Annotated in this window: 49 protein-coding genes, 3 tRNA genes, 1 pseudogene and 1 riboswitch (2 of these 54 running past the window's edge); of the genes and pseudogenes, 24 read left to right on the top strand and 29 right to left on the bottom strand. The window is 68.1% G+C overall.

Annotated features, from left to right (window positions below; genetic code table 11):
• The 5 genes from O9344_RS08470 to O9344_RS08450 all read right to left on the bottom strand — a co-directional run.
• Window positions 1–224: the beginning of a tripartite tricarboxylate transporter substrate binding protein gene (locus O9344_RS08470; RefSeq protein ID WP_298475147.1), read on the bottom strand. The gene continues 742 nt to the left of window position 1, outside the view; the window shows 224 of its 966 coding nt (coding positions 1–224); its start codon is at window positions 222–224; its stop codon lies beyond the left edge, outside the window.
• A 129-nt stretch (window positions 225–353) separates the two neighbouring features.
• Complete coding sequence (gene hmgA, locus O9344_RS08465) at window positions 354–1,664, bottom strand: homogentisate 1,2-dioxygenase (RefSeq protein WP_298475175.1); 1,311 nt, start codon at window positions 1,662–1,664, stop codon at window positions 354–356.
• A 73-nt stretch (window positions 1,665–1,737) separates the two neighbouring features.
• On the bottom strand, window positions 1,738–2,511 hold the full coding sequence (locus O9344_RS08460) for an SDR family oxidoreductase (RefSeq protein ID WP_298475145.1): 774 nt from the start codon (window positions 2,509–2,511) through the stop codon (window positions 1,738–1,740).
• 113 nt (window positions 2,512–2,624) lie between these two features.
• The gene (gene fahA, locus O9344_RS08455; protein ID WP_298475143.1) at window positions 2,625–3,950 is read right to left on the bottom strand and encodes a fumarylacetoacetase; all 1,326 of its coding nucleotides are present in this window, start codon (window positions 3,948–3,950) and stop codon (window positions 2,625–2,627) included.
• A 114-nt stretch (window positions 3,951–4,064) separates the two neighbouring features.
• Window positions 4,065–4,838 (bottom strand): helix-turn-helix transcriptional regulator, encoded by a 774-nt coding sequence (locus O9344_RS08450; RefSeq protein WP_298475141.1) that lies wholly within the window; start codon window positions 4,836–4,838, stop codon window positions 4,065–4,067.
• A gap of 107 nt (window positions 4,839–4,945) precedes the next feature.
• Between O9344_RS08450 and O9344_RS08445 the strand changes: the two genes are divergently transcribed.
• Entirely contained in the window at window positions 4,946–5,620 is a 675-nt protein-coding gene (locus O9344_RS08445) for a GntR family transcriptional regulator (protein ID WP_298475139.1), read from the top strand.
• Window positions 5,621–5,792: 172 nt separating this feature from the next.
• Window positions 5,793–5,945 (top strand): annotated as a pseudogene (locus tag O9344_RS08440) (transposase); the annotation flags it as partial.
• A gap of 446 nt (window positions 5,946–6,391) precedes the next feature.
• On the opposite strand, the gene O9344_RS08435 reads toward O9344_RS08440, so the two are convergent.
• A tRNA-Tyr gene (locus tag O9344_RS08435) sits at window positions 6,392–6,476 on the bottom strand.
• Window positions 6,477–6,673: 197 nt separating this feature from the next.
• Between O9344_RS08435 and rlmB the strand changes: the two genes are divergently transcribed.
• Complete coding sequence (gene rlmB / locus O9344_RS08430; RefSeq protein WP_298475137.1) at window positions 6,674–7,507, top strand: 23S rRNA (guanosine(2251)-2'-O)-methyltransferase RlmB; 834 nt, start codon at window positions 6,674–6,676, stop codon at window positions 7,505–7,507.
• Between the two features lie 17 nt (window positions 7,508–7,524).
• Here the strand turns inward: rlmB and O9344_RS08425 are convergent, their stop codons facing one another.
• Window positions 7,525–7,998 (bottom strand): hypothetical protein, encoded by a 474-nt coding sequence (locus tag O9344_RS08425; protein ID WP_298475135.1) that lies wholly within the window; start codon window positions 7,996–7,998, stop codon window positions 7,525–7,527.
• A 368-nt stretch (window positions 7,999–8,366) separates the two neighbouring features.
• On the opposite strand from O9344_RS08425, the gene O9344_RS08420 reads away from it, so the two are divergent.
• The 4 genes from O9344_RS08420 to O9344_RS08405 all read left to right on the top strand — a co-directional run bounded on the left by O9344_RS08420 (window position 8,367) and on the right by O9344_RS08405 (window position 12,277).
• The gene (locus O9344_RS08420; protein ID WP_298475174.1) at window positions 8,367–10,034 is read left to right on the top strand and encodes an MFS transporter; all 1,668 of its coding nucleotides are present in this window, start codon (window positions 8,367–8,369) and stop codon (window positions 10,032–10,034) included.
• Window positions 10,035–10,308: 274 nt separating this feature from the next.
• Window positions 10,309–10,530, top strand: a complete 222-nt coding sequence (locus O9344_RS08415; RefSeq protein WP_298475133.1) for a hypothetical protein — start codon at window positions 10,309–10,311, stop codon at window positions 10,528–10,530.
• A gap of 170 nt (window positions 10,531–10,700) precedes the next feature.
• Window positions 10,701–11,516, top strand: a complete 816-nt coding sequence (locus O9344_RS08410) for a CoA transferase (protein WP_298475131.1) — start codon at window positions 10,701–10,703, stop codon at window positions 11,514–11,516.
• Window positions 11,516–12,277, top strand: coding sequence for a CoA transferase (locus O9344_RS08405; protein ID WP_298475129.1), 762 nt, complete (start codon window positions 11,516–11,518; stop codon window positions 12,275–12,277). Before O9344_RS08410 ends, O9344_RS08405 begins: the two co-directional genes overlap by 1 nt.
• 9 nt (window positions 12,278–12,286) lie before the next feature.
• Here the strand turns inward: O9344_RS08405 and O9344_RS08400 are convergent, their stop codons facing one another.
• The 3 genes from O9344_RS08400 to O9344_RS08390 all read right to left on the bottom strand — a co-directional run bounded on the left by O9344_RS08400 (window position 12,287) and on the right by O9344_RS08390 (window position 15,072).
• Window positions 12,287–13,483 carry a CoA transferase gene (locus O9344_RS08400; protein WP_298475127.1) on the bottom strand — a complete coding sequence of 399 codons (1,197 nt, stop codon included), beginning with the start codon at window positions 13,481–13,483 and terminating at the stop codon, window positions 12,287–12,289.
• 5 nt (window positions 13,484–13,488) lie between these two features.
• Entirely contained in the window at window positions 13,489–13,974 is a 486-nt protein-coding gene (locus tag O9344_RS08395) for a MaoC/PaaZ C-terminal domain-containing protein (RefSeq protein ID WP_298475125.1), read from the bottom strand.
• Window positions 13,975–14,082: 108 nt separating this feature from the next.
• The gene (locus O9344_RS08390; protein WP_298475123.1) at window positions 14,083–15,072 is read right to left on the bottom strand and encodes a tripartite tricarboxylate transporter substrate binding protein; all 990 of its coding nucleotides are present in this window, start codon (window positions 15,070–15,072) and stop codon (window positions 14,083–14,085) included.
• Between the two features lie 215 nt (window positions 15,073–15,287).
• Between O9344_RS08390 and O9344_RS08385 the strand changes: the two genes are divergently transcribed.
• Window positions 15,288–16,049 carry an IclR family transcriptional regulator gene (locus O9344_RS08385; RefSeq protein WP_298475121.1) on the top strand — a complete coding sequence of 254 codons (762 nt, stop codon included), beginning with the start codon at window positions 15,288–15,290 and terminating at the stop codon, window positions 16,047–16,049.
• A gap of 150 nt (window positions 16,050–16,199) precedes the next feature.
• Window positions 16,200–17,777, top strand: a complete 1,578-nt coding sequence (locus O9344_RS08380; protein ID WP_298475119.1) for a TadE/TadG family type IV pilus assembly protein — start codon at window positions 16,200–16,202, stop codon at window positions 17,775–17,777.
• 8 nt (window positions 17,778–17,785) lie between these two features.
• On the opposite strand, the gene O9344_RS08375 is transcribed toward O9344_RS08380, so the two are convergent.
• Window positions 17,786–17,860: transfer RNA gene (locus tag O9344_RS08375), tRNA-Thr, on the bottom strand.
• A gap of 268 nt (window positions 17,861–18,128) precedes the next feature.
• On the opposite strand from O9344_RS08375, the gene O9344_RS08370 reads away from it, so the two are divergent.
• The 4 genes from O9344_RS08370 (at window position 18,129) to O9344_RS08355 (ending at window position 23,848) form a co-directional block, all read left to right on the top strand.
• Window positions 18,129–19,370: a DUF2778 domain-containing protein gene (locus tag O9344_RS08370; RefSeq protein WP_298475117.1), complete on the top strand. Its 1,242-nt coding sequence runs from the start codon at window positions 18,129–18,131 to the stop codon at window positions 19,368–19,370.
• Between the two features lie 122 nt (window positions 19,371–19,492).
• The gene (locus O9344_RS08365) at window positions 19,493–20,473 is read left to right on the top strand and encodes an MBL fold metallo-hydrolase (RefSeq protein WP_298475115.1); all 981 of its coding nucleotides are present in this window, start codon (window positions 19,493–19,495) and stop codon (window positions 20,471–20,473) included.
• 104 nt (window positions 20,474–20,577) lie between these two features.
• A riboswitch (cobalamin riboswitch) is annotated at window positions 20,578–20,796 on the top strand.
• A 126-nt stretch (window positions 20,797–20,922) separates the two neighbouring features.
• On the top strand, window positions 20,923–22,968 hold the full coding sequence (locus O9344_RS08360; RefSeq protein WP_298475113.1) for a TonB-dependent receptor: 2,046 nt from the start codon (window positions 20,923–20,925) through the stop codon (window positions 22,966–22,968).
• 133 nt (window positions 22,969–23,101) lie between these two features.
• Window positions 23,102–23,848: an SDR family oxidoreductase gene (locus tag O9344_RS08355; protein WP_298475111.1), complete on the top strand. Its 747-nt coding sequence runs from the start codon at window positions 23,102–23,104 to the stop codon at window positions 23,846–23,848.
• Between the two features lie 3 nt (window positions 23,849–23,851).
• Here the strand turns inward: O9344_RS08355 and cutA are convergent, their stop codons facing one another.
• Entirely contained in the window at window positions 23,852–24,187 is a 336-nt protein-coding gene (gene cutA, locus O9344_RS08350) for a divalent-cation tolerance protein CutA (RefSeq protein ID WP_298475109.1), read from the bottom strand.
• A 29-nt stretch (window positions 24,188–24,216) separates the two neighbouring features.
• Between cutA and O9344_RS08345 the strand changes: the two genes are divergently transcribed.
• The 3 genes from O9344_RS08345 to O9344_RS08335 are packed head-to-tail and all read left to right on the top strand — an operon-like array spanning window position 24,217 to window position 26,218.
• Window positions 24,217–24,999 (top strand): NAD kinase, encoded by a 783-nt coding sequence (locus tag O9344_RS08345; protein WP_298475107.1) that lies wholly within the window; start codon window positions 24,217–24,219, stop codon window positions 24,997–24,999.
• Between the two features lie 54 nt (window positions 25,000–25,053).
• Entirely contained in the window at window positions 25,054–25,599 is a 546-nt protein-coding gene (locus O9344_RS08340; RefSeq protein WP_298475105.1) for a response regulator, read from the top strand.
• Window positions 25,600–25,609: 10 nt separating this feature from the next.
• Window positions 25,610–26,218: an Hpt domain-containing protein gene (locus O9344_RS08335; protein WP_298475103.1), complete on the top strand. Its 609-nt coding sequence runs from the start codon at window positions 25,610–25,612 to the stop codon at window positions 26,216–26,218.
• A gap of 21 nt (window positions 26,219–26,239) precedes the next feature.
• Here the strand turns inward: O9344_RS08335 and O9344_RS08330 are convergent, their stop codons facing one another.
• Entirely contained in the window at window positions 26,240–27,430 is a 1,191-nt protein-coding gene (locus tag O9344_RS08330; RefSeq protein WP_298475101.1) for a DUF2336 domain-containing protein, read from the bottom strand.
• A gap of 125 nt (window positions 27,431–27,555) precedes the next feature.
• The gene (locus O9344_RS08325; RefSeq protein WP_298475099.1) at window positions 27,556–28,602 is read right to left on the bottom strand and encodes a lytic transglycosylase domain-containing protein; all 1,047 of its coding nucleotides are present in this window, start codon (window positions 28,600–28,602) and stop codon (window positions 27,556–27,558) included.
• A 94-nt stretch (window positions 28,603–28,696) separates the two neighbouring features.
• On the opposite strand from O9344_RS08325, the gene O9344_RS08320 reads away from it, so the two are divergent.
• On the top strand, window positions 28,697–29,203 hold the full coding sequence (locus O9344_RS08320; RefSeq protein ID WP_298475096.1) for a MaoC family dehydratase: 507 nt from the start codon (window positions 28,697–28,699) through the stop codon (window positions 29,201–29,203).
• A gap of 4 nt (window positions 29,204–29,207) precedes the next feature.
• Window positions 29,208–30,077, top strand: a complete 870-nt coding sequence (locus O9344_RS08315) for a CoA ester lyase (RefSeq protein ID WP_298475094.1) — start codon at window positions 29,208–29,210, stop codon at window positions 30,075–30,077.
• Between the two features lie 9 nt (window positions 30,078–30,086).
• Here O9344_RS08315 and proB read toward each other — a convergent pair whose 3' ends face one another.
• From proB to O9344_RS08255, 12 genes are all read right to left on the bottom strand, one after another.
• Window positions 30,087–31,223: a glutamate 5-kinase gene (gene proB, locus O9344_RS08310; RefSeq protein ID WP_298475093.1), complete on the bottom strand. Its 1,137-nt coding sequence runs from the start codon at window positions 31,221–31,223 to the stop codon at window positions 30,087–30,089.
• Window positions 31,224–31,304: 81 nt separating this feature from the next.
• Window positions 31,305–31,389: transfer RNA gene (locus O9344_RS08305), tRNA-Leu, on the bottom strand.
• Between the two features lie 82 nt (window positions 31,390–31,471).
• Entirely contained in the window at window positions 31,472–33,493 is a 2,022-nt protein-coding gene (locus O9344_RS08300; protein ID WP_298475091.1) for an acetyl/propionyl/methylcrotonyl-CoA carboxylase subunit alpha, read from the bottom strand.
• A 160-nt stretch (window positions 33,494–33,653) separates the two neighbouring features.
• Entirely contained in the window at window positions 33,654–34,220 is a 567-nt protein-coding gene (locus tag O9344_RS08295) for an NADPH-dependent FMN reductase (RefSeq protein WP_298475089.1), read from the bottom strand.
• Window positions 34,221–34,395: 175 nt separating this feature from the next.
• Window positions 34,396–35,865, bottom strand: a complete 1,470-nt coding sequence (locus O9344_RS08290) for a Ppx/GppA phosphatase family protein (RefSeq protein ID WP_298475173.1) — start codon at window positions 35,863–35,865, stop codon at window positions 34,396–34,398.
• 43 nt (window positions 35,866–35,908) lie between these two features.
• Complete coding sequence (locus O9344_RS08285; RefSeq protein WP_298475087.1) at window positions 35,909–38,176, bottom strand: RNA degradosome polyphosphate kinase; 2,268 nt, start codon at window positions 38,174–38,176, stop codon at window positions 35,909–35,911.
• Window positions 38,177–38,265: 89 nt separating this feature from the next.
• Window positions 38,266–38,967, bottom strand: coding sequence for a chromosomal replication initiator DnaA (locus O9344_RS08280; protein ID WP_298475085.1), 702 nt, complete (start codon window positions 38,965–38,967; stop codon window positions 38,266–38,268).
• Window positions 38,968–38,992: 25 nt separating this feature from the next.
• Window positions 38,993–40,072, bottom strand: a complete 1,080-nt coding sequence (locus O9344_RS08275; RefSeq protein WP_298475083.1) for an AI-2E family transporter — start codon at window positions 40,070–40,072, stop codon at window positions 38,993–38,995.
• A 100-nt stretch (window positions 40,073–40,172) separates the two neighbouring features.
• A complete protein-coding gene (locus tag O9344_RS08270) occupies window positions 40,173–40,703 on the bottom strand; it encodes a CDP-alcohol phosphatidyltransferase family protein (protein WP_298475081.1) in 531 nt (176 codons plus the stop codon).
• A gap of 93 nt (window positions 40,704–40,796) precedes the next feature.
• Entirely contained in the window at window positions 40,797–41,699 is a 903-nt protein-coding gene (locus tag O9344_RS08265) for an alpha/beta hydrolase (protein ID WP_298475079.1), read from the bottom strand.
• The gene (gene aspS / locus O9344_RS08260; RefSeq protein ID WP_298475077.1) at window positions 41,696–43,474 is read right to left on the bottom strand and encodes an aspartate--tRNA ligase; all 1,779 of its coding nucleotides are present in this window, start codon (window positions 43,472–43,474) and stop codon (window positions 41,696–41,698) included. Before aspS ends, O9344_RS08265 begins: the two co-directional genes overlap by 4 nt.
• 123 nt (window positions 43,475–43,597) lie before the next feature.
• Window positions 43,598–45,097 (bottom strand): OmpA family protein, encoded by a 1,500-nt coding sequence (locus tag O9344_RS08255; protein WP_298475075.1) that lies wholly within the window; start codon window positions 45,095–45,097, stop codon window positions 43,598–43,600.
• 374 nt (window positions 45,098–45,471) lie between these two features.
• On the opposite strand from O9344_RS08255, the gene O9344_RS08250 reads away from it, so the two are divergent.
• The 4 genes from O9344_RS08250 to ybaL all read left to right on the top strand — a co-directional run bounded on the left by O9344_RS08250 (window position 45,472) and on the right by ybaL (window position 50,917).
• Complete coding sequence (locus O9344_RS08250; protein WP_298475073.1) at window positions 45,472–45,879, top strand: hypothetical protein; 408 nt, start codon at window positions 45,472–45,474, stop codon at window positions 45,877–45,879.
• Between the two features lie 585 nt (window positions 45,880–46,464).
• Window positions 46,465–47,952 carry a porin gene (locus O9344_RS08245; RefSeq protein ID WP_298475071.1) on the top strand — a complete coding sequence of 496 codons (1,488 nt, stop codon included), beginning with the start codon at window positions 46,465–46,467 and terminating at the stop codon, window positions 47,950–47,952.
• 234 nt (window positions 47,953–48,186) lie between these two features.
• Window positions 48,187–48,975: an SDR family oxidoreductase gene (locus tag O9344_RS08240; RefSeq protein WP_298475068.1), complete on the top strand. Its 789-nt coding sequence runs from the start codon at window positions 48,187–48,189 to the stop codon at window positions 48,973–48,975.
• A gap of 154 nt (window positions 48,976–49,129) precedes the next feature.
• On the top strand, window positions 49,130–50,917 hold the full coding sequence (gene ybaL, locus O9344_RS08235; RefSeq protein ID WP_298475066.1) for a YbaL family putative K(+) efflux transporter: 1,788 nt from the start codon (window positions 49,130–49,132) through the stop codon (window positions 50,915–50,917).
• 42 nt (window positions 50,918–50,959) lie between these two features.
• Here the strand turns inward: ybaL and O9344_RS08230 are convergent, their stop codons facing one another.
• Window positions 50,960–52,537: an ABC transporter substrate-binding protein gene (locus tag O9344_RS08230; protein ID WP_298475064.1), complete on the bottom strand. Its 1,578-nt coding sequence runs from the start codon at window positions 52,535–52,537 to the stop codon at window positions 50,960–50,962.
• 81 nt (window positions 52,538–52,618) lie between these two features.
• Complete coding sequence (locus tag O9344_RS08225) at window positions 52,619–54,109, bottom strand: amidase family protein (protein WP_298475062.1); 1,491 nt, start codon at window positions 54,107–54,109, stop codon at window positions 52,619–52,621.
• A 205-nt stretch (window positions 54,110–54,314) separates the two neighbouring features.
• On the opposite strand from O9344_RS08225, the gene O9344_RS08220 reads away from it, so the two are divergent.
• Entirely contained in the window at window positions 54,315–55,475 is a 1,161-nt protein-coding gene (locus tag O9344_RS08220) for a M20 aminoacylase family protein (protein ID WP_298475060.1), read from the top strand.
• 101 nt (window positions 55,476–55,576) lie between these two features.
• Window positions 55,577–56,944 (top strand): serine hydrolase domain-containing protein, encoded by a 1,368-nt coding sequence (locus tag O9344_RS08215; protein WP_298475059.1) that lies wholly within the window; start codon window positions 55,577–55,579, stop codon window positions 56,942–56,944.
• Window positions 56,945–57,025: 81 nt separating this feature from the next.
• On the opposite strand, the gene O9344_RS08210 is transcribed toward O9344_RS08215, so the two are convergent.
• A protein-coding gene (locus O9344_RS08210; RefSeq protein WP_298475057.1) for a glutathione S-transferase family protein crosses the window boundary here: on the bottom strand, window positions 57,026–57,221 show its 3' end. Its footprint extends 443 nt past the window's final position; the window shows 196 of its 639 coding nt (coding positions 444–639); its start codon lies off the right edge, out of view — the gene reads right to left on this strand; its stop codon occupies window positions 57,026–57,028.

Raw genomic sequence — 57,221 nt, 5'->3', positions numbered from 1 at the left:
GCCAAATTGCCGCCCGCACCCGGCTTCGCCTCGACCACCACCTGCTCGCCAAGATCCAGGGAGAGCGCGTTGGCGACGACGCGGGAGATGGAGTCGGCGTTACCGCCGGCGCCGAAACCGTGCATGAGCATCACGGGACGCCGCGGCCAGGCCTGGGCGGAGGCCATCCGGGGCATGAGACCGGTGGAGAGAAGGGCGGCCACGGCCGCGCGGCGTGTAGGCATCGGGGGCTCCTTGGATGTGTGACGGTCGGGAGCGTCTTGGCGCGCTCTCGTCTTGATATACGGCGCCTTGCGCGGCGCGGGGCCGCCACGCCGCCGGTCGGCCACCGCCCGTGGCCGCGGCTGTCGGCCTCACGTCGGCGCGAAGGCGCGTTCGACCCGATCCCAGCAGTCCGGATAGGCGCCGTCCATGAGGTCGAGGCTGGAGGCATAGGCGGTGGGGCTGAGCGGAAAGCGCGTCTCGAACATGAAGGCCATGGTCCCCGACAGCTTCTCCGGATGCAGCGGCTTGTTGGAAGCCTTCTCGAAGGCCTCGGCATCGGGGCCGTGGGCGATCAGTGCATTGTGGAGGCTCATGCCCCCCGGCACGAAGCCACCGGGCTTGGCGTCGTAGACGCCGTAGATGAGGCCCATGAACTCGCTCATGACGTTCATATGGTACCAGGGCGGGCGAAACGAGTTCTCCATCACGATCCAGCGCTCCGGAAAGATGACGAAGTCGACATTGGCCGTTCCCGGCGTGTCGGAGGCCGAGGTGAGGACGGTGTAGATCGACGGATCGGGATGGTCGAAGAGGATCGACCCCACCGGCGAGAAGCGGCGCAGATCGTATTTCACCGGCGCGAAATTGCCGTGCCACGCCACGACATCCAGTGGGGACTGCGGCAGGTCGGTCACGTAGAGCTTGCCGAGCGCCTTAACGAACATTCGGCAGGGCCGCTCCTTGTCCTCGAAAGCTGCCACCGGAGCGAGGAAATCGCGGGGGTTGGCGAGGCAATTGGCGCCGATCGGGCCGCGCTCGGGCAAGGTCAGGTAGGAGCCGTAATTCTCGCAGACATAGCCGCGCGCCGGGCCGTTGGGCAGGTCGACCTTGAACTTCATCCCCTTCGGAACGACGACGATCTCGCCGGGCGCCGCATCGAGAATGCCGCATTCGGTGAACACCTGGATGCTGTTCTCCTGAGGCACGAGCAGCATCTCGCCATCGCAATTGTAGAAATAGTCGTCGCCCATGGACTGGTTGGCCACATAGACGTGGCTCGCCATGCCGGCCTGCATATGGACGTCGCCGCCGGTGCAGATGGTGCGTAGGCCCGACAGGAAGGTGCAGGGCTTGCTGGGGATGGCGATGGGGTGCCAGCGCATCTGGGCGATAGGGAGCGAACTCTCATCGCGGCAGGGCGCCGTCCGGATCAGGCCATGGTCGACCTGCCGGAAGCCGCGACCATGCTTCACCGAGGGCCGTATCCGGTAGAACCAGGTCCGCTTGTTGGCGTGGCGCGGGGCGGTAAAGGCCGAGCCCGATAACTGCTCCGCATAGAGGCCCTGGGGCGCCTTCTGGGGCGAGTTGCGCATGATCGGCAGGGCGCCCTCGACGGCCTCGGTCGCGAACGAGTTTTCGAACCCGGTCATGTAGGCGATGGAGCCGTCGCGCGGCGACAGGACCGCCTCGCTCGGCGCGAAGGTGGGAACGGCGTTCACGGCTGTCTCTCCTCTGTCTGGGGCGGCGTCGGCGTTAGAGATGGCGCCCGTTGTCGACGACGATGGCGCTGCCGGTCGTCAGGCGCAGATGCGTGATGGCGGCGAGGATCGCGAGGGCGACGTCGTCGGCCTCCGTCACGATCTTCAGCGGCGTGCTGGCGGCCTGCTTCTCGACATTCTCGCGGCCGCGGCCCGGCACGAAATCTGTCGCGACCGCCGCGGGCGCAACGGAGATGACCCGCGTTTCCGGGGCCAGAACGCGGGCCAGCGACAGGCTCATCGTGTCGAGCGCGCCCTTGGAGGCGCAGTAGGCGATGGAACTGCCAAGCCCCGTCATTCCCGACAGCGACGAGACGTTGATCACGACGGAATCGCCGCTCGCCCGCAGCAGCGGGGCAAAGGCGCGGATCGTCGCGAAGGGGCCGCGGACATTGGTCAGCAGGATCCGGTCGAAGGTCGCATCGTCGAGGGCGTCGAGGTCGGCATGCGGGACGGCGCGGGTCACGCCGGCGGAATTGACGAGCACGTCGACCTTGCCGAAGGCCGCGCGCACGGCCTCAGCGGCAGCAACGATGGCGGCGCTGTCCTCCATCGGCAGATAAAGGGCGACATGGCCCTGGCCGGGGAGCTGGGCGATGAGCGCCTCGGCGCGCTGCTGACCCGAGTTGTAGCCGACCACGACGGTGGCCCCGGCCTTGGCGAGCCGCTGGACGGTGGCGGCGCCGATGCCGCTGCTACCGCCGGTCACCACCGCGATCCGTCCGCGGAGCGGATATTCGCCCTGCCCGCCCTGTCGCAAGCTGCTCACTGCGTCTCTCCCTGATCGTTCCGGTAACCCGGCTTCGCGGGTCATGGCCCTTGAGGCGTCATTCTACAGGTTTCGCCGGGATCCCTCTGTCCCAAGCGATGGGGACATGATTGTCAGGTGCCGACCGGTAGTGCCGGCCGGACCGTGCCCCGACAGGTGCCGAAGCCGAGCGAGGCAAAGCCGGGCTTCTCGCATCGTCCCGTGAGGGACAGCTCGTCACCATCCTCGAGGAAGCGGCGGCTGTCGCCATCGGCCAGTGTTTTCGGCTCGCTGCCGCCCCGGGTGATCTCGAGCAGGCTGCCGAGCGCATCCGGGCCATTGCCGGAAATGGTTCCGGAGCCGTAGAGGTCGCCAGCCTCGAGGCTGCAGCCGTTGCTCGTCTGGTGCGCGACCATCTGCGCCGGCGTCCAGTAGAGCCCCGCTGCGGAGGCCGTGCCGAGACGCTCGGCGCGATGGCCAGCGGCGGCCATGGCAGGCGTCCGCAGCCACGCGGACAGCGTGATGTCGAGGCCCCCCATGGCCTGGTCCGCGGCATCGAACAGGTAGGGCAGCGGCGCCGGGTCATCCGCCGCCCTGGCGGCCGCAGGCACGCGAAACGGCTTCAGCGCTTCGGCGGTCACGATCCACGGCGACACCGAGGTCGCAAAGCTCTTCCCCAGAAATGGTCCGAGCGGCTGGTATTCCCACGCCTGGATGTCGCGTGCTGACCAGTCGTTGAGAAGGCAGAAGCCGAAAATGTGTTCCCACGCCGCACCGATGGGGACGGTCTCGCCGACGGCGGTGCTAGCGCCGAGGAAGATGCCGAGCTCCATCTCGTAGTCGAGCCGCAGGCTTGGACCGAAGGAAGGCGTCTCCTCCCCCTCCTGGCGCCTCTGACCATTCGGGCGGCGGATGTCGGCGCCATCGGCCCTGATCGTCGAGGCCCGCCCATTATAGGCGATCGGCACATGCTTGTAGTTCGGCAGGAGCGGCGCGTTCGGCCGGAACAGGCGTCCGGCATTGGTCGCGTGCTGGATCGAGGCGAAGAAGTCGATGAAGCCGCCGGGACGGACGGGCAGCCGCATCTCGGCATCGACCATGCCGAACAGGAACGGCTCCAAGGCGGCCTGGTGCGCCGACCCGGCCTCCAGGCGTTGGACCAGGGCTCGGCGCAAAGCCCGCCACGCCGACGGCTGTAGCTCCATCAGCGGGCCGAGCGACGGCGCGGTCAGCACCGTGACGGCGGCATCGACCTCGTCGGCCAGTTGCTTTGCGATGGCCGCGAGATCCAGGATGCGGTCGCCTATGGCAACCCCGATGCGGAACTCGGCAGCACCTTTCGGCCGGAACACGCCGAGGGGCAGGTTCTGCAGCGGGAAATCGGTCCGGGGATCATGGGCGGAGGCAACCCAGCTGCGGCGTTCGGGAGCATGGGTCTCATCGATGGGGCTGTCGGTCACGACGCTCTCGGGGTGCTTCGGAAACGCCCGTCAGTGTCGCACCGGATGACTCCCGGCGCTGTCACAGCCGGTGGGGACAAGGGCTGCGGCCTGCGCGCGACGGCCGGCGGGCCATCACATCATCAGGCGGCGCATCAGCTCATTCTGTGAGGAGATGCCGAGCCGGGCATAGGTGCGCTTGCGGTAGGTCAGGACGGTGTTCAGGCCGATGCCGAGACGCAGTCCGATGCCCTCCGATGTCACCCCTTGCGCGATCAGGGCGCAGACCTGTCGCTCGCGCTCGGTCAGGCCCGGTTCAAGCCGTCTGATGCGGGCTTCGAGATTGGCGTCGAGGTCGCGCGAACTCTGGGCCGATACCGCTTCGTCGTGGCGCCACAGCAAGGCCATCAGCAGATCGGCCATCTGCCCGAGCCGGGCGACGTCCTCCTGACGGAAATCGTCATCCCGCGAGCGATAGACGCTGAGGCGCATCGTCCTGTCATTGCGCTTCTCCGCGACTGACAGCCGGTGGTCGAGGTTGATCTCGGCGTAGCATTCCCGGCGATAGTCGCCCTTCTCGACATCGGCGGCGTCGATATCGACGATGATGCGGCCATCCCGCGACGCGGGGCCGGCCAGCAGCCGGGTGACGGGATCGTTGTTCCAGTGCCGACGGATGTAGCGGTCGGCGACCGTCCTGGCCACGCGGCGGGGACCAAGATTTTCCGCGAGGACGGTCTGGATTGTCCCGCGATGGGTCGTGGCGAAGGCGGTGACATGGTCGGTGCCCAAGGCCGACCGCGCGAAGGTCAGGAACTGCGACCCGAAATCGCTGTGGCCGATATGGGCGATGAGCCCGGCACATCCGGGATCCTGCGTGCCGAACCGCCTCCCGTCATAGACCTGCATCGGACATCTCCGGCCCCTTGGCGCGTCATCAACGAGCGCCCCGTGCGTTTGCATTCTTGTTTGCATGCAAACTCGCATGCGTGATACTGGGGTGTCAATGAAGGGAGATGTCCGAGGTGCGTTCGCTATCGGTCACGACGCTAGGCGCCAGCGCGCTGCCGCCGCAACGCCGCTCAGGAGAGGTCTTCGATCGCGTCCGGCAGGCGATCATTGCGGGCGAGTTGCGTCCCAATGAGCCGCTGATCGAGGCCGATATCGCCGAGCGCCTCGGTGTCAGCCGCACGCCGGTGCGCGAGAGCCTGCAGAGGCTGGCGGCGGCCGGGTTGATCGTCCCGCGCAAGCGTGGCTGGGCGGTCCGGGAGTTCTCCCTGGAGGATCTCACCCTGAACGCGGAGGTTCGCGCCGCGCTGGAGGGCGTCGCAGCGGGATTGGCGGCTCAACGCGCTACGGTCGACGACCTCGCGCAGCTGTTCGCCATCCACGCGGAACGTCTGGCGCTGGACCCGCAGGACGAGAAGGCCCGCGTGCGCACGAACCGGGCTTTCCACGACGCGGTGATCGCCGCGGCCCGCAATCCCAAGCTGGTCGACGCGATCGACGCGACGGGCCTGTTCTACTTCAACGGCGACGTGGTGCGCATGTCGTCCGCCGAGCAGATGGCTCAAGGCAATGCCGACCATGCCCTGATCCTCGACGCATTGGCGGCGAGGGACGCGACCGCGGCGGAGCGCCATATGCGGGCCCATATCGAACGCACGACGAGGATCATCCGCAATCGTTGACGATCTCGGATCACGGGGCGCTGCATTCCTTTTGCGCCATGGGCGATTGCCAGTCCTTACGCGGGCACAAGAACGACCTGGATTAAGTTGGCTCTCATTCGCTGCTCGAATTGGCCTGCTGCCGGTTTCGTGGACACCGAGATTGGGTGTTTCATGAAGCCGAAGGTGGCAAATGCAGCGACGGAAGTTTTCGCGGGAGTTCAAGGTTGAAGCGGTTCGGTTGATCAAGGAGCAGGGCGTATCGGCGGCTCAGGCAGCGCGCGATCTCGACGTGCACGAGAACGTGCTGCGCAAATGGGTGCGGGAGCTGGCGTCCGATCCCAGCCAGGCCCAGACGGCTGCGAGCTCGTCCCGCTTTTCGCCAGCCATGTCGAAGTTCACGTGCCCTTGCGCGCTCGCGATGAACTTCTCGTACTGGTTCTCGGCGAACAGGCAGGCCGCTTCCAAGACGGCTCGGGCCTCCTTCGAAGTGAGCATCTTTCCAAACCTGCCGGCAAACACGTCCTCTGCTATCGAGGATACCGTGACTGCTCGTCGCCTGGCGAGAGCGGCATCGGACGTTCTCAGGCTGATCGTTAATGCATTTACGGCCTGAGGCGGTCAACCTTTGGGGACGCAGCGACGCCAGAAATAGGCTCCGCCGCGGCGCAGGACGTGTGGAATTGCAGGCACGCGTGCTCTCCGTATGTGAGAACGCATGTGCGAAGCCATGTGCACCCCGGAGGGGGCTACACACTCAAGCTTTTGATCTCAAAGGGAAATCAGGTGGGATGGTGGGGGAAGCAGGACTCGAACCTGCGAAGGCATAGCCAGCGGATTTACAGTCCGCCCCCTTTGCCGCTCGGGACATTCCCCCGTCCCATGCCCGGATCGGGGCGGTGGCCCCGGGGCGTGGCGCGCTTGATAGGGACACCCCCCTGCCCTGTCAACCGGCAAAGCACCGCGTCGCCGCCTGTCACGTCGCGGTCCACAGAGCGGTGGTGACGGGATGCGGCCGAACGCCTGCCGGTGCTTCACCGTTGCGCCGCGGACGGCCCCATGGGATGAGGGCGCATGAGCACGACCCCTCCGCGCGGCCCGAAGAAGCCGTTCCGCCCTTTCTCCAAGCCCGGCAAGCCCTTCAAGGGGCGCGGCGGCCGCGTGCTGCGCGAGCCTGCACCGGAATTCGAGACCGGCACGGTCCTGCTCTATGGCTGGCACACCGTCTCCGAGGCGCTGAAGAATGGCGGGCGGCGCATCCGCCTGCTGCTCGCCACCGAGAATGCCGCCAAGCGCCTCGACGAGGAGGGCATCGCCCATGAGGCGACCATCGTGCCGGTGCGGGACATCGACAAGCGCCTCGCCGCGACGCCGGACGCCGTCCACCAGGGTCTGTTCGCCGAGGCCGATGCCCTCGATGCGCCGGACATCGAGGACATGCCGGCCGAGGGCGTGCTGCTGCTGCTCGACCAGATCACCGATCCGCACAATGTCGGCGCCATCGTCCGCTCGGCGGCCGCTTTCGGCGTGAAGGCCATCGTCACCACCAACCGCCATTCGCCGGAGGCGACCGGCGTCCTCGCCAAGAGCGCGTCGGGCGGTCTCGAGCATGTTCCCTTCGTGACGGTGCAGAACCTTGCCCGCGCCATGGCGACGCTCCGCGACCAGGGCTTCCAGATCATCGGGCTCGACAGCGAAGGCGAAGAGGACCTCGACGCCGTGAAGCTGCGGGCGCCGGTGGCGCTGGTGCTCGGCGCCGAGGGCAAGGGCCTGCGCCAGCTCACTCGCGAGACCTGCGACGTGCTCGCCCGCATCGACATGCCGGGCGCCATCAAGAGCCTCAACGTCTCCAACGCCGCCGCGCTGTCGCTCTATGCGGTCACGACGCGGCTCGGCCTGCGGCGCTGAGGTCTCGCAGAAGGCGGTCAGCGCGCCCGCGCGGGCTGGCGCATCACAGGATCATCCATGGTGATGACCCGCGCATCGGATCCGCTGGGATAGTAGGGCGGACGAGGCCCCATGGGCAGGCGCCCCGTGAACGGATCGCGAGGCGCACCCGTCACGGCATAAGGGCCAGAGCGGGGCCGGCCGGGCCGCACCGGCATCACCTCCGGCGGATGGCTGTAGATCGGCGGCTGGTAGATCGGCAGGGCCTGGCCGTAATCGACCGTCGGCTGCTGGCGCCACGTTCCCGCCCTCACCCGGCGCACCGGGCAGCCATCGCAGCGATAGATGTGGCGAGTGACGAGCGTGCCGTCGGGCAAGTGCTCGTCGGTGATGACGATGCTGCGGGTCTGGGCCGCGGCAGGAAAGGCCGCGCCCGCCACGGCGAGCAGGGCAAGACCGAAAAGCGCCATGGAGCGGAGCGGGCGGCGATACGAGGGTCTCTGGCGGGACATGACGGTAACTCCCGGATGACGCGGGCGGGCCCGCGTGCCTGAGCCGGAGAATAACCCAGCACGGGCGTAAACGCAGGCGCCGCGGCCCGGGGCGGGCTTCATCCTTGATTCATCATGAACGCGCCCGTGGCGCCGCCTTGCCCTCGCTCAGGACCTACGCCACACCGCCATCGAATATCTCCGCTTCGCTGCGCAATACGGTTAGTGCGACTTAAGTCTCATCAACCATTGTCGAGGCGACAAAGCGTCGCTGCGCGGATTAGTCCTAGGGCAGCGGTTCCTCGCGTGGACCGGCAACGAACAAGAAGAAGCAGACGCGGCCAAGCCGCCAACTCGCCACCCCAATTCAGGAAGGAAACCCCATGACCATGGCAACAGCCGCGGGCGCACCGGTAACGCCGCGCCCCATGTCTGCGGAGGAGCGGAAGGTCATTCTCGCATCCTCGCTCGGTACCGTCTTCGAATGGTACGATTTCTACCTCTACGGCTCGCTGGCCGTGATGATCGGCGCCCAGTTCTTCGCGCCCTTCGACGCCAACACCCGCGCCATCTTCGCGCTGCTCGCCTTCGCCGCGGGCTTCCTGGTGCGCCCCTTCGGCGCCCTCGTCTTCGGCCGCCTCGGCGACATGGTCGGCCGCAAGTACACCTTCCTCGTGACGATCCTCATCATGGGCGCCTCGACCTTCCTGGTCGGCCTGCTGCCCTCCTATGCCACGATCGGCTGGATCGCCCCGGTGATCCTCATCATCCTGCGCATGCTACAGGGCCTGGCCCTGGGCGGCGAATATGGCGGCGCGGCCGTCTATGTCGCCGAGCACGCCCCGGTCGGACGGCGCGGCTTCTACACCGCCTGGATCCAGACGACGGCCACAATCGGCCTGCTCCTGTCGCTGCTCGTCATCCTCTCCATCCGCGTCTATCTCGGCGAGGCCGAGTTCGCCGCCTGGGGCTGGCGCATTCCGTTCCTGCTGTCGATCTTCCTCCTCGCCATCTCGGTGTGGATCCGTCTGCAGATGAACGAGAGCCCGGCCTTCCAGAAGATGAAGGCGGAAGGCACCGGCTCGAAGGCGCCGCTTTCCGAGGCTTTCGGCCAGTGGAAGAACGCCAAGATCGCCCTCCTCGCACTGTTCGGCCTCACCGCCGGCCAGGCCGTGGTCTGGTACACTGGCCAGTTCTACGCCCTGTTCTTCCTGCAGAGCATCCTCAAGGTGGACCTGTTCACCTCGAACGTGCTGATCGCCTGGTCGCTCATCATCGGCACCGGCTTCTTCATCGTGTTCGGTTCGCTCTCCGACCGGATCGGCCGCAAGCCGATCATCATGGCCGGCTGCCTCATCGCAGCCGTCACCTTCTTCCCGCTCTTCGCAGCGCTGACCAAGGCCGCAAACCCGGCCCTGCACCGCGCCCACGAGCAGGTGAAGGTGGTGCTCACCGCCGATCCGGCGGGCTGCGGCAACGTCTTCAATCCCGTCGGCACCCGCGTGTTCACGGCGCCCTGCGACGTGGCCCGCGTCGGCCTCGCCAACCAGGCCATCAAGTATGACCTGGTCAACGGCCCGGCCGGATCGGGGGCCTCCGTGACGGTCAATGGCACGGCGGTTCCGATCGACGCGCAATACGTGGCCAATCTCGGCCGTGCCACCCAGGCGGCGGGCTACCCGGCTCCGGGCAATGCCGAGATCGTCAAGGTCAACGGCTTCTTCGCGGCGCTCGGCAGCGGCACGGCCCTGTGGATCATCGGCATCCTGACGATCCTCGTCATCTATGTGACGATGGTCTACGGCCCGATCGCCGCGGCACTGGTCGAGCTCTTCCCGACCCGCATCCGCTACACCGCCATGTCGCTGCCCTACCATATCGGCAACGGCTGGTTCGGCGGCCTGCTGCCAGCGACCTCCTTCGCCATGGTGGCTGCCACCGGCGATATCTACTACGGCCTCTGGTACCCGATCGTGATCGCCCTGATGACCTTCGTCATCGGCGTTCTCTTCGTGCCCGAGACCAAGGACCGCGACATCTTCACCTACGACCACTGACGATCACGCGATCCCCTGTTCGACTGCGCAGCGCCGGGGCCCTCCCCGGCGCTGCTGCATTCTGACGGAGAGGTGACGTTAAGTCATGCGTCGTTGCAAAAATTAAATGTCTTAATGGCGTCGATTTGGGCGATTTCGCATTCTCGTGATTGGAGAGTAAGCAGAAGAGGGTCCATCTCACGGGCGTCGACGGCGGACACCTCCCGCCGACAGCTCAACACCCCTCGCGGAGCGCGTGTCCCTCCCCTCGCGAATGATCCGATGGAGTACACCCATGAAGAAGCTCATCCTCGCTGCCGTGCTGGCCGCCCCCCTCGCCGCCCCGGCCCTCGCCCAGCCGGAAGTTTCCGGTTTCGCCGGTGAGAACGCCGCTGTCACGCAGTACCAGACCCAGGCTCCGCGCGAGTTCGCTGCCCGGCGCTTCGCGAACCCGGCTGCTGTGACCCAGGCCCAGCAGGTCCAGATCGACCGCCATCGCAACCCCTACAACGACTGAAGACCTCCGCCTTCAGGTGGAACGACCGACGCCGGGGCCTTCTCGCCCCGGCGTTTTCACGTGAGCTGTTCCGTCGAGGGGCCGGCTTGCCAGCGCCGCGGGCGCAGGCGGATAGTCAGGCGACCCGCCGCGACGAGCGGGGCGGCCGAAGGGCCGCACGGAGGCCCGCCATGACACAGCCGACGCTCGACGACCTTGCCGCCATGGTGCCCCACGGGGCGAAGCTCGCCTTGCCCGTCGACTATGCCGGCGTCTCCATGGCCATGACCCGGCCGCTCATCGCGCGAGGCCTGCGCGACCTCCACGTCGTCTGCCTGCCCACCGGCGGCATGCAACCTGACATGCTGATCGGCGCGGGATGTGTCGCCACCATCGAGACCAGCGCCATGACGCTCGGCGAGGCCGGCGGCGCACCCTGCTTCACCCGCGCCGTGCGCGAGGGTGCGGTCAAGGTGATGGACGCCACCTGCCCCGCCGTCCATGCCGGGTTCCTGGCGGCGCAGAAGGGCGTGCCCTTCGCCACCCTGCGCGGCATGATCGGCACGGACCTGCTCGCCAACCGGCCGGACTGGAAGGTCATCCAGAACCCCTTTTCCGACGAGCCCGACCCGATCGTCGCGATCCCCGCGATCCGTCCTGATGTGGCGATCTTCCACTGTCCGATGGCCGACCGCGACGGAAATGTCTGGATCGGCCGCCGCCGAGAACTCGCCAGCCTCGCCTATGCCGCCGAACGCACCCTCGTCACCGTCGAGCGCATCGTCGAGACGAGCCTCCTCGCCGACGAGGTAACGGCGGCCGGCGTCCTGCCGGCGCTCTATGTCGAGGCGGTGACGGTGGCGAAGAACGGCGCAGCGCCGATCGGCCTCTGGGGCGAATATCCCGCCGATATGGAGGCCATCGGCCGCTACGCGCGCGAGGCGCGCACGCCCGAGGGTTTCCGCGCCTTCCTTGATGGCGCCGACCGCCTGCTGGAGGCGGTGTGATGGGCGCCATCCTGCCGCGCGAGCGGCTCATCGTCGCCATTGCCGGCCTGCTGGACGGCGTGCGCCACGTCGCCGTCGGCGCCTCCTCACCCATCCCCGCCGCCGGTGCCATGCTGCTCCGGGCGCTCGCCGAACGCGATGGCAAGCCGCGCGTGCGCATCTCCATCCTTGGCTCGCGCGAGCACAACTTCTTCACCAACGGCTCGGCCGAGCTCTTCGACTGCGCCGGCCAGGGCCGCATCGACGCCTTCTTCCTCGGCGGCGGCCAGATCGACGGCGAGGCCAATATCAACCTCGTCGGCACCGGAGACTATCCGCGCAATCCCGTGCGCTGGCCCGGCTCCTTCGGCTCGGCCTATCTCTATTTCGTCGTCCCCCGCGTCATCCTCTTCCGTGAGGAGCACACGCCGCGCGTCTTCGTCGAGAAGGTCGATTTCGTCTCCGCGCCCGGCACCAGCGAGGCCGGGGTCTATCGTCCCGGTGGGCCGCATGCCCTCCTCACCAGCCTCGCGCTGTTCTCCTTCGACAAGGAGCGCCGCCGGTTCCGGCTGGAGAGCGTCCATCCCGGCCACAGCATCGCCGAGGTGACGGCCGCCACGGGCTTCACCTTCGACCATGACGAGGCGGTGCCGGCGACGCCCGATCCGGACCCTGCCACCCTTGCCCTGCTGCGCGGCCGCGTGCTGACGGAGCTTGAGGAGACCTATCCGCAATTCGCCCGGCAGATGGCGGCGGAGTTGCGCGGGTCAGCGGCGGCCTGAAGCCGTGCCTCAGCCGAGGCCGATGGCACCTTCGGCGGCGAGACGGTCGATCTCGCCCGCCGCATAGCCGACCTCAGCCAGCAACGCGCGCGTATGCTCGCCGAGCCGCGGCGCCGGCCGGTGCGGCACGGCCTGCGTCTTGGACCAGCGCGTCGCCGGCTGGATCTTGCGGATGCGCCCCTCGCTCGGATGGTCGATGACCGGCAGCAGGTTCACCGCCTGGACCTGCGGGTCCTCGAGGATCGAGCCGAAATCGTGGACCGGCACGAAGGGAATATCCGCGCGCTCGAGCAGATCCATCCAATCGGCGGTGGTCCGTTCGCGGAAAGTGGCCGCCACCTCGGCATAGAGCGCGTCGATATGCTCGGTCCGGGTCTTAATCGAGACGAGCCGTGGGTCCGAGTCATATTCTGCAAGCCGGCCAGTGGCTTGGTAGAAAGACTTCCACTGCTTGTCGTTGTAGACGAGGGCGCAGATATAGCCGTCGCGGGTGCGATAGGGCCGCCGCTCCGGCGACAAGAGCCGCTGGTATCCGCCCTCGCCCAGCGGCGGGTCGAAGGTGAGGCCGCCGAGATGATCGGCGAGCGTCAGGCCGACCATGGTCTCGAACATCGGCACGTCGAGCCGCTGGCCCTCGCCGGTCTTCTGGCGGTGATAGAGCGCCGCGGAAATGGCCCCGACAGCCGCAAGTCCGACCACCCGGTCGGCAATGGCGGCGGGGACGTAGCGCGGCGTGCCGTCGCCCGCGCGCGCGATGAGGAAGGGCAGCAGCGCCGCCCCCTGGATCAGGTCGTCATAGGCCGGGCGCGCCGCATAGGGCCCCTCCTGCCCATAGCCGAACATGCCGGCATAGAGGATGTCGGGGCGCACCGCCTTTACGTCCTCATAGCCGAGCCCAAGCCGCGCCATGGCCTGCGGGCGGATGTTGTAGGCGAGGACATCGGCGCGCTCGCAGAGCTTGAGCAGCGCGCGGCGCCCGCCCTCGCTCTTCAGGTCGAGGACGATCGAGCGCTTCGAGCCATTGGCGTTGAGGAACAGCGCACCCATGCCGTGATGGCGCGCCGGCCCGATGTAGCGGACCGGATCGCCGCCCGGCGCCTCGACCTTGATGACGTCGGCGCCGAGCTCGGCGAGCCCCTGCGTCGCCGAGGGGCCCATCATCACGGTGGTCAGGTCGAGGATGCGGACCCCTGCGAGCGGTCCCACGCGGCTCACCCCTTCGGCGAGTAGTCGCGACCCTTCACCAGCCGCGTCGGCGTGTAGGTCATGACGCATTCGCCGCGCTGGTTGATGACGCGGTTGCGCGTCTTGACGATGCCGCGGCCGGCCTTCTTCGTCGGGCGGGATTCCAGCACCTCACATTCGACATGCAGCGTGTCGCCGGCAAAGGTCGGCCCCTCGACGTTCAGTTCCATGCCGAGGAAGGACAGCCCGACGCCTTGCACCACCGTCTGCATCAGGAGCCCTTCGGCGAAGGAATAGACCAGCGCGCCGGGCACAAGCCGCTTGCCGGCGAACAGCGATTCCTCGGCGAGATATTCCATGTTGGTGAAGAGCACCTCCACCATGCCGGTGACACCGACAAACATGGTGATGTCGGCCTCCGTGACGGTGCGGCCGATGGTCTTGAAGGTCATGCCGACCGGCGTGTCCTCGAAACGCAGGCCGAGGCCCACCGTCATCATCTCGTCCGCCATGTCGTCCTCCCGGCTTGTTCTGATGGGGCGGTGCTAGGGGACAGGAGCGAATTCGTCAATACGATCATCATGATCACGCTGATGATAAAAACGCCCCTGTCCCCCGCCTCAGTTCATGGTGATGCCGTTCTCCTTCACCACCTTGTCCCAGCGCGCGAGTTCGGCGGCGATATAGGCGCCATATTCGGCGGGCGTTGAGCCGAGCGGCGTCGTCTGCTGCTCCTCGAGCCGGGCGAGGAAGTCCTTGTTGCGCAGCGCGGTCATCATCGCAGCATTGACCTTGGTGACGATCTCCTGCGGTGTCCCGGGAGGAGCGACGATGCCCTGCCAGGCGCCGACCTCGACATCCTGCAGGCCGAGTTCGGTGAGGGTCGGGATGTTCGGCAAGGCGGCGAGGCGCGTCTTGCTGGTCACCGCCAGGGGCTTCAGGCGGCCATCCATGATGAAGGGCAGCGACGAATTGATCGTGTCGGACATGAAGTGGACGCGCCCGCCTGCAAGATCGACCAGCGCCGGCGCGCTGCCGCGATAGGGCACGTGGGTGACCTTGGCGCCGATACGGCCGAGCAGCAGAGCCGTGCCGAGATGGGTGATCGAGCCAATGCCGGTCGAGGCGTAGGAGAGCTTGTCGGCATTGGCCTTCACATAGGCCACGAACTCATCGACATTGTTCACCGGCATCTGCGGATGAACCTCCAGCACCATCGGCACGGTGGCGGTGAGACCGACCGGCACGAAGGCCTTCACGTCGTAGCCGAGGCGCGGGTAGAGCGCCGGGCTGATGGCAATGGCCGAGGTGTTGTAGAACAGGTTGTAGCCGTCAGGCGCAGCACCCGCGATTTCCTGGGCGGCGATGTTGCCGTTCGCGCCGCCGCGGTTCTCGATGACGATGCTCTGCCCCAGCGGCTCGGTCATGTATTGGGCGAGCTGTCGCGCCACGATGTCGGTCGGGCCGCCCGGCGCGAAGCCGACGAGCATTCGGACCGGACGCGAGGGATAGGACTGGGCCCGCAGGATGCCGGGCGCGGCCAGCGTGAGCCCCAGCGCCGAGGCGCCAATCCCGAACGTGCGACGGGTCAACAAGCGGCGGGTGGTCATGGGCGCGTCTCCTCGCATGGCCTCGCCACGGCGGGTGGGCGTCCATCGCCTCGCAACGCCGCAGCTGCGCCTGATGGCGCAAGGTGCCGTCGATGCAGGCCGTCGGCCCTTCTGGTCTGTGTCCCCCGTGACAGGAGAAAATGTCGCAAGCGCCTCGTTGTCCGTCAATCTGATTTCGATTATCACATTCTTGATTGGTGCTTTGAGGGCTCCGCATGCCGCGTCCGCGCAAGAGTTTCGATACAGGCGGCGTGAAATCCGCCACGCGGGTCCTCGCCCTGCTCGAACTGTTCGACAGCCTTCAACGTCCCGCCGGCGTGACCGAGATAGCCCGCGCCCTCGGCATTCCCCAGTCGAGCACGTCCATGCTGGTCAACGGCCTGATCGACCTCGGCTATCTCGCCGCCCTGCCCGACCGGCGGGTGCAGCCGACGCAGCGGGTCTCGGTTCTCGGCCGCTGGATCGACGACCGCATCACGGACGGGCGTGTCGCCCGCCTGATGGAGAAACTGGGCGAAGCGACGGGCGAGACGATCCTCCTCGGCATCGCCAGCGACGTCCACGTCGTCTACATCGCCGTGCGCCCGGCGACCCGCGCCATGCGCCTGCACATTCCCGCGGGCACACGGCGTCCCCTCGCCGAATCGGGCATGGGCCTGACGCTGCTGTCAGCCATGGCGGAGGAAGAGATCGCCCGCCGTATCTCCCGGGCGGAGCTGACGCGGGAGACGGATCGACCGCCGCTCGATCCCGCGGCCATCCGCACGGAGATAGAGATCATCCGGCGTCGCGGCCACGCGCTATCCGCAAGCCGCATCGTGCCGGGCGCGGGCATCGTCTGCACGCTGCTCCCCGCCGCAGCCGGGGCGCAGCCCATGGCCATCGGCATCGGCGGCCAGGCCTTCGAGGTGGTCGAGCGCGAGGAGGCCTTCGCGGCCCTGCTCCACCGTGAGATTGCCAGGCATTTCGCGCCCTGAAGCGTCGAGGTTCACCGGCGATTAACCACCCCAGACCCCCGGCTGCCCAAGGGGCATGTTTATCCGCGCATATTCACAGATCATTTAGCGCTAATTGCACAGAAAATGGTCAACGCAGGGGACAACCTCTGCCCCCAAGGACCAGCGCCAATGATCGCCCGCTCCTCCAACCAGCCCGTGCCGCGGCGCCTGACGCGGCTCGCCCACAGCGCGCGCCATGCGCTGCGGCGGTTCCGTGACGACCGTTCCGGTGCCATCGCCCAGCTCTTCGCCGTCGCGCTGCTGCCGATCATCGGCATTGCCGGCGGCGCCGTCGACTACACCATGGCGAGCGGTCGCAAGGTGCGCCTCCAGAGCGCCCTCGACGCCGCGACCCTCGCCGCGACGCGCACGGTGACGGCGAACTCGACCAACGCGCAGATCACCCAGATCATCCGCAACTACATCAATGCCAATCTCGACTTCGGCCCACAGGTCGTCCTGACCGTCACGGTCGATCCATCGGCCCGCAAGGTCGACGCGAGCGCGACGCTGAACCATGCGCCCTACCTGTTGCCGGTGGTCGGGATCAGCTCCATCCCGATCGGCGCGCAGTCCGCCTCGCAGCTCGGCCGCAACCTGCTCGAAGTCGCCCTGGTCCTCGACAATTCCGGTTCGATGTCAGGCAGCCGTATCACGACCCTACGCTCCTCGGCGAACGACCTGATGCGCAAGGTCCTGGACATGGCCTACATCCCTGGCGACGCGAAGGTGGCGGTCGTGCCCTTCGCCTCCATGGTCAATGTCGGCTCCAACAATGCCAATGCGAGCTGGATCGACACCCAGGGCTTTTCGCCCTTCCACAACGAGAACTTCGCCGTCAATGCGAACCGGCTGAACCTCTATTCGCAGATGCGCAACGTGACCTGGGGCGGCTGCGTCGAGGCCAGGCCCTCGCCCCATGACGTCACCGACACGCCGCCCACCAGCGGCAATCCGGCGACGTTGTTCGTACCGAGCTTCGCGCCCGACGAGCCCGACGAGGGCAGCTGGAGCGGCTTCTACAACAACTATCTCTCGGACGGTTCGTGCCAGTCCGGCCTCGGCACCGACATGCTGTCGCGCCAGCGCCGCACCTGCAAATACAACGGCGCGACCCCCGACACCTCGCTCGCCAACGGCACGCGCCGCGGGCCGAACCAGCTCTGCGACTCAAACCCCATCATTCCGCTGACCTCCAACCAGACGACGCTGGCGACGGCCATCACCGCCATGCCGAACTACGGCGGCACCAATCTGCATGAGGCGGTGATGTGGGGCTGGCGCGTGCTGTCGCCCGAACCGCCCTTCACGGAGGGCCGGGCCTACAATGACGTCAACAATCGGAAGTTCCTGGTCCTGATGACCGATGGCGCCAACGATGCCATCGGCCTGCCGACGATGAACGGCTCGTTCTATTCGGCCTATGGCTTCTCCGCCGCCGGCCGCCTTGGCACCACGTCGAGCAACCGCACCGACATCGTCGCCAAGATGAACGAGAAGACACTGACCGCCTGCGCCAACATCAAGGCCCAAGGCATCCTCATCTACACGGTCGGCTTCTATGTCACCGACGCCACGGCGCGATCGATCCTGGCGCAATGCGCGTCGAATGCGTCCATGGCGTTGCTGGCCGATTCCGACGAGGCGCTGGCCAATGCCTTCGACGCCATCGGCGACCAGATCAAGCGCCTGCGCCTGACGAACTGAGCGGGGGCTGGTGCCGGCTGAGGGGATCGAACCCCCGACCTTCGGTTTACAAAACCGCTGCACTACCGCTGTGCTAAGCCGGCCACCGTGCCCCTCGCCTACCAATGGTCGCCGCCTGTGGCAAGGTGGGCGTTGCCGCAGGCCACGCGAGGCGGCACAATGCGGCTTCACCGGCGGTTAACCCTTCACGCGCCTTATGGATGCCTCTTTTGTTTGGCTCCTGTGCGGGCATCGTCGGCGGTTCGCTCCGCCGCACGGTCGCTGCGCAGCCCTCCCCCGAGGGAACGGCGATGTCGGTTCGCTGCTGCTTCGATGGGGGGAACGTGCCAAAGCGTGACGAGGCCGTTGCGTATGCGTAACCTGACCCGCGACCCCGTGCGTGGCGCCAACCTGGCACGCGCCGATGCCCCCCCTTTCCCCTGGTTCACCGTGCTCGCCCTCTCGGCGGGCCTTGCCGGCCTGACGACGCTCGCCCTCAAGACGCACACGATCGAACGCGCCGAGGCTGCGACCGCGCCGGTGACGATCGGTGCCGGCCAGCCCGCCCTCGCCTCGCTCGGCTCCTTCGCCCCGCTGCTCGACCCATCCTACGACCTCGGCGCCGGTCGCCAGACCTTTGGTGCCGCCCGCCCCCTCGCCGCCCATATCCATGCGCCCGCCCCGGCGGCCAGTGCCGCGGCCCAGGCGGCGCCCGCCCTGCCGAGCGGCACGCTGGTGCTGGCGAGCCTCCCCGGCCGCGATGTCGCCCTGGAGAGCCGGCCGGGCCTCCCCCTCGCCCCCATGCCGCTGGCGCGTCCGGGCAGCGCCGGCGCCGCTGCCGCCGAAGAGGACGAGGACGGCCCGGACACGACCCTGGTTGCGCCGCTGCCGATGCGCCGGCCCTCCGATGCGCCCGCCACCGCCGCGACGCCCGAAGCGCCGCGGATTGCCACGCGTCGCCAGGGCCGCGAGCAGCAGGCCGCCGCGACGCCGGCCCCGGCCCAGCCGGACGGCCGCAACTTCTTCGAGCGCCTCTTCGGCCCCCGCCGCGATGGCCAGGCCGACGGTCCGCAGCTCGCCTATGCCCCGAGCGAGGGCAATCTCGGCACCGATGCCGGCGCGGCGCGCGGCGGCCTCGGCGGCGGCTTCTCCTTCGGCCTCGGCGGCCCGGCGCCCCGTCCGCCCATGGGCGTCGCGGTCTATGACATCGGCTCGCGCATGGTCTACCTGCCGAACGGCGAGAAGCTGGAGGCCCAGTCCGGCCTCGGCAGCTACCGCAACGACGTGCGCTACGCCCATGTGCGGATGCGCGGCCCGACCCCACCGCATGTCTATGATCTGACGGAGCGCGAGGCGCTGTTCCACGGTGTGCGCGCCATCCGGCTCAACCCGGTCGGTGGCAGCCAGGCCATCCATGGCCGTGCCGGCCTGCTCGCCCATACCTACCTGCTCGGCCCCAACGGCGACTCCAACGGCTGCATCTCCATCAAGGAGTATGACCGCTTCCTGCAGGCCTACCTGCGCGGCGAGATCCGCCGGCTGATCGTCGTGCGCGACCGCGCCGAGGCCGTGGCTGCCGTGGCCCGCGCCAACACCCGCGTCTCATCCCGCTAGGCGATCCGGCAAACAAGCGGTCACATTCATGTGACAAGCACTGGACGGCGGGCCCGTTCCGGCAATTTACTGCCTCGCCGCTCGGATGCTTGCCGTCGGCTGCGCCCCTGTCGGAGGACACCATGACCACGATCAATCGCCGCCATGCCCTCGCCACCGGCGCTGCGGCCCTCGCCGCCCCGGCTTTCCTGACCGGCGCCTCGCGCGAGGTCTTTGCCCAGGCAGCGGCCGCCGCGGTCCAGGCCCCCGGCTTCTACCGCTACAAGGTCGGCGACATCACCGTCACCGCCATCAATGACGGCTTCTTCGCCCGTCCGCTCGAGGGCTTCGTCCGCAATGCCGAGCTGCCGGCCGTCCAGGCCGCCATGGCCTCGGCCTTCCTGCCGACCAACGCCGTGCCGATCCCCTTCAACACCCTCGTCGTCGAGACCGGCGGCAAGGTCGTCCTGCTCGACACCGGCAACGGCAATACCGGCGCCCCGACCTCGGGCACCTGGATGGCGAATTTCCGCGCCGCCGGCTTCGATCCGGCAAACGTCTCCTCGGTGATCATCAGCCACTTCCACGGTGACCACATCAACGGCATCCGCCTGCGCGACGGCACCGCCGTATTCCCGAATGCCGAGATCCAGGTGCCGGAGCCGGAATGGGCCTTCTGGATGTCGGACGAGCGCATGAACGCCGCTCCCGAGGCCATGCGCGGCGCCTTCCAGAACTGCCGCCGCGTCTTCTCGCCGGTGGCCTCCGCCGTGAAGCAGTTCAAGCCGGGCGCCGAGGTTGCCGCTGGCGTGACCTCGATGCCGGCCTTCGGCCATTCGCCGGGCCACAGCGTGTTCATGATCTCGTCGGGCAACGCCAAGCTTCTCTACATGGCGGACCTGACCAACCACCCCGCCCTCTTCGTGCGCAATCCCGATTGGTCGGCGATCTTCGACATGGACGCCGATGCCGCCCGCGCCACGCGCCGCCAGTTCCTCGACATGGCCGCGAGCGAGAAGTCCCGCGTGCATTTCTATCACGCGCCCTTCCCGGCCAACGGCTACATCGCCAAGGACGGCGCTGGTTTCCAGCTCGTTCCGGCCCAGTGGACCCCGTCCATCTGATCCACGGCTGAGCGCCTTGACTGCGAGGCCCGCCGGCGACGGCGGGCCTTTCGCATGTGCGGGTCCGCCAGCCGCCGGATTGACACATTGTCGCAACCCGGCGCATTCATGGGTCTCGCGACGGCGGCCGCCCGCAAGGGACGGCCACGGGAATGCGGTGCGCGGCGGGTCTCACAGCCCTCCGCAAGGCCGCAGCTGCCCCCGCAACTGTAAGCGGTGAGCCCTCCCCCATCAGCCACTGACACCCCGTTCGGGCGTCGGGAAGGCGGGGACCGGGCGACGACCCGCGAGCCAGGAGACCGGCCGGCGCGACGTCACTGTCCGTGCGTGCGGGAGGCGCGCCCGGGAGCGGTCCGTTCCGCTTGATCCGTGACACCACCGTCGCGGATTCGTCCGGCCTCCTCAGGCCGGAACTCCGCGACCTTCTGGGTCCGCAGCGGAGTTCCGCCATGCCTGTCGTCTTTCGTCTTCTCCGTCCCCAACGGCTCTCCGTGCTCCTCGCAACGGCCGCCGTGATCCTCGCTCCCGGTCTGGCGAGCGCCCAGCAGCCGCCGCTTGCCGCGGCGCAACTGCCCGAAATCACCGTCTTCGGCGCCAGCAACGTGCCGCTGGAAGCCCCGCGCGTCGGCTCGGCGGTCACCGTCATCACCGCCGAGGACATCGCCAACCAGGGCGCGGCGAGCGTGCCCGACGTGCTGCGCCTCGTGCCAGGCGTCGCGGTCAACCAGTCCGGCGGGCGCGGCAGCCTCACCCAGACCCGCGTGCGCGGAGCCGAATCCAACCAGGTGCTGGTGGTCGTCGACGGCATTCCGATCAACGACGTGAACTCCGGCGATGCCGACCTCGCCAACCTGCCGGTGGACAGCATCGCCCGGATCGAGGTGATCCGCGGGCCGCAATCCGGCATCTGGGGGCCGAACGCCCAGGCCGGCGTCATCTCCATCACCACCAAGTCCGGCCGTGGCCTCGCCAAGCCGGAACTGACCGCGCGGCTGGAGGGGGGTTCCTTCGGGACGCTCCAGGGTTCGGCGACGGTGCGCGGCGCGCAGGGGCCCTTCCACGCGGCCATCTCCATCTCCGGCCTGCGCTCCGGCGGCTTCGTCGTTGCGCCCGGCACCACGCGGCCGAATGGCTCCGACATGGGCTCGCTCTCCGCCAAGATCGGCGCCGACCTCGCCGACTGGTTCGGCGTCGAGGGCGTCTTCCGGATGGTCAGCCGCGGCGGTTTCTACAATCCCGGCAACACCGCCTTCGGACCGGGCTTCGTCACCGATCCGAACTACGGCTTCCTTGCCGCCGGCACGGGGCGCAACACCGCCAATGACATCCAGGGCCGCGTCGCCGCCACCGCCAGGCTGCTTGACGGGGCCTGGACCCATCGCTTCTCAGCCGACACCTCGCAGCAATCGACCAATGCCCGCGACAGCTATGTCTCGGCCTTCGGTTTCCTGGAAAGCCAGGGCTTCTGGTCGCGCACCGAGCGCAACCGCGCTGAGTATCGCTCGGCCTATACGTTCGAGACCCCCGGCCTTCTCGGCGCCCGCCACACCATCGTCGGCGGTGCGGATATCACCCGCGAGCATTTCCGCTACTATTACGAGAGCGACGGCTTCTTCGGTCCCTTCGTCAATGACACCTATGCCGGCGCCGGGCGCTCGCGCGACCGCAAGGGCCTGTTCGGCGAGTATCTCGTCAGCCTACCGACCGGCCTGTCGCTGTCCGGCGCCCTTCGCCAGGACTGGAACTCGGCTTTCCGCAATGCGCTGACCTGGCGCGTGACGGCCGCCCAGACCTTCGACACCGGCACCAAGCTCCACGCCTCCATCGGCAAGGGCGTCACCAACCCGACCTTCTTCGAGCTCTTCGGCTTCTTCGCCAATTTCGTCGGCAACCCGACGCTAAGGCCCGAACATTCCATCGGCTGGGATGCCGGCGTGGAGCAGCGCTGGTTCGGCGGCAAGCTCGTCACCGACATCACCTATTTCCGCGCCAGCGTCCGCGACGCCATCGTCCAGTCCGGCGGCACGGCCATCAACCTGCCCTTCGAGACGACGCGCCAGGGCGTCGAGGTGGCGGTCACCGCACGCCCGCTCGGCTGGCTGTCGCTGACCGGCTCTTACACCTACACGGACACGCAGTCGGCCGAACTCGTCGGCGGCGTCTATGTCGGCAAGGAGGCGCTGCGCCGGCCGCGCCACGCCGCGAGCCTCTCGGCGGTGGCGACCCTGCCGGACGACAAGACGAAGGTGACCGTGACCGTCGCTCATAACGGCACGATGCGGGACAGCTTCTTCGGCCCGGCCGGCGCCACGGACGTGCGGCTCGGCGCCTACACGCTGGTCGGCGCGCAGATTTCCCACGCGCTGAACCGCAATGCGACCGTCTATGTGCGCGGCGAGAACCTCTTCGGCCAGCGCTACCAGGAGGTCTTCGGCTATCAGGGGCCGGGCGCTGCCGTCTATGCCGGCATGCGTGTGAAGCTCGGCGGCGAGTGAGCCACCGGTCAGCGGTTTAAACCGTTTCGCATCGCTGCCTTGCCGCGCCCCCGTCGACAGGGGCGCGGCTTTCGGCCAGTCTCGCCAGCATCAAGAGCGGGCCGGCAGTGCCCGCGGCATCGGGAGGATCAGCATGTCTCAGCGTATCGCGGTGGTCACGGGCGCAGGTTCCGGCATCGGGCGGGCTTCGGCCTTGGCGCTCGCCAAGGCTGGTTATGCCGTGGTGGTGGCAGGCCGCCGCAAGGACGAGCTGGAGAAGACGGTGTCCATGGCCGGCGGCGCGACCGTCGTCGCCGCTCCCATCGACGTCTCCGACGAGGCCTCCGTCGCCGCCCTGTTCAAGCTGGTGAAGGACCGCTTCGGCCGCATCGATGTGCTCTTCAACAATGCCGGCATGGGTGCCCAGGCCGTGCCGCTGGACGAACTGCCGATCGAGAAGTGGCGGCAGGTCGTTGACGTCAACCTCACCGGTTCCTTCCTCTGCGCCCGCGAGGCCATGAGGATGATGCGCGCGCAGGACCCCAAGGGCGGCCGCATCATCAACAACGGCTCGATCTCGGCCTATGCGCCGCGCCCCTACTCCGCGCCCTATACCGCGACCAAGCACGCCGTGCTCGGCCTCACCAAGGCGATCTCGCTCGATGGCCGCGCCGACCGGATCGTCTGCTCGCAGATCGACGTCGGCAATGCCGCGACCGAGATGACCGAGCGCATGGCGAACGGCGTCCTCCAGGCGGATTTCACCACCAAGGTCGAGCCGCGCATGGACGTGCGCCACGTCGCCGACGCGGTGGTGCATGTCGCCAACCTGCCGCTCGACGTGAACGTCCTGACCATGACCGTCATGGCCAACGACATGCCCTTCGTCGGCCGCGGCTGAGCCTCAGGCGGTCTCGGCTCTCAGCCAGGCGAGATAGGCCTCGTCGCCCACCGGCACGTCGACCACCAGGAAGGCCGGCGTGTCGTAGGAATGAGCCTCGCGGAAACGGGCCTGCGCTTCGTGCAGGCGCGCGCGGACCGTCTTGAGGATCATCACCACCTCGTCGCCGCGCTCCACTTGGCCCTTCCATCGATAGATGGAGCGCATGCCGGGCAGGATGTTGGCGCAGGCGATGAGACGGCGCTCGACCAGGTCCTCGGCGATGGTCTCCGCCTCGACAAGGCTCGCGGCGGTCGTATAGACCAGAACGACGTCGTCCGGCTTCTCGGCTCGCGTCATATCTTCCTCCCTGTCCGGCGGATGCCCCCTTGGCCGACCTGCGCCCCGATCCCAAGAAGATCGCCTTCGTGGCCTCGCCTGCGCCCGAGGCCCAGGAGGCTATCGAGCGGCTGACCGCGCGCTACGGCAACGTTGCCGGCGACGAGGCGGAGGTGGTGGTCGCCCTTGGCGGCGACGGCCTGATGTTGCAGACGCTGCACAAGTACATCTCCACCGGCAAGCCCATCTACGGGATGAACCGCGGCTCCGTCGGGTTCCTGATGAACGAATATGCCGAGGACGGTCTCGTCGAGCGCATATGGACGGCCGAGCGCTCGGTGATCCACCCGCTGGCCATGACCACCATCGACATCCATGGCGAGCGGCAGGACGCGCTCGCCATCAACGAGGTGTCGCTACTGCGCGAGACCTCTCAAGTTGCGAAGCTCAGGATCTCCGTCGACGGCAATGCCCGCATGGACGAGCTCATCGCCGATGGCGTGCTCATCGCCACCCCCGCGGGCTCCACCGCCTACAACCTCTCGGCCAACGGCCCCATCCTGCCGCTGAACGCCACGCTCCTCGCACTCACCCCGATCTCGCCGTTCCGGCCGCGACGCTGGCGCGGCGCGCTCCTGCCCGACCGGGTGGCCCTCACCATCGAGGTGCTGGAATCCGCGAAGCGTCCGGTGAGTGCCACCGCCGACCATCACGAGGTCCGCGACGTCGCGAAGGTTTCGGTGGAGATGGACCGGTCGAAGTCCATGATCCTGATGCACGATCCCGGCCATTCCCTGGACGAGCGCATTCTGCGCGAGCAGTTCGGCGCCTGACGGCCGCCATCAGCCTTAACGGTCCGCTAATCGCCGCCCGGTATGGTGGCGGTGATGATCCGCATCGACTTCAACCGGCTGCGATTCCTTGTCATCGACGACAACGCGCATATGCGCCGGATCGTGCGAACCCTTCTGCACGGCTTCGGCGCCCGCGAGGTCTACGAGGCGGAAGACGGCGCGGCGGGCCTCGAGGCCTTCACCCACTACATGCCCGATATCGTCATCACCGACTGGTCGATGCCGATCTTCGACGGGCTCGAACTGACCAGCATGATCCGCCAGCCCGGCGCCAATGCGAACCCCTATGTCGCGATCATCATGCTCACCGGCCACTCGGAAAAGAAGCGCGTGCTGGAATCGCGCGATGCCGGCGTCACCGAATTTCTCGCCAAGCCGATCTCGGCCAAGGCCCTCTACCAGCGCATTCTCAACGTCGTGGTCAATCCGCGGCCCTTCATCAAGACCAAGACCTTTTTCGGCCCGGATCGCCGGCGCAACCACAATTCAAGCTATGTCGGACCCGAACGGCGCAAGGGCGAGAAGGCCGAGATGATCAAGGTCGCCCCGCTGCTCGACAAGACCAAGAGTTCCGTGTGAGGCCGTTTCCATGACCAACCCGCCTGCCACGAAGACACCGATCAAGCCGACGGCCCGCACCGGCAAGAAGGGCGGCCTCGACGAGGCCAGCATCGACACCTTCGCCGACCACGAGGTCGTCACGCCGAAGCGCACCCTCAAAAGCTTCTCGAAGAAGGCCAAGATCAAGGTCGACGAGTTCGGCTTCGACATGGAGGCCATCGAGCGGGCCGAGGCGGCGCTGCAGGAGCTGTCGAGCGAGTTCGAGGACTGGATGGCAAAGGAGGTCGAGCGGCTGACCAAGGCGCGCGACGCCATCGCCGCCACCGGCTTCGACGCGGCCAACCGCGCCGCCGTCTACACCGCCGCCCACGACCTGAAGGGGGAGGCCGCGACCTTCGGCTATCCGCTGGCCGGCCGCGTCGCCGAAAGCCTCTGCGCCCTGCTCGACGGCATCGCCGACGACACCCGCCTGCCCGTCGCATTGGTGCTGCAGCATGTTGACGCCATCCGCGCCATTGTGCGTGAGAATGCCAAGGGTACGGATCACCCGGTGGCGGTGACGCTCTCCGAACGCCTCGGCGAAGCGACGACGGAACTCCTCGTCGCCGTCAATGGCGCGCCCTCCATCGTTCCCTGATCGGGTGACGCAAAGGCCGCCTCAGGCGGCCGCCACCAGCGGAAATTCCACCGCCTCGTCGTCCAGTGCCTCGTGGCCGGCCACGAGATCGCGGGCAAAGGCCCGCGCCTCGTCACGGGCCGCCTCCGCCGCGAAACGGCGCAGCTGGGCGAGCAGCACGTCGAGCTCCCCATCGGCGACCGGCGCATAGGCGGTGAGCACGCGCTCCACCATGCGGCGGCGCAGCTGGGCATCGCCCCCGCGCTGGAACGGCAGGCCGTCCTCATGCCAGGCGTCGAGCGCGGCGCGGAAGGCCGGATAGGTCGAGGCCGGCAGGCCGGCGCGGTCATAGAGGGCGCGGAAGCCGGCCCCGCGGCGGTCGTGAACAAGGCCCGCGGCCTGGCGCAGCGACAGGCCCGAGAGCTCGGCCAGCGCCTGTTCGAACAGCCTGACATTGCCGGAGAGCAGCGCCCGCAGGACGAGGCCGGTGGAGAGCTGGCCGGACTGGCGCAGGTGGCGGACGAGCGGGGCGATGCCCTCCCCTCCGCAGGTCGCGGCGATGGCGACGGTTGCCTTGTCGGAGGCCTCGCGGGCGATGCGCGCCGCCTTGTCCTCGGGCAGCCAGGCACGGCCGGCAACGAAGGCGGAGAGTGCGGCGGAGAGTTTCACCACCAGCGCCTGGCGCGCACCGGCTGACAGATCAGCGCGGGCGAAGAGCGCCTCGCGAATGTCGGCATCCTCGCCGAACCGCTCGATGATGCGGTCGATGGAGAAGGCCGGCACGTCGACCGTATCGAGGGCGACGACGGCGAGGCAGGCCTCGAGGCAGCCGACCTCGGCGATGGCGGCGGCGACCGGCGCCGGCACCTGGTCGCGGCGGGCAACCGCATATTGGACGAGCGGCGCGCCGGCCCCGACGAGATCGACCAGTTCGGCATCGAGCAGCAGCGGCGAGTGGCGGGCGACGATGGCGGCGATCTCCGCCTGGTCCTGCAGCAGCCCGACGATGACCGTATGCGGCGCGTCTTCGGAGGGCGCGAGAGCATCGGCCAGGGCCCGCCGAACCAGCGGCGAGGGATCGTCGAGCAGGGTGATCATCGCCGCCTCGGCGGCGGCGCTGTCCTCGCGGCCGAGATCGGAATGGAGATAGGCGCGGGCGAGAGCCGCGGTCGCATCGGCCCTGTCGCCGGCCGGGGCCGTCTGAATCCACCGCAGGAAATGACGTACGATCATCGGGACTGCCTGAACCGCGGCAAGGAACTGGAACGCAACGGATTTTCGTGTTGCCGCACACAGATTAGGGCGCGCCGCTTAACAAAGCGTTCACCATGCTTTTTAAGTGAAATTTGGGGGACGGCTCAGCGCCGGACGTCCGGGCGCAGGAAGCTCGACAGGTCGAGCGGCTGGGCGCGGCGGGCCATGTCGACCCGCACCGGATAGAACGGCCCGCCCATGGCGCCCGCGGCGGCAGTGCTGCCGGCGGAGGCACCGGAGGCAGAGCCCTGCGGCCCGAGCGCGGTTGCGACATTGACGCGCTGCGAGGCTGTGGCGGCATCGCGACCGAGCGAGGTCCAGGTGGCCGCGACGAAGGCGTTGATGGGCCCGCCGCCATTGCCGGAGAACAGCGAATGGAAGGGCCGGCCCGGATCGGCATTGATCGTGGGGATCGCCGACCAACCGCTCGCCTGCTCCTGCGCTGCGGTGGCGGCGGCGAGGGTCGTCGCGGTACCCGAGGCGGCGGTAGCGGTGGCGGTGAAGGGCTGCGTCTGGCCGGCCGCGAGAACCTGGTAGACCTCGGCGACGGTGCGCGGGCGGCCCTGGTCGAAGAAGATGCGGCGGTTGGCGTCGGCAGCCTCCGGGAACAGCCGCGCGGCGGTCGCCTGCGGATTGTTCTGGTTGGCGTTGATGAGACGCACCGCGCCGCCCGATCCGAGAAAATGCGCCATGTAGAGCTCGCCCTCGGTCGGGTTTCGCCCGGTGCCGGAGCGGATCTCGGTGGCGTTGCGGTTGGTGAAGGCGCCGGCCATGAGCGCCGAGACGGCAGGATCGTCACGCAGGGCGAGGATCTGCTGGCGTGCCGCCGGATCGGCGACGGTCGGCCGGCCGCTGGCATCGCGGCCGATCTGCTCGGCATATTTGGCAAGGCCGAGATTGCGCCCCTCGTCCCGCACCATGGTGAGCCAGGTCGAATCGATGAACTGATAGAGGCCGCGCGCGCTGGAGGTCGAAGCCTGCGCCGCCGGCTGCAGGCTCGATTCGCGGCGGGCGGTGCGCAGCAGGTAGTCGAAACCCGCGCCGGTCTTCTCGGCTGCGTCCCTGATGGCCGAAACCACCCGATTGACGCCAGCTTCCGTGGCCGTCGTGGGACGGCTCTGCGGTTCGGCTGACGAGCGGAAGAGGAACATCTCGGCTATGTCCGGAGGGAAGGACCCGTGACCATGGAGCCTGCTCCATTATGGTAAACGAAGTCGTAACGACCTGCCCCGACCGAGGCCGACCATGACCGCCAGCGTCACCGCCACCACCCTCATCACCGACGATCGCCGCCATCCGCGCGGCGGCATCTACTTCGACGATTTCGAGGTCGGCCAGCTCATCCGCCACCGCATCACCCGCTCGGTGACGCAGATGGACAACGTTCTGTTCTCGACGCTGACCATGAATCCGCAGCCGCTGCACATCGACCGGCAGTTTTCGGAGGCCTCCGACTGGGGCCAGCCGCTGATGAACTCGCTCTTCACCCTCGGCCTGCTCATCGGCATTTCCGTGCCGGACACCACCAACGGCACGCTCTTCGCCAATCTCGGCATGACCGACGTGAAGTTCCCCCACCCGCTTTTCGAGAACGACACGATCCATTGCGAAAGCACGGTGACCGCCAAGCGCGAATCGAAATCGCGCCCGACCATGGGCGTGATCGAGTTCCACCACCGCGCCTTCAACCAGAACGACAAGCTGGTCGCCGAATGTACGCGCCAGTCCCTCGTGCTGAAGCGCGGGGCCTGAGCCGATGCGCTCGCTGCTCTTCGTTCCTGCCGATTCCGACAAGAAGCTCGCCAAGGCCCTGGAGAGCGGCGCCGATGCGCTGATCCTCGACCTTGAGGATTCGGTCTCGGCCGCGAACAAGCCGCTGGCGCGCGAGACCGCCCGCGCCTTCCTTGCCGCCCATGCCGGCGCCAGCCAGCGGCCCCTCCTGATGGTCCGGGTCAACGCCCTCGATACCGGGCTCACCGACGCCGATCTCGACGCCGTGGTGGCGGCGCGGCCCGACGCGATCATGCTTCCGAAGGCCGAGGGCGGCCGCGACGTCGCCCATCTCGACGCCAAGCTGACGACGCGCGAGGCCCTCGCCGCCCTCCCCGAGGGGCGCATCCGCATCACCGTGGTGGCCACCGAGACGGCCAAGGCGGTCTTCACCCTCGGCAGCTACCAGGGGGCAAGCCCGCGGCTCTCCGGGCTTACCTGGGGCGCGGAGGACCTGTCCGCCGACATCGGCGCCGAAACCAATCGCGGACCCGACGGCCGCCATACCGAACCCTTCCGCCTCGCCCGCGCGCTGTGCCTCATGGGGGCGGTGGCGGCCGAGGTCCAGCCCATCGACACGGTCTTTCCGGCCTTCCGCGACGAGGACGGTCTTCGCCGCGAATGCGAGGAGGCTCGCCGCGACGGCTTCACAGCCAAGATGGCCATCCACCCGGCGCAGGTACCGGTGATCAACGCGGTCTTCACCCCCGACGAGGCGGCGATCGCCGAGGCGCAGAAGGTGGTGGCGGCCTTCGCCGCGCAGCCCGGCGCCGGCGTCGTCAATATCGGCGGCGAGATGTTCGACAGGCCGCATCTGACACGCGCGGAGCGGCTGCTGAAGCGCGCGGGGCGCTAGCCCCTGCCTTCACTCCGCCGCGAGCACCAGGTCGTCGCGGTGGATCATCTCGTTGCGGCCCTTGTAGCCAAGCACGGCCTCGATGGCCTTCGAGCTCTTGCCCATGATCTGCACCGCCGCCACCGCGTCATAGGCGACGAGGCCGCGGCCGATCTCAGCTCCATCCGCCCCGCGCACCACCACGCAGTCGCCCCGCTCGAAGGCGCCGTCCACCTTGCGCACACCGGCCGGCAGCAGGCTCTTGCCCGAGCGCAGGGCGTCGACGGCCCCGGCATCGAGCCACAGCACGCCGCGCGGCTCCAGCGAGCCGGCGATCCACTTCTTGCGGCTGGTGACCGGATGGGTGGGGGTTAGGAACCAGGTGCAGGGCCCGCCCGATTCGATGCGGGAGAGCGGGGAATCGTGCTTGCCCGAGGCGATGACCATGGTCGTGCCGGCCGTGGTGGCGATCTTGCCGGCCTCGATCTTCGTGGTCATGCCGCCGCGTGACAGCTCCGAGGCCGCGCCGCCCGCCATGGCCTCGATCTCCGGCGAGATGCGCGGCACGACGGGAATCAGCGTCGCGGAAGGATCCTTCTGCGGCGGCGCGGTGTAGAGCCCGTCGATATCGGACAGCAGGACGAGGCAATCTGCGCCCACCATCGTGGCGACGCGGGCCGCCAGACGGTCGTTGTCGCCGTAGCGGATCTCGTCGGTCGCCACCGTGTCGTTCTCGTTGACCACCGGCACGGCGCGGACGCCGAACAGCGTCTCCATCGTGTTGCGGGCATTGAGATAGCGACGGCGCTCCTCGGTGTCGTGGAGAGTCACCAGGATCTGCCCGGCGACGATGCCGTGCTGGCCCAGCACCTCCGACCAGGCCCGCGCCAGGGCGATCTGGCCGACGGAGGCCGCCGCCTGGCTCTGCTCGAGCTCCAGAGGCCCCTTGGGGAGCTTCAGCAGCGTGCGCCCAAGCGCGATGGCGCCGGACGACACGACCAGCACATCGGCGCCGCGGGCGGTATGGCGGGCGATATCAGCACCCAGCGTCTCCAGCCATGCCTGGCGCAGCGCGCCCTTCGCACCGTCGACGAGCAGCGAGGAACCAACCTTCACGACGATGCGGCGGAAGGCGCCGAGGATAGGGGGTGAATCGGAGGGGGCCATGGACGATGCCGCAAGCTGTGGGGGCGCCTGAAACCAAGAACCCCAGCAGGGTGGCGACCTTGCTGGGGTTCTTCAGGAAATTGGTGCGGTCGAGAGGACTCGAACCTCCACTCGGTTAAGAACTACCACCTCAAGGTAGCGCGTCTACCAGTTCCGCCACGACCGCATGCCGAGTTGCCCCGGCGAGGCGGCTGTCTAGCAGAGCGTTTCGGTGGCCGCAAGGCTCAAAGAACGCTCTGTCGACAACCTCATTCGAACTCCATGATGACCGCGTCCACGGCCAGGCTGTCACCCGCCTTGGCGGCGATGGACTTGACCTTTCCGTCCCGCTCGGCGCGCAGGACGTTCTCCATCTTCATGGCCTCGACGACGCAGAGCGCCTCGCCCGCCTTGACCTCCTGGCCGACCGAAACGGCGATCGACTTGACGAGGCCCGGCATCGGGCAGGTCAGCTTCTTGCCCGTGTCGGTGGCAACCTTCACCGGCATCAGCGCGGCAAGCTCCGCCTCGCGGCGGGTATAGACATGGGCCGTCGTGGCGATGCCGCGATAGGCCAGCGTCACGCCGTTGGGGATGGTGCGGACAAGCAGGTTGACCGTCCTGCCGTCGACGCGGCCGGCGAAGACCGGCTGGCCCGGCGTCCAGGCCGAGGCGACGGTGTGGGTGCGCAGTTCCCTTCCGCCGGGACCATCCAGCAGCCGGATGGCGATGGTGCCATCATCCTCGAAGACCTCGACATCGTGGCGGCTGCCGGCCATGAGCACGACGCGGTCGCGGTCGAAGGCGACGCGATGGCCCTGGCGCATCTGGCCGGAAATCTTGCGCTTCCGGACGTTCTGGATGTGGTCGATGAAGGCGGCGACGGCCGCCATGACGCCGGCCGCCTCGCCCTCGGGCGCACGCGCCTTGAAGCCTTCCGGATATTCCTCGGCGATGAAGCCGGTGGACAGCGTGCCCGACTGCCAGCGCGGATGCTGCATCAGCGCCGCGAGGAAGGGGATGTTGTGCTGGATGCCCTCGATGGCGAAGGCGTCGAGGGCGTCGGCCTGCGCGGCGATCGCCTTGGCGCGGGTCGGCGCCCAGGTGACGAGCTTGGCGATCATCGGATCGTAGTAGAGCGAGATCTCACCGCCCTCGTAGACGCCGGTGTCGTTGCGCACGATGGCCTCGCCCGCGGGCCCCTCCGCCGGCGGGCGGTAGGTCACCAGCCGGCCGATGGACGGCAGGAAGTTGCGGTACGGGTCCTCGGCATAGATGCGGCTTTCCACCGCCCAGCCGTTGAGCTTCACCTTGTCCTGGGTGAGGCTAAGCTTTTCGCCATAGGCGACGCGGATCATCTGCTCGACGAGATCGATGCCGGTGATCATCTCGGTCACCGGATGCTCCACCTGCAGGCGGGTGTTCATCTCGAGGAAGTAGAAGGACTTGTCCTGGCCGGCGACGAATTCCACCGTGCCGGCGGAATCGTAGTTCACGGCCTTGGCGAGCGCGACGGCCTGCTCGCCCATGGCGCGGCGGGTGGCCTCGTCGAGGAGCGGCGACGGCGCCTCCTCGATGACCTTCTGGTTGCGGCGCTGGATCGAGCATTCGCGCTCGCCGAGATAGATGACGTTGCCGTGCTTGTCGCCGAGGACCTGGATCTCGATGTGGCGCGGATTGACGATGAACTTCTCGACGAAGACACGGTCGTCGCCGAAGGAGGACTTCGCCTCGGACTTGGCGAGGGTGAAGCCCTCGGCCACTTCCGACGCGGAATTGGCGATGCGCATGCCCTTGCCGCCGCCGCCTGCCGAGGCCTTGATCATCACGGGATAGCCGATCTCGTCGGCGATGCGGGTGGCGTGGGCCGCATCCTCGATCACGCCGAGGAAGCCGGGCACGGTCGAGACCTTGGCGGCGGCCGCCGCTTTCTTCGACTCGATCTTGTCGCCCATGGCCGCAATGGCATGCGGGTTCGGGCCGATGAAGACGATGCCGTTGTCCTTCAGCGCCTGGGCGAAGGCCTCGCGCTCGGACAGGAAGCCGTAGCCGGGATGGACAGCCTCGGCGCCGGTCGCCTTGCAGGCGGCGATGATCTTGTCGATGACGAGATAGCTCTCGGCCGCGGCCGGCGGACCGATATGGACGGCCTCGTCGGCCATCTCCACGTGCATGGCGTCACGGTCGGCATCCGAATAGACCGCGACCGTCTTGATCCCCATCTTCCGCGCCGTCTTGATCACGCGGCATGCGATCTCGCCGCGGTTGGCGATCAGGATCTTCTTGAACATGCGGAAAGTCTTTCCGGCGGCAGGCACAGTGGAGAGAATGGAGGCGTTCTAGAGCCATGGGCTCGCCTGCGTCCACTCAGCTAATGGGATGACGACCCGGTGACGCACCGGGCCGTCTCCACCATGCAATTTGCCTGCCGGACGAGATCCGGCTGCCAGCTTAGCCGCGCAGCGGCTTCAGGGCGGTCGCCCACTTCACCAGTTCGTCGAGGACCTCCTTGGCGCTGGTGGCCATGAGATCGTTCGGCGTGAACTTGGCATCGGGGCCGAGCCAGGAGCCGAAGCCCGGCACGGCGACGGCCTGCGGGATCGGCATGACCTTCAGCGTCGTCAGCGTCGGCTTGATCTGCTGCACGGCGCGCAGGCCGCCCGAGACGCCGCCATAGGCCACGAAGCCGGCCGGCTTGTAGGCCCACTCCTGGGCGAGGAAGGTCAGCGCGTTGTAGAGCGCCGGCGAAACGCCGTAATTGTACTCCGGCGTCACGAAGACGAAGGCGTCGGCGGCCTTGACGCTCGCCGCCCAGGCCTTGGTGTGCTCCTTCTCGTACTTCGCCATGCGCGGATGGTTCGGCTCATCGAAGACCGGCAGGTTGAAGCTGGCGAGATCCACCAGCTCGGAGGTGAAGCCGCCATGGGCGTTGGCGACGTCATTGAACCAGGTTCCGAGCTGCGGGCCGACGCGGCCAGGCCGCGTGCTGGTGATGATGGTGTGGAGCTTGAGGCTCATCGGGATCTCCCTGGCGCCGCCGACCATCGGCAGACGCAATGCGAAATTCGCGGTTACTGTTCGTAACCGGGTCTATTCTGGTAATGCGGGACCGCAGGTTCAAGAAGGTACGGCCACGGAACGAGGTCACTCCGGAGTGACCGCCCTGCCCTGCCGGTGATGGATCTCACCTGCATCAAGGGATGACCCGCAGTTCGCTGTCGCGGCCGACGAGGCGTCCAAGTGTGCGCAGGCGGTTCGACAGCCGCTCGCCGGCAAGGCCCGCAAGGTCGGCGGAGAGTGTCAGGACCAGCCGCCGGTCCTCAACCGCCAGGGGCGCGCGGGGGAGTGCGCCAGGCATGGCCGCCGAGACGAGATAGGCCACCCGCATCACCGCGCCGAGGATTCGGGCGCGGTCGAGCAGGCGGATGCCGACCAGTTCGCGGATGCGCGGCGACATGAACTCGTCGAGCAGGCCCTCATGACGGTAGAAGCTCGCCAGGGCGAGATAGGCGCGGCCGGGATGATCGACGCCAACGAAATTGGCATGGGCGATGATGTTGAGGCTCTGCTCGCCACGGTAATCCGGATGGGCGCGCCAGCCGATATCGGCGAGGAGGCAGGCCGCGTGGCGCAGCCGCCGCTCCTCGGTGCTCTCCTCGAGATGGGCGACCTCCATGAACCGGTCGGTCCAGGCGATGAGCTCCTCGCCGTGGCGCGGCGAGCGCGACCGCAACAGGCAGAGCTCGCGCGCGGCGGAGATCAGCGGATCGGCGGCACGCTCCTCGTCGTCCAGCAGCGAATAGAGCAGGCCCTCGCGCACGCCAGTGACGGAGATGACGACGCGGTCGACCTTGGCGGCGCGGACCACAGCCTCCAGCACCAGGGCGCCGTAGGCCAGCAGCGGCCGGCGGCTTTCGGCCACCACGTCGATGCGCGAGATCGTATCGGTGGGTTGGCGGCTGACGAGGTAACAGAAATCGGCGATCTCGCGGCCCGACAGCGCGTAGCCATGCATGACGTTGAGCGGATAGCCGCGATGGGCCATGTGCAGCTTGGCGAGCGAGCGCCAGGTGCCGCCCACGGCATAGAAGGTCCGGCCCTTGCCCTTCTTCAGCACGTCGACCTTGGCGACCAACTTGGCGGCGATGCGCTCGGCCTTCTTCACGGACTGGCCGGACGTGTCCTGGAGAGCGAGGCCGCCGAGCGGCAGCGTGACGCCCTGGCCAATGCGCGCACCCTTGATGTCGACGAGTTCCAGCGACCCCCCGCCGAGGTCGCCGACGATGCCGTCGGGATCGTGGATGCCGGAGACGACACCGAGGGCGGCGAACATCGCCTCGTCACGGCCCGACAACAGGCGGAGCGGCACGCCGCAGATCGCCTCGCAGGCGGTGACGAAATCCGGGCCGTTGGCGGCATCGCGGACCGCGGCGGTGGCGAGCACGTGCAGCTCGCCGACACGCAGCTGCGTACACAGGGCCCGGAAGCGGCGGATCGAGGCCAGCGCCTTGGCCACCGCGTCGTCGGAGAGACGGCCGGAGGTCTGCACGTTACGGCCGAGGCCGCACAGCGCCTTCTCGTTGAAGATCGGCGTCGGCGACCGCGTCAGCGCCTCATAGACGACGAGGCGGACTGAATTGGAGCCGATATCGATGACGCCGATGGTCGGCCCGAGCTGAAGCCGCCCGGGCGCGATCTCGAAAAGGTCACTCGGCGGCCCGCTCGACCCGGCTGGCGAAGCGACGGGGAGACGATTCTTTGAGTGATTTTCCACGTCCCGACAGGCTCGGATTGGTCATGAAGTACTGATGGGCGTTGAAGGCTTCGTCGCCTTCGGCCGGCTTGATACGCTCCGAGGTCCCGTCCGGCAAGAGACGCCAGCTCTGCTGGTTGTCCTTGAGGTTAGCGATCATGATCTGGTCGAGCACCTGCTCGTGGACCGTCGGATTGACCACCGGGCAGAGAACCTCGACGCGGCGGTCGAGGTTCCGCGGCATGAGATCGGCGGACGAAAGATAGACCCGCGCCTTGGAATGCGGCAGGCCATGGCCGCCGCCGAAGGCATAGATGCGGCTGTGCTCGAGGAAGCGGCCGACGATGGACTTGGCGTGGATGTTCTCCGACAGACCGGGAACGCCAGGCCGCAGGCAGCAGATGCCGCGCACGACAAGGTCGATGCGCACGCCCGCCTGGCTCGCCGCATAGAGCGCGTCGATGATCATCGGGTCGACGAGGGAGTTCATCTTCAGCCAGATGGCGGCTGGCTTGCCGGCCTTGGCGAAGGCGATCTCCTCGGCGATGTGCTCCAGCAGCTTCTTCTTCAGGCTGAGCGGCGAGATGGCCATCGCCTCCAGCTCCTGCGGCTCGGCATAGCCGGTGATGAAGTTGAAGATGCGGGCGACGTCGCGGCCGATCACCGGATCATCGGTGAAGTAGGAGAGGTCCGTGTAAATGCGCGCGGTGATCGGGTGATAGTTGCCCGTTCCCACGTGGCAGTAGGTGACGAGGTTCTCGCCCTCGCGGCGGATCACCATCGAGAGCTTGGCGTGGGTCTTTAGCTCGATGAAGCCGAACACCACCTGCACGCCGGCGCGTTCGAGGTCGCGCGCCCAGCGAATGTTCGCCTCCTCGTCGAAGCGGGCCTTGAGCTCGACCAGCGCCGTCACCGACTTGCCGGCCTCGGCGGCCTCCGCCAGCGCCTTGACGATCGGCGAGTCCGACGAGGTGCGGTAGAGCGTCTGCTTGATGGCGACGACGTTCGGGTCGCGCGCCGCCTGGTTGAGGAACTGCACCACCACGTCGAAGCTCTCGTAGGGGTGGTGGACAACGAGGTCCTTCTGGCGAATGGCGGCGAAGCAGTCGCCGCCCTGGTCGCGGATGCGCTCTGGGTAACGCGGCGCATAGGGAACGAATTTCAGGTCCGGCCGCTCCAGCGAGACAAGCTGGGCGAGCTCGTTCAGCGCCAGCACGCCCTCGACGCGGAAGATTTCGTCCTCCACCACGTCCAGGGCACTGGCGATGAACTGGCGCAGGTCGTCCGGCATGGAGGCCTCGGCCTCGAGGCGGATGACCGAGCCGCGGCGGCGGCGCTTCAGCGCGGATTCGAAATGGCGGACGAGATCCTCGGCCTCTTCCTCGATCTCGAGGTCGCTGTCGCGGATGATGCGGAAGGCGCCCTGCCCCTTCACGTCATAGCCGGGGAACAGGCGGTTGATGAACAGACCGACCGTCTGCTCCAGCGTGACGAAGCGGCGCGCGCCGGTATCGGCGAGATCCGGCAGCTTGATGAAGCGCTCGATCTTCGCGGGCACGCGGATGAGGGCGCGCATGGACCGGCCATCGGCGATGCGCTGCAGGGCGAGCGCAACGGTGAAGCCGAGATTGGGAATGAACGGGAACGGGTGCGCCGGGTCGATGGCGAGCGGCGTCAGCACCGGGAAGACATGGCCGAGGAAATGATCCTCCAGCCAGGCACGCTCGGCCTTGGTGACGTCATGGGCGTCAACGAGCACGATGCCCTCGTGGAGCAGGTCCTCGCGCAGCTCGCGCCAGCGCTTCTGCTGGTCGGAGCCAAGGCTCGCCACGGCTTCGGAGATCTTGGCGAGCTGCTCGGCCGGGCTCAGGCCATCCGCCGAAACCGTACCGACGCCCTGGCGCACCTGGCTGCGCAGGCCGGCGACGCGCACCATGAAGAACTCGTCGAGATTGTTGGCCGAGATCGACAGGAAGCGGAGCTGCTCCAGCAACGGATGGTTGCGGTTCGAGGCCTCTTCCATAACACGCCGGTTGAACTGCAGCCAGGACAGCTCACGGTTGATGAAGCGCTCAGGCTTGTCGATGAGGTCCGAGTTCAGGACGGGCAGAGCCACCTCGCGAACGGCGGATGCGGCCGCGGCGGCCTGGCTCCGGCCGGTTCCCTTGACCTCGGCGGCGACGCGGGCCGTCGCGTCCTTCTTCGTCTCGGTGGTCGTCATGGGAACCTCTCTGGGCGGCGGCGTCACCCTTCGCCCGCCATCATGACGACCCTGTGACAAGCGTCAAACAGGGCGGTGACCTTGGCTTTTCACAACAAACTCGGCTGCATCACCCGGTCGAGGACCTGGGCGGCGAGCGGACGGGTCAGCCGGCGGCCGGTTTCCAGGGCTTCCCGGTCGAGTTCGGCGACGAGGCGGCGCGCGGCATCGAGCGACCGCTCCATCCGCCGCGCGAGATATTCGACGATGTCACCGTCGACCAGAAGCTGGCGGTCGGCAAAGAGCTTCACCAGCACCGACCGCAGCAGCCCGTCCCCCGGCTCCTCCAGCGCCACCACCGGCAGCGCCCGCAGCCGCGAGGCAAGGTCCTTGAGGCCAACGCCCCAGGAGACCGGCGCCTCCCGCGCGGTGAGCAGCAGGAAGGCGTCCTCCTCGCGCGCGGCGTTGAGGAGATGGAACAGCGCCACCTCGGAGGTGCGTGGTCCCGCATCCTCCAGCAGAAGGGCCCCCGTCGCCAGCGCATCGGCCGGAGCAATGCCCGCCAGATCCCGCGCGGCGACGCGGCGCGCGCCGGCAATGTCGGCCCAGATGGCGCCGAGATGGCTCTTGCCTGCTCCCGGCGGGCCGATCAGCGCGACGGTCTTGGCCGGCCAGTCCGGCCAGCCCTCGACGAGACCGAGTGCCGCGGCGTTGCAGGCGGCGGGCAGGAAGTCGTCGCGGGACAGGCTTTCGGGCAGTGCCAGATCCAGGGCCATCTGCCGCGGACCGGGCCGCGGTGCGGTCGGGACCATCTCACCTCTCCGGACGTGCCGGACCTCAGTGCGGCTCTGGCCGCGTGATGCCCGTGTAAAGCGGGCTCGCGAGGTATTGCCTGATGGCGAACCGCGTCAAGACGCCGATGGAGGCGGCGAGCGGCACGGCGAGCATCAGCCCGGCAAAGCCGAACAGCGCGCCGAAGGCGAACAGCGCAAACATCAGCCAGACCGGATGCAGGCCGACCGATTCACCGACGAGGTTCGGATAGAGCACATAGGACTCGAAGAAGACGCCGATACCGAAAATGGCGAGGATGACGAAGACCATGGTCCAGTCCGGCCAGAACTGGACGATGGCGACGCCAGCGGCCAGAAGCAGCCCGGCGATGGAGCCGACATAAGGCACGAAGCTGAGGAAGCCGGTGCCGAGGCCGATCAGGAGGCCGAAATTGAGACCTGCTCCGCTCAGCGCCATGCCGTAATAGATCATCAGCACGAGGCAGACGGTGGCCTGCCCGCGCACGAAACCGGCCATGGCGACGTTCATCTCACGCATCAGGCCGAGGATCGTCTCCTTATGCGGCAGCGGCAGCCAGGAATCGACCTTGTCCATCATCCGCGGCCAGTCCTTCAGCAGATAGAAGGCGACGACCGGCGTGATGACGACGAGGCCGAAAAGGTAGATGAAGGTCGTCCCGCCCGCCCACAGGCTCTGCTGGACAAAGCCGGCGATCCAGCCGGTGGACTGGGTCACGAGTTCGGCGACGCTGCGCGAGACGTCTGGCAGGCGGTCACCGAGGACGCGCTGCAGCCATTCACGGTTCTGCTCGGTCGCGAGCGCCTGCAACTGGACCACATAGCTCGGCAGGCGGGCGACGAAGGCAGTGAGCTGCGTCGCCAGGACCGGCACGATGAGCAGCATCAGCACGATGAACACGACCACGAAGGTGCCGATCACCGCCAGTGCCCCAACGATGCGCGGCACACGGAGGCGTTCGAGCCGGCTGACGAAGGGATCGAGGAAATAGGCGAGAGCCAGCCCCGCCACGAAGGGCAGGAGGATGCCACGCAGCACGTAGAGCGCCAGCGCCAGCACGGCGAGGCCGCCGATCCAGAAGCCGACCTGTCTCTGGAGCGTCACCGGTGATCCTCTCTGGGGCCCGCCAGGCGGGTCGATGCGGGTTCATGGCAGGGTCGCAAGGCGCGGCCCTGCTTTCAAGGGGCGCGGTGCTGCGCCGCAGTCAGGTCGACATGTGCCGCGTCCAGCCGACCATATAGGCGGCGGCGGAGGCGAGGGTGAGACCGGCCACGGCATACATGGCGATCATGATGGCCCAGCCGAGATCGATCTTGAGCCCCTGTGCCGCGAGAACCAGCGCGGCGAAGATGATCTGCGCGGCGGTATTGGCCTTCGAGACCATCAGCGGCTGGATGGTCAGCGGCTTCTCCATCAGCGTCGCCAGCACCACGGCGCCGACGATCATGATGTCGCGCGAGACGACGAGGATCGCGACCCACGGCGGGATGAAGCCGAAAATGGCAAGCGAGACATAGATCGAGACGATCAGCGCCTTGTCGGCAAGCGGATCGAGATAGGCGCCGAGCTCAGTCTGCTGGTCGAAATGCTTGGCGATATAGCCGTCCACGGCGTCGGTGATACCGGCGACGACGAAGGCGGCGAGCGCGATCTCCATCTGCCGCTGGGCGATCGCCCACACGATGATCGGCACCAGCAGGATGCGCAGGAGCGTCAGAAGATTGGGAATATTCACTGTCGCGCAGTCTGTGCAGCCCCGGGACGCGGACCTTAGTGGCCGCGCCGCCCGATTCCAAGGCGGCGGAACGGCCGATCGGCCGCAGCCGGCTCACGCCGCGTCGCAACGCCGCACGAAGGCCTGGATCCGCGCGATGGAGGGCGCATCGGTGAGCAGTGGCGCATGGCCCTGCCCTGGCACCGTCAGAATGTCGAGATCGGGCCGGCGCTGCGCCATGGCGGCGACGGTCGCCTCCGACAGGATGTCGGAATTGGCGCCACGGACGACCATGACCGGCACGGCCCCGAGCCCGTCGAATTGCGGCCAGAGCGTCGGCATGGGCTGGTCGAAACGGACCGCCTCAAGGGTCCTGGCCAGAGCCGGATCGAATGCGGCCACGGGCTTGCCACCCTTCTCCATCCAGATGCTGCGGGCCTGGCGCCGCCAGTCCTCCTCGTTGAGCGCCGGAAACCGCGACTGTGAGATGGCCTTGAGCAGCGCCACCGCCTCGTCCCAGTTGGCAGGACCCGGCAGGCGGCCGAGATAGCTCTTGATGCGGGCAAGGCCCGCCCCGTCGATGACCGGGCCGATGTCGTTGAGGATGGCGCCGGCAATGAGCGTTGGCCGCGCCGCGGTCGTCAGCATGGTCAGCAGGCCGCCACGCGAAGTGCCGAGGAACACGGCGCGCTCGATGCCGAGCACGGTGGTGACGGCGAGAAGGTCGTCCAGTTCCACCGGCAGCGCGTAGTTCTGCCAGTTCGGATCATGGTCGGAGAGGCCGCGCCCGCGATAGTCGACGGCGACCACCTGTCGCTCGGCGCCGAGCGACCGCGCCACCACGTCGAAATCGCCGGCATTGCGCGACAGCCCGGGCAAGCAGATCACCGGCAGGCGACCCGAGACGGGGCCGCCATAGAGACGGGCATGCAGCTTCAGCCCGTCCGAGGACGTGACGAAGCGGCTTTCGAAGCCGGCATCCACCGCGCCCGCTTCCATGCCCCCTGCCCCGGTCACGGCTTCTTCGGGTCGATGGCGATGCGGATGGAGAGTTCCCGCAGCTGCTTCGGCGTCGCCTCGCTCGGCGACCCCATGAGCAGGTCTTCCGCCCGCTGGTTCATCGGGAAGAGCGAGATCTCACGCAGGTTCTGCACGCCGCAGATGAGCATGACGATGCGGTCAATGCCGGCCGCCATGCCGCCATGGGGCGGCGCGCCGTAATGGAAGGCGCGGTACATGCCGCCGAAGCGCTCGATCACCGTCTCTTCCGAATAACCCGCGAGCTCGAAGGCCTTCACCATGGCCTGCGGCCTGTGGTTGCGGATGCCGCCGGAGGCGATCTCGTAGCCGTTGCAGGTGATGTCGTACTGAAACGCCTTGATCGACAGCGGATCCTGGCTCTGCAGCGCCTCGAGGCCGCCCTGCGGCATCGAGAAGGGATTGTGGGAGAAGTCGATCTTCTTCTCGTCCTCGTTCCACTCGTAGAAGGGGAAGTCGACGATCCAGGCGAGCTCGAACCGGTCCTTGTCGATGAGGTTGAGCTCCTCGCCGACCTTGGTGCGGGCAAGGCCAGCGAACTTCACGAATTTCTCGGGATTGCCGGCAACGAAGAAGGCCGCATCGCCTTCTTTCATGCCGAGCTGGTCGCGGATCGCGGCGGTGCGCTCCGGGCCGACATTGTTGGCGATCGGTCCGGCACCCTCGCCGCCTTCGCGCCACATGATGTAGCCAAGGCCCGGCTGGCCCTCGCTCTGCGCCCAGGAATTCATGCGGTCGCAGAAGGCGCGGGAGCCGCCGCCCGGCGCGGGAATCGCCCAGACCTCGTTCTTGGCGTCCTCCAGCATCCGCGCGAAGACCTTGAAGCCCGAGCCGCGAAAATGGTCCGAGACGCCCTGCATCACCAGCGGGTTGCGCAGGTCCGGCTTGTCGGAGCCATATTTGCGCATGGACTCGGCATAGGGAATGCGCGGGAAGGACTGCGTGACCGGCTTGCCCTCGGCAAAATCCTCGAAGACGCCGCGGATCACCGGCTCGATCGCCGCGAAGACGTCCTCCTGCTCGACGAAGCTCATCTCCAGATCGAGCTGGTAGAACTCGCCGGGCAGGCGGTCGGCGCGCGGGTCCTCGTCGCGGAAGCAGGGCGCGATCTGGAAGTAGCGGTCGAAGCCGCTCATCATGATGAGCTGCTTGTACTGCTGGGGCGCCTGCGGCAGGGCGTAGAACTTGCCGGGATGGATGCGGCTCGGCACGAGGAAGTCGCGCGCGCCCTCGGGGCTGGAGGCGGTGAGGATCGGCGTCTGGAACTCGAAGAAGCCCTGCCCCTTCATGCGGCGGCGAACGGAATCGATCACCTCGCCGCGGGTCATGATGTTCTTGTGCAGCTTCTCGCGGCGCAGGTCGAGGAAGCGGTACTTCAGGCGCGTCTCCTCAGGGTAGTCCTGATCGCCGAAGACCTGCAGCGGCAGCTCGTCCGCCTTGCCCAGCACCTCGAGGTCGGTGATGAACACCTCGACGTCGCCGGTGCCGATCTTGGCGTTCTTCAGGCCCTCGTCGCGGGCCTTCACCCGGCCGTCGATGCGAATGACCCATTCGGCGCGGCAGGCTTCCAGCGCCTTGAAGGCCGGCGAATCCGGATCGGCCAGGCACTGGGTGATGCCGTAATGGTCGCGCAGGTCGACAAAGAGAATGCCGCCATGGTCGCGGATGCGGTGGCACCAGCCGGAGAGCCGGACGGTCTCGCCCACATGGGTTGAGCGCAGCTCGCCGCAGGTGTGGGAACGGTAGCGGTGCATGGAAGCCTCAGGGTCTTCTGGTGGGCGCGGGAACGCCGGGCCGAACGGGAGTTGCGTCCCTTTAACGGATGGATGCGCCGTCTTCAAACGGAAGCGGCGGGAAGCGGCATCGCGCCTTGGCGCTCAGCGGGCGGTGATCTCGATGCGGCGGTTGCGCGCCTTGTTGGCGGCGCTGTCGTTCGGCGCCAGCGGCCGGGTGGCGCCATGTCCCTCGGCGAGCAGGCGCCCGGCCTCGACGCCGCGGCGGATGAGATGGGCGACGACGGCCTGGGCGCGGCGCTGGCTGAGATCGACATTCTGCGCGGCGATGCCATCGGAATCGGTGTGGCCGGCAATGGTGAAGCGGACGCGTGGGCAGGTCGCCATGGCCTGCGCAACACGATCGAGACGCGCCTGGCTCGCCGGCTCCATGACATCGCGGCTGATGCGGAAGGCAATGCCGCCCTGGGCGAGTTCAGCCGCGACCACTGCGAGGCAGGCGGGCGGCGCCGGCGGCGGTGGCGGGGCGGCGGGTGCCGTCAACGTCGCCGTCGCGGTGAAACCGAAGGGGACGGAGCCGGTGATGGCCGCGCGGGCGGCAGCCTCTGATGCGGCATCCGGCACGCGGCCGGTGACGAGGAGGCTCGTCCCCTCCACCCGCGCCTCGCCGGCCTCCACCAGGGTCAGATGGCCAATGCCCGCGACAACCGCCGTGACAAAGCCCTGGGGGGCCCCGGAGGCCAGTTCCTGTTCGTCGACGATCTGGGCCGGTGCGGCGAGCGCCTCCGCTGCGGCCCGGATCTCGGCTCGTTCGGCCTCCGAGGAGACATAGCCCCTGAGCAGGAGGCGGCCGTCGCGCTTCACCGCCGCCCAGCGATAGGGCGAGACAACGGCTGCCGCGATGGCGACGCTGGCGATGCTGACACCGACCGATGCGCCCGGCCCGTCGCGCAGGGCCCGGTTCACCGCCACATAGCCGGCCCGATCGGCGGCCTCGCCAGTCACCGACAGGGCGCGATCGGCGATTCGCACCTCGCCGGCCTTGAGCCGCGCCAGCTGGACGAGACCGAACCGCGCCGCGCCGGCCCAGTCGATCCCGGCGGGCGCTCCGGCCGCAACCGTCGTGCTTCCCTCGGGAGCAAGGCCCAGCGATCGGGCGAAGGCGGCGATGGCGGCCCCCTCCTCCGGCGAGGCGACGACACCGTCCATCCGCACGGTGTCGCCGCTACGGACCAGGGTGAGGGCGAAGGGCGACACGATCGGCGCCATCAGCGCCTCGCGTTGCAGGGTGAAGCCGGCCGGCAGGGCGGCGAGCGCGGCCCGCACGGCCTCCGCTCCGCCAAGGCCATCCGGGCGCCCCTCGACGGTGAGGGCGGTGCCGGTCAGCAGAACCGCCCCGGGCTTCAGACGGGCGATGACGGAGCCGGCCCAGGCCGCCCCTTCGCGGAAGGTGGCCGGCGCATCCGCGCGGATCTCGGTCGTATCGATGGTGGATATGTCGCCACCGGCGGCGCGAAGGGCCGCCACAAGCGCATCCCGCGTCGCTTCATCCGGCAGGACCCCACCGATCGCGACCAGATCGCCCTCCCGCACCAGGGAGAGCTGCGCCCCCGTCTCCGCGCTGGCCCGGTCCGGCAGGGGCATGATCGCGGCCATGAGCGCCAGACAGCCGGCGAGAGCACAACGGATCCGACCTGCAGCCGCCATCATCATCCCTCGCCTGTGCCGTCCGTCCGAATCTGGCAGCGCTGCGCCGATGCTGCGGACATGCCGCCGCCCCCGATGCCGTGCAAGGGAAAAAAGGCGCCGCGGCACCGGTCCGGCCGGGTCATATGACGAGGCGCTCACGCGACCGCTACTGGCCCCCGGCCGTGTCAGCGCATACTTATAAGGTCAGCGGAGCGTGCCGGGCCGCCCCGGTCGCCGCGCCTCAAAGAAACCGGCGATGTCCGGGCGCCGTTGATCGCAAGGCGCCGATCAGCCCAGCCCGGATGCCGCGCCCGATACGAGGAAGCACCATGTCCCTGCCCCGTTTGACCCGCCCCGCCCTCCTGCTCGCCGCGCTCTTGGCGGCCGCCCCCGGGCTCGCCCTCGCCCAGGCCTTCAACGGCAGTGGCAGTGGCGGCGGCGGCCATGGCGACAACGATGGAGCGATCGACCTGCGGGCCAACCGCATGACCGTTTCGATCCGAACCATCCCCGTCGGACAGTTCTGCCTGCGTGCGGTCGCGGCCATCGGCTACGATCCGCGCCTCAATCAGAGACTCTATGCCCTGCAATTCGACTCCGGCCCCATGACACCGCTCGGAGCTGTCGCCTACGAAAATGCCTTCGCAAGCGCCCGGACCGAGGCCGACGCTCGCACGGCGCTCGCGAACGCCCGCCGCGACTCTCAACCCTATGGCCGCAGTGCAGGCGCCTGCTGAATTCAGGATTCGGTGGAAGAGCCGTTTCCGAAGCGGCTTCAACGGACCCCGCGGCGCCTGGCGGCCCCGCGGGGTTCGGCCTTTCAGTGCGGTTTGGCGCGCCTTTGCGCCTCGTCGGTGGCCCCGGTTCCAAATCGGAGCGATTCCACGGCGGAGCCCCGCCCATAACCTACGGAGATACCGCCAGAATCATTGACCTTGCCGACAAGGCCATCGATCAGGGCATTCCAGCGTTAACCCGTTCACACCGGCGTGAACGGTCTTTTCTCTATATTTTTCCGTCATTTACCTGATCATTGACGTCACGGACTGCGGTTAAAACGCGCGTGTCCTTCCTGCAACAGTCCTTGCCAAAGCCTTTCCGCCCCCCCTCCGCGACGCTGGTTTCGATTGATCGACGCGGGGGCATCGGTAAAGGTGACCCTGCGACGAAGGGGGGCACCCCGGTCGCACCGCCCTTCCTGGGGTCGAACGGCAGACAGCCACGACAGCAGAAAAGGCGGCCACACGGGGAATATCGGAACCAAAGCTGTCCAACGGCGCGGAACCAGGCTCCCTCAGGAGAAACATTTGGAGGTCTACAACATGAAGACGGTTAAGAGCCTTCTTCTCGGCGCTGCGGCGGGCTTCGCTGCCCTCACTGGCGCTCAGGCAGCGGATCTCCCGGGCAAGGCTGCTCCCGCCGAGTACGTTCGCATCTGCGACACCTACGGCGCGGGCTTCTTCTTCATCCCGGGTTCCGACACCTGCCTTCGTATCGGCGGCTTCGTGCGCGTCGACTACGGCTTCAACAGCAGCGCCGGCACCGGCAACCGCACCGTCGGCTCGGTCGCCATGCAGCCTGTGTCGTCCTTCGACGCTCTCTACGGCACCAATGCCCGCGTGAACGTCAACCTCGACGCTCGCTCGAACACCGAGTTCGGCCTGCTCCGCGCTTTCGGTGAGTTCGCTGCCTATCGTGGCGCTACCTCGGCCAGCATCGGCTCGGGCATCCACATCAACTCGGGCGTCGGCGCTTCTCAGCGTCAGTCGAACATCCTGCTGTCGCGCGCCTTCATCCAGTTCGCCGGCTTCACCTTCGGCTACTCGGCCTCGTTCTTCAACTTCTACCAGGGTGACGTGTCCTACGCCCGCCCGTTCGGCGCCACCGCCACCTCGACCACCGTCCTCGCCTACACGGCGTCGTTCGGTTCGGGCGTGTCGTTCACGGTGTCGGCTGAAGACGCCATGTACCGCCGCGTTGGTAACGGCGACGCCTTCGTTGCTCTCACCGCTCCGCCGGTGAGCTCGGCGCTGGCCCGTCCGCTCTCGGGCGTCTACGGCCTGACCTACGGCGCCAACACCATTCCGGACATCGTCGCCAACCTGCGCGTCGACCAGGGCTGGGGTTCGGTCCAGATCATGGGTGCGCTGCACCAGCTGCGTGACTTCGGCAACCCGATCGCCGGCGCTGTCGCCGTCAGCGGCGTTGACTACTCTGTGGCCGCCACCACCGTCCAGCGCGCTGGCGACAAGTGGGGCTACGCTGTTGGTGCCGGCCTCCGCCTGAACCTCGACATGCTCGCCCGCGGCGACGTGCTCTGGCTGCAGGCTGTCTACGCCGACGGCGCCACCGACTACGCCTTCTCGACCGCCAACCAGGGTGGCGACCGTCAGACGATCTCTGGCGCCGGCAACCTCGCCCAGAACAACAGCCTCACCGCGCAGATCCGCGATGCGGCCGTTGTCGCCAACTCGATCCGGACCGTTCAGGCCTGGTCGCTCACTGCCGGCTTCCGTCACTTCTGGACCCCGGCCGTCCGTTCGTCCATCTTCGGTGGCTACTCCAACATCAACGCTCCGGCGGTTGCGACTGGCCTCGCGGACGTCCAGTACTGGCAGGTTGGCGTGAACACCATCTGGTCGCCGGTTCGTAACCTCGACCTCGGCCTGGAAGTTGTTTACCACAACATCCGCGTCCGTGATCAGGCTGGTGCCGCGATCGCCGGCGGCACGCTCGGCACCAACGCCACTGTCGGCCGCACGGTCGAGGGCGCCTGGACCGGCACCCTGCGCGTCCAGCGCAACTTCTGATCTGGTCCGGTCCTCGGACCGGTTCCACGAAACCCCGGCGGGCAACCGCCGGGGTTTTTTGGTGTCCGCGGCCTCTCGCCTCTCCTGCCAACGCGCAGTTCGCATCGGGCGGCAGGTGAAAAGCGTCGTCTGAGCCTGCTGCCTCTGCGTCTCGTCCTCTTGCAACGGCAGGTCGGCCCCTGCACCCTCGCGCCACGGCCGCGCACAAGGCCCGCTCATCTCCCGAGGAACGCCATGACCGCCTCCGCATCCCCTGCCCCGTCCACGTCGCTCTCGCTTTCGGGCCTCAATGCCCTTGTCATCGGCGGGTCGAGCGGCATCGGCGAGGCCATCGCGCACGGCTATGCGGCCGCGGGCGCGCGCGTCGCCATCGCGGCCCGCTCGCCCGACAAGCTCCACGCCGCCACCGACCGGCTGGCGAGCGCCCATGCCGGTTCCAGGGGCTATGTCGCCGATGTCACCGACATGGCGGACCTCGCGCGCCTCGCCGAGACGGTGGCCGCCGATTTCGGCCCCATCGACGTGCTGGTGCCCTGCCAGGGCACGACCATCATCAAGCCGACGCTCGATTTCACGCTCGAGGAGGTCGAGCACATCTTCCGCACCAACCAGACCAGCGTCTTCTTCTCCTGCACCACCTTCGGCCGCGCCATGGTCGAGCGCGGCAAGGGCGCCATCATCAACATCGCCTCGCTCTCCGCCCATCGCGGCTGGCCGCGCGCCTGCCCCTACGCCATGACCAAGCACGCCATCGTCGGGCTCACCCAGACGCTCGCGGCCGAGTGGGCTCCCTCGGGCGTGCGGGTGAACGCCATCTCGCCCGGCTTCTTCATGACGGAACTCAACGCCGCCAAGATGCCGCCGGAGCGCAAGGAGAACGCGCTGCGCCGCACGCCCATGGGCCGCTGGGGCAAGACCGAGGAACTGGTCGGCGCGGCGGTCTATCTCGCCTCCCCCGGCGCCGGCTTCGTCACCGGGACGGTCATTGCCGTCGATGGCGGATATCTCGCGTCGGGTATCTGAGAACCGTCCAAGCCACTGTTCTCACGCACCTTTTTCCCGAAGCGCGGCAACCCGCCGCGCTTCGCGCATTGCCGCGGCAGCACCCCATCCCCATACTGTCGGTTGTGGCCCCGCCGGCCGCCTTCCACCGACAACCCATGAGGATTTCGCGCCGATGCCGCATGACACGCCCTTGATCGCCACCATCGTCGCGGGTCTTGGGCTTGCCTTCGTCTTCGGCGCCATCGCCAACCGCCTGAAGCTGCCGACCCTCGTCGGCTATCTCCTCGCCGGCATCGTCATCGGCCCGCACACGCCGGGTTTCGTCGCCGACCAGAAGCTTGGCACCGAGCTCGCCGAGATGGGCGTCATCCTGCTGATGTTCGGCGTCGGCCTGCATTTCTCGCTGAAGGACCTGCTCTCGGTCCGCGCCATCGCCATTCCCGGCGCTGTGGTGCAGATGGCCACCGCCACCGCCCTCGGCATGGCGCTCGCCTGGGCGCTCGGCTGGCCGATGGGCGCCGGCATCGTCTTCGGCCTCGCCCTCTCCGTCGCCAGCACCGTGGTGCTGCTGCGCGCCCTGCAGGAGCGGCGCATCATCGAGACGGAGCGCGGCCGCATCGCTGTCGGCTGGCTCATTGTCGAGGACATCGCCATGGTCCTCGCCCTCGTCCTGCTGCCGGCAGTGGCAGGCCTGCTCGGCGGCGAGCCGTTGCTGGGCGCAGCCAGCGACCCGATCGTCCAGTGGCTCGGCCTCGGCGTCGGCGGCGTCGTCCTCGTCACGCTGCTGAAGGTCGCCGGCTTCGTCGCGGTCATGCTGGGGCTCGGCCGCAAGGTCATCCCCTGGATCCTGCACTACGTCGCCCATACCGGCTCGCGGGAGCTCTTCCGCCTTGCGGTGCTGGCGATCGCGCTCGGCGTCGCCTTCGGCGCGGCCAAGCTGTTTGGGGTCTCCTTCGCGCTCGGTGCCTTCTTCGCCGGCATGATCATGAGCGAATCCGAGCTCAGCCATCGCGCAGCGGAGGAATCGCTGCCGCTGCGCGACGCCTTCTCCGTGCTGTTCTTCGTCTCGGTGGGAATGCTGTTCAATCCGGCGAGCCTGCTCACCGGGGCCTGGCCCATCCTCGCCACGCTCTTCATCATCGTCGTCGGCAAGTCGCTGGCGGCCTTCCTGATCGTCATGGCCTTCCGCCATCCCGCGGGCACTGCGCTGACCATTTCCGCCTCGCTCGCCCAGATCGGCGAGTTCTCCTTCATCCTCGCCGAACTCGGTGTGGGCCTGAAGCTCCTGCCGGAGCAGGGCCGCGACCTGATCCTTGCCGGCGCTATCCTGTCGATCCTGATCAATCCGGCCGTCTTTGCCGGCGTTGGATGGCTGAAGCGCCGCCTCAACCTCTCCGCCGCGCCCGCCCCGGAGGCGGAACCGGCGGCGCAAGCCGGGCGTCCTGCGGTCCTCGAGGAAGACGCGCCACCGACGACGGCGCTCAGCGGCCATACCATCGTCGTCGGTTATGGCCGCGTCGGCAGCCTCGTTGGCGCGGCCCTGCAGCAGCGGAACCTGCCCTATTGCGTCATCGAGGATGCGGCGCGGCCGCAGTCACGGCTCCATGCCGAGGGCGTGGAGTCCATCAATGGCAATGCGGCGCAGGCGGACATCCTCGCCAGCGCCAATGTCGCGGCGGCCCGGCGCCTCATCGTCGCCATCCCCAATGCCTTCGAGGCCGGCCAGATCGTCGAGATGGCACGCGCCACCAACCCTGGTCTTGCGATCATCGCGCGCGCCCATTCAGACGCCGAGGTCGAACACCTGACGAGCCTCGGCGCCGGCACGGTCATCATGGGCGAGCGGGAGATCGCCCGCGGCATCATCGAGGAGGTCACGGCGGGTGAGGCCCGAACCGGAACGCCCGCCCCTGCCGTCGCGCAGCCACGCGACGACACGGCGCAGGGCTCACACATCTGACAAGCGGAGGCAGGCGGGACCGGGAGCCCGCCCCCCTCGCCCTCACGCGCGCTTGACGCTCCACGGATAGGGCGCCGAGCCGTGCGGCATGCCGGTCAGCGTCCTGCGATAGGCGGTGCGCAGGGTGAACTGGCCGAGCGGCACGGTCGCGACCTCCTCCAGCGCCAGGCGGCCGAGTTCGCGCGCCGCCTTCTTCTGGCCGGCCTCGTCCGGCGCATCGAGCCATTCCTGCGTCAGCTGCTCGGCCTTCGCGCTCTCCCACCAGCCGAACCAGCCGCGGGCGCCCTGGCCGCGCACCAGCAGCGAGGTCGCGGGCGTGCCCCAACCCGGCGCCGGGCCGGTCGTGTGGAAGATGCTCCAGCCGCCCTTGTCGACCGGCTCGCGGCTGCCGCGGCGCTGGATGACCGTGCCCCAGTCGGTCTCGGCGAGTTCGACATTCATGCCGATGCGCTTGAGGATGTCGGCGGTGACCTGGCCGAGCGGCCCGATGTCGGGGAAATCGGTCGGGTTGATGATGACGACCTTCTCGCCGGCATAGCCGGAGGCCTTCAGCGCCTCGGTCGCCCGGGCGATCGACTGGGGCATCAGGTCTTCCTGCTCGCCATTGTAATAGGCCGTGCCCTTCGGCCAGAGGCTGCGGCAGAGCTGCCAGGCCGACGTGTCGTCGCCCTGGGTCGCCCGCATGTAGTCCTCCTGCATCACCGCCATGCGGACGGCGGCGCGCACCTTCGGATTGTTGAAGGGCGGATGCAGGTGGTTGAGCCGCATGATGGCGATGCGGCCAGAGGCGTCCGTCACCTCGCGCACGACGTCGCGGTTACGGGCGAGCAGCGGCTGGAGGTCGGCCGGCGGGCGCTCCCACCAGTCCATCTCGCCCCGGGTCAGCGCATTGGCGGCGGTCGAGGGATCGGGGAGGATGTGCCACTCGATGCGCTGGAAATGGCCGACCTTGCCGCCGGCGCCGCGGCTCGCGGGCTCGGCGCGCGGCACATAATCCGCGAATTTCTCATAGACCACCCGGCTGCCCGAATTGTACTCGGCCGCGAGGAAACGATAGGGACCGGAGCCCACCATCTCCGTCACCTGGCGGTTAGCATCGGTCTTGGCATGGCGCTCCGGCATGATGAAGGCCGGCGTGTCGGGCTTGCCGAGCGCGTCGAGCAACAGCGGGAAGGGCCGCTTCAGCTTGAGCTCGAAGGTGCGGTCGTCGACGACGGTCCAGCCGTCTACGACGCGGCCAACCAGCTGGCCGAAAGCGTCGCGCTGCGTCCAGCGCATGATCGAGGCAATGCAATCCTGCGCCCGGACCGGCTCGCCATCGTGGAACTTGAGCCCCGCGCGCAGCTTGAAGCGCCAGCGAAGGCCATTGTCGAGCACCTCATGGCCCTCGGCCATCTGCGGCTTCGCCACGAAGTCCATGTCCGCGGCGTAGAGCGTGTCATAGACGTAGTAGCCGTGATTGTTGGTGACGGTGGCCGTCGTCCAGATCGGGTCGAGCGAGGAGAGGTTCGCCTGCGGGATGAAACGCAGCGTGGTTCCGCGCCAATCCTGCGCCAGGGCCGGCGCTGCCACCAGCGTCGCCGCCGCTCCCTTCACCAGCGTCCGTCGGTTCAAAAACATCGATCAGATCCTCATGGGTCGTTGGAAATGAATGGCCAGCGCGGATGGTCGCGCCGCGCCGGGCCTCTGGCAATGGCCGTGTCAGTCGAAACCGAGGAAGCCCGGCATGGCGCTGATGGGCTGGGCCTTGGCGAGCGCGGCGATATTCGGCACGGGCCGCGCGGTGCGCTTGTCGCCGGCAAGCTCGCGCTCCAGCGCCGCGGCCACCGCCAGCACCTTGGCGTCGCCGCCACGCGGCCCGACGATCTGCAGGCCGAAGGGCATGCCGGCCCGGTCGAGGCCGACGGGCAGCGAGATGGCGGGATGGCCCACCGTCGTCACCGCATAGGCATTGGCGAGCCAGTGGAAATAGGTCCGCGTCGCCTTGCCGTCGATCTCGGCGGGGAAGAGCTCCGACCAGGGCCGGGGGCTCAGCGTCACCGCCGGCGACAGGATGACGTCATATTTGCCGAAGAACTGCTGCCAGGTCTTGTAGAGCACGGTCTGCTGCTTCAGCGCCCGGGTCACGTCGAGGGCGGAATAGGTGAGCCCCTCCTCCACATTGGCGCGCACGTTCGGGCCGACGAGCTCGGGCGTGTCGCGCACCCGCTCGTACATGCCCGCCATGAAAGCCACCGAGCGCAGAACCTCAAAGGTCTCGTCGGTGCCGGTGCAATCGGGCGTCGCATCGTCGACGGCGCCGAAGAGATGGGCGAAGAGCCCGACCTTCTCGGCGAAGACCTCGCGGATATGGTTCTCGGTCGGCGAGAAGCCGAAATCCGGGGTCACCGCCACCTTGAGCCCGGCGAGGTCAATTTCGGCCGGCACGGCGAAGTCTTCGGGACGGCGCACGGTCTTGCCGCGGATCGTCGTCGCCAGCGGATCGCAGGCATCGTCCGACACCATGGTGGAGAGCAGGAGGCAGAGATCCGGCACGGTGCGGGCCATCGGCCCGAGCACGCTCAAGGGGTTCCAGCCGAGCGGCCGCTTGTCGCTCGGCACCAGGCCCGGCGAGGGCCGGAAGCCGACAATGCCGTTGAAGGCGGCGGGGTTGCGCAGCGAGCCGCCCGTATCCGAGCCGGTGGCGATCGGCACCATGCCGCAGGCCAGAGCGACACCCGACCCGCCGGAGGAGCCGGCGGCCGATTTCGTCGGATCGAAGGGATTGCCCGTCGCGCCATAGACGGCATTGCGGGTGTTGGCTCCCGCGCCCCATTCCGGCGTGTTGGTCTTGCCGGCGATGATGGCGCCGGCCTCGCGCACCGACCGGACGATGAGCTGGTCCTCGGGCGGCACGAAATCCTTGAACAGCACGCTGCCATAGGTGGTGCGCAGGCCCTCAGTGTTCTCAAGGTCCTTCACGCCCACGGGAAGGCCGTGGAGCGCCCCCAAGGCCTCGCCGCGCATCACCGCAGCCTCGGCGTCCTTCGCCGCCGCCCGCGCCGCCGCATCGTCCCGCGCCACCATGCAGTTCACCGCCGGGTCCACCGCATCGATGCGGGCAAGGCAGCTCTCCAGCAACTCGGTCGGCGAGAGCTTCTTCGACCCGATGAGGCGGCGGGCCTCGATGGCGGTGAGGTCGCAGGGTTCCATGGTCGGGCACTTTCCAGGCACGGTCGCAGATGCTGCATCCTGTCGGCCGGTAGCGGGTTGTGCAACGCGGCGGAGGCCAAGGCATGGCTGCCACGCATGGCTCGGACGGCAGCCTTTCCGCCGACCGCATGGCCGGCTCCACGGCACCCGGCTAAGGTTTGCGCTTCGGGGCGAGCCTGCCCCCTCTGCGCGTTCTGGATCAGCCATGGCCCTTCCCGACAAGATCATCGCCCTCGCCCCCGAAATGACCGCCTGGCGACACGATTTCCATGCCCATCCCGAGATCGGCTTCGAGGAGAAGCGCACCTCCGAGATCGTCGCCAAGGCGCTGGAGGGCTGGGGCTACGAGGTCCATCGCAATGTCGGCAAGACCGGTGTCGTCGGCCGCCTCAAGGTCGGCACCTCGCCGCGCTCCATCGGCCTGCGCTGTGACATGGACGCGCTGCCGATGCACGAGATCACCCAGCTCGCCTATCGCTCGAAATACGAGAACCGCATGCATGCCTGCGGCCATGACGGCCACACCGCGAGCATGCTGGGCGCCGCCAAGTACCTCGCCGAGACGAAGAACTTCGACGGCACCGTCACCCTCATCTTCCAGCCCGCCGAGGAGGGCGTCGGCGGGGCCAGTGCCATGCTGGCTGACGGCCTCTTCGACCGCTTCCCCTGCGACGCGGTCTTCGGCTTCCACAACTCGCCGAAGCTTGATGTCGGCAAGTTCGCGATCCGGCCGGGCCCGATGATGGCCGGCGGTGCCTTCTTCGACATCAAGGTGCAGGGCCGCGGCTCCCACGGCGCCCACCCTGAACATTCCGTCGACCCGGTGCTGACCGCCTGCCAGATCGTCACCGCGCTGCAGTCCATCGTCTCCCGCAATATCGGCGCGGTGGACCAGGGCGTCATCTCGGTGACGCGGATCGAAGGGGGCGATGCCTATAACGTCGTGCCCGACACGGCTTGGATCCGCGGCACCGCCCGCTACTTCAAGCCCGAGATCGGCAAGCTGATCGAGGACAACATGCGCCGCATGGCCAAGGGCGTCGCGGCAGGCTTCGGCGCCACGGCGGAAGTCGACTGGCGGCTGATCTTCGCCCCCCTCTACAACACCCCGGAACATGCCGATTTCGCCGCCGATATCGCGGCGGAACTCGTCGGCGAGGAGCATGTCGACCGCAACCGCAGCCTCATCATGGGCTCGGAGGACTTCTCCTTCATGCTGGAGAAGGTGCCCGGCGCCTATATCAACATCGGCAACGGCGATTCCGCCCAGGTCCACAACCCCGCCTACGACTTCAACGACAAGCTCCTGCCCTATGCGGCGGCCTTCTATGCCCGCGTGATCGAGAAGAAGCTCGCCGCCGCCTGACGCCCCGCCGCGGCGCCGCTTCACCATAGGGAGCGGCGCCGCTTGGCCGTGGGCCCGCGGCCGTGCCACAGTCCACCGACACCGAAGACGGGGATCGGATCATGGACGCCTGGCTCAAGGCTGCGCTCGACTATGTGCCGCGCTGGATCGACTTCCAGGTCCAGCATGTCGACCAGCCCGGCTGCTCGATCGCCATCGCCCATCGCGGCGAGGTCGTGCTGGAGGAGGCCTTCGGCACGGCCGATCTCGGCTCGGGCGAGGCGCTCACCCCCCGGCACCGGTTCCGCGTTGCCTCGCATTCAAAAACCTTCACTGCCGCCGGCATCCTCAAGCTCAGGGATCGCGGCCTGCTGCGCCTCGACGATGCGGCGGGGACCTTCGTGCAGGGGCTGCATGAGGACGCTGCCGCCGCAACGCTCTCCCAGCTTCTGTCCCACAGCGGCGGCTATGTCCGCGACGGCGCCGATGCCGGCTATTTCCCGGGCACGCGGCCCTTCCTCACCGCCGCGCAGCTGAAGGCCGAGTTGGCTCTGGCTCCGCCCCTGCCGGCCGGCCAGCGGTTCAAATATTCCAACCATGGCTATGGCATTCTCGGCCTCGTCATCGAGGCGGTGACCGGCGAGCACTATCGCGACTGGATCATGCGCGAGATCGTGGCGGTGGCCGGCCTCACCGAGACCTATGCCGATATCGGCCTGATGAATGCCGGCACGCTCGCCAAGGGCCACTCGACCCGCCTGCCCTATGGCCGCCGCCTCGTCATTCCCGGCGATGCCCCGACCGCCGATCTCGCCTCGGCCACCGGCTTCGTTGCGACCGCCGCCGACCTCGCCCGCTTCTTCTCGCAGCTCTCACCCGCATCGCCCGCGGCTCTGCTCTCGCCAAGCGCACGCCGCGACATGACCCGTCGCCACTGGCGTGACGGCGAGAGCACGCTGGAGCGCTACTATGGCCTCGGCACCATCTCCGGCACCGTGGCGGGATGGGACTGGTTCGGCCATTCCGGCTCCTTCGCCGGCACCCTGTCGCGCACGGCGGTCCTGCCGGCCGAGGACATCGCCATCTCCGTGCTCACCAACGCCATCGACGGCCCGGCCCAGATCTGGGTCGATGGCATCGCCCATATCCTGAAAGCCTTCCGCACGCGCGGCGCGCCGACCGAGGAGGTGGCCGACTGGGCCGGCCGCTGGTGGACCCTCTGGGGCGCCGTGGATCTGGTGCCGGCCGGGGACAAGGTTCTGGCGAGCCCGCCGTCGCTGCACCCGCCGCTCGCGGAGGTCAGCGAGATCACCGTCACCGGCCTCGATGCCGGGCTCATCACCCGCGCGCCCGGCTTCAACCAGCCCGGCGAGCCGGCGACCCGCGTGCGCGATGCGGAGGGAGAGGTGTCGGAGGTCTGGCTCGGCGGCGCCCGCATGACCGGCGAATTCGCCTTCGCCGAGGAGGTCGCGACCCGCCTCGGGACGTGAACGGAAAAAACCGCTCCGCCACCGGCGGACAGGCCGCCGGCGGGGGAGCGGGCGGAGCCGTTCCCCGGCTCCTGGACCTCGTCAATGGGCGGCGGCGGTGTCCGGGAACGGATCGAGCCAGAACGGCAACGCCTCGAGGCGGGCGTTCCAGTTGGCCACGGCCGGATAGTCGGCAAGCGGAATGCCGGCAGGCGCCGCATATGGAAAGGTGATCGCAACGGCGACGTCGGCGAGCGTCAGGCGGTCCCCCACCAGCATGGTCCGGCCCGACAGATGG

Source organism: Phreatobacter sp. (genome assembly GCF_027532945.1).
Classification (GTDB): domain Bacteria; phylum Pseudomonadota; class Alphaproteobacteria; order Rhizobiales; family Phreatobacteraceae; genus Phreatobacter.
The sequence above is the reverse complement of the archived record's forward strand: the minus strand, read 5'-3'. Positions and strand labels throughout refer to the sequence as shown.

Excerpts from the sequence above, each read along its gene's own strand:
- O9344_RS08335 (WP_298475103.1), top strand. The coding sequence starts at position 25,610 with ATGACCAACCCGCCTGCCACGAAGACACCGATCAAGCCGACGGCCCGC.
- O9344_RS08330 (WP_298475101.1), bottom strand. The coding sequence starts at position 27,430 with ATGATCGTACGTCATTTCCTGCGGTGGATTCAGACGGCCCCGGCCGGC.
- O9344_RS08285 (WP_298475087.1), bottom strand. The coding sequence starts at position 38,176 with ATGACGACCACCGAGACGAAGAAGGACGCGACGGCCCGCGTCGCCGCC.
- O9344_RS08360 (WP_298475113.1), top strand. The coding sequence starts at position 20,923 with ATGCCTGTCGTCTTTCGTCTTCTCCGTCCCCAACGGCTCTCCGTGCTC.
- O9344_RS08245 (WP_298475071.1), top strand. The coding sequence starts at position 46,465 with ATGAAGACGGTTAAGAGCCTTCTTCTCGGCGCTGCGGCGGGCTTCGCT.
- O9344_RS08340 (WP_298475105.1), top strand. The coding sequence starts at position 25,054 with ATGATCCGCATCGACTTCAACCGGCTGCGATTCCTTGTCATCGACGAC.
- O9344_RS08325 (WP_298475099.1), bottom strand. The coding sequence starts at position 28,602 with ATGTTCCTCTTCCGCTCGTCAGCCGAACCGCAGAGCCGTCCCACGACG.
- ybaL (WP_298475066.1), top strand. The coding sequence starts at position 49,130 with ATGCCGCATGACACGCCCTTGATCGCCACCATCGTCGCGGGTCTTGGG.
- O9344_RS08215 (WP_298475059.1), top strand. The coding sequence starts at position 55,577 with ATGGACGCCTGGCTCAAGGCTGCGCTCGACTATGTGCCGCGCTGGATC.
- O9344_RS08295 (WP_298475089.1), bottom strand. The coding sequence starts at position 34,220 with ATGAGCCTCAAGCTCCACACCATCATCACCAGCACGCGGCCTGGCCGC.
- O9344_RS08250 (WP_298475073.1), top strand. The coding sequence starts at position 45,472 with ATGTCCCTGCCCCGTTTGACCCGCCCCGCCCTCCTGCTCGCCGCGCTC.
- O9344_RS08415 (WP_298475133.1), top strand. The coding sequence starts at position 10,309 with ATGAAGAAGCTCATCCTCGCTGCCGTGCTGGCCGCCCCCCTCGCCGCC.
- O9344_RS08225 (WP_298475062.1), bottom strand. The coding sequence starts at position 54,109 with ATGGAACCCTGCGACCTCACCGCCATCGAGGCCCGCCGCCTCATCGGG.
- O9344_RS08385 (WP_298475121.1), top strand. The coding sequence starts at position 15,288 with ATGCCGCGTCCGCGCAAGAGTTTCGATACAGGCGGCGTGAAATCCGCC.
- O9344_RS08255 (WP_298475075.1), bottom strand. The coding sequence starts at position 45,097 with ATGCCCCTGCCGGACCGGGCCAGCGCGGAGACGGGGGCGCAGCTCTCC.
- O9344_RS08320 (WP_298475096.1), top strand. The coding sequence starts at position 28,697 with ATGACCGCCAGCGTCACCGCCACCACCCTCATCACCGACGATCGCCGC.
- O9344_RS08425 (WP_298475135.1), bottom strand. The coding sequence starts at position 7,998 with ATGTCCCGCCAGAGACCCTCGTATCGCCGCCCGCTCCGCTCCATGGCG.
- O9344_RS08380 (WP_298475119.1), top strand. The coding sequence starts at position 16,200 with ATGATCGCCCGCTCCTCCAACCAGCCCGTGCCGCGGCGCCTGACGCGG.
- O9344_RS08410 (WP_298475131.1), top strand. The coding sequence starts at position 10,701 with ATGACACAGCCGACGCTCGACGACCTTGCCGCCATGGTGCCCCACGGG.
- O9344_RS08450 (WP_298475141.1), bottom strand. The coding sequence starts at position 4,838 with ATGCAGGTCTATGACGGGAGGCGGTTCGGCACGCAGGATCCCGGATGT.
- O9344_RS08365 (WP_298475115.1), top strand. The coding sequence starts at position 19,493 with ATGACCACGATCAATCGCCGCCATGCCCTCGCCACCGGCGCTGCGGCC.
- aspS (WP_298475077.1), bottom strand. The coding sequence starts at position 43,474 with ATGCACCGCTACCGTTCCCACACCTGCGGCGAGCTGCGCTCAACCCAT.
- O9344_RS08395 (WP_298475125.1), bottom strand. The coding sequence starts at position 13,974 with ATGGCGGACGAGATGATGACGGTGGGCCTCGGCCTGCGTTTCGAGGAC.
- proB (WP_298475093.1), bottom strand. The coding sequence starts at position 31,223 with ATGGCCCCCTCCGATTCACCCCCTATCCTCGGCGCCTTCCGCCGCATC.
- O9344_RS08390 (WP_298475123.1), bottom strand. The coding sequence starts at position 15,072 with ATGACCACCCGCCGCTTGTTGACCCGTCGCACGTTCGGGATTGGCGCC.
- rlmB (WP_298475137.1), top strand. The coding sequence starts at position 6,674 with ATGAGCACGACCCCTCCGCGCGGCCCGAAGAAGCCGTTCCGCCCTTTC.
- O9344_RS08405 (WP_298475129.1), top strand. The coding sequence starts at position 11,516 with ATGGGCGCCATCCTGCCGCGCGAGCGGCTCATCGTCGCCATTGCCGGC.
- cutA (WP_298475109.1), bottom strand. The coding sequence starts at position 24,187 with ATGACGCGAGCCGAGAAGCCGGACGACGTCGTTCTGGTCTATACGACC.
- O9344_RS08355 (WP_298475111.1), top strand. The coding sequence starts at position 23,102 with ATGTCTCAGCGTATCGCGGTGGTCACGGGCGCAGGTTCCGGCATCGGG.
- O9344_RS08445 (WP_298475139.1), top strand. The coding sequence starts at position 4,946 with ATGTCCGAGGTGCGTTCGCTATCGGTCACGACGCTAGGCGCCAGCGCG.
- O9344_RS08420 (WP_298475174.1), top strand. The coding sequence starts at position 8,367 with ATGGCAACAGCCGCGGGCGCACCGGTAACGCCGCGCCCCATGTCTGCG.
- O9344_RS08220 (WP_298475060.1), top strand. The coding sequence starts at position 54,315 with ATGGCCCTTCCCGACAAGATCATCGCCCTCGCCCCCGAAATGACCGCC.
- O9344_RS08315 (WP_298475094.1), top strand. The coding sequence starts at position 29,208 with ATGCGCTCGCTGCTCTTCGTTCCTGCCGATTCCGACAAGAAGCTCGCC.
- O9344_RS08280 (WP_298475085.1), bottom strand. The coding sequence starts at position 38,967 with ATGGTCCCGACCGCACCGCGGCCCGGTCCGCGGCAGATGGCCCTGGAT.
- O9344_RS08370 (WP_298475117.1), top strand. The coding sequence starts at position 18,129 with ATGCGTAACCTGACCCGCGACCCCGTGCGTGGCGCCAACCTGGCACGC.
- O9344_RS08240 (WP_298475068.1), top strand. The coding sequence starts at position 48,187 with ATGACCGCCTCCGCATCCCCTGCCCCGTCCACGTCGCTCTCGCTTTCG.
- O9344_RS08230 (WP_298475064.1), bottom strand. The coding sequence starts at position 52,537 with ATGTTTTTGAACCGACGGACGCTGGTGAAGGGAGCGGCGGCGACGCTG.
- O9344_RS08300 (WP_298475091.1), bottom strand. The coding sequence starts at position 33,493 with ATGTTCAAGAAGATCCTGATCGCCAACCGCGGCGAGATCGCATGCCGC.